The organism is Leisingera sp. XS_AS12, from assembly GCF_041224635.1.
Classification (GTDB): Bacteria; Pseudomonadota; Alphaproteobacteria; order Rhodobacterales; family Rhodobacteraceae; genus Leisingera.
Genome location: NZ_JBGFGM010000098.1, coordinates 1 through 51,058, shown reverse-complemented (window position 1 = coordinate 51,058; position 51,058 = coordinate 1). Strand labels below are relative to the sequence as shown.

Annotated in this window: 38 protein-coding genes and 4 pseudogenes; 30 read left to right on the top strand and 12 right to left on the bottom strand. The window is 60.1% G+C overall.

Annotated features, from left to right (window positions below; all coding sequences use genetic code 11):
- Window positions 1-2: 2 nt before the first annotated feature.
- Complete coding sequence (locus AB9K35_RS11600) at window positions 3-110, top strand: transposase domain-containing protein (protein WP_369923920.1); 108 nt, start codon at window positions 3-5, stop codon at window positions 108-110.
- A 464-nt stretch (window positions 111-574) separates the two neighbouring features.
- Here the strand turns inward: AB9K35_RS11600 and AB9K35_RS11595 are convergent, their stop codons facing one another.
- The 3 genes from AB9K35_RS11595 to AB9K35_RS11585 form a co-directional block, all read right to left on the bottom strand.
- On the bottom strand, window positions 575-1,870 hold the full coding sequence (locus AB9K35_RS11595) for a hypothetical protein (RefSeq protein ID WP_369926233.1): 1,296 nt from the start codon (window positions 1,868-1,870) through the stop codon (window positions 575-577).
- Window positions 1,854-2,264: a hypothetical protein gene (locus AB9K35_RS11590; RefSeq protein ID WP_369926232.1), complete on the bottom strand. Its 411-nt coding sequence runs from the start codon at window positions 2,262-2,264 to the stop codon at window positions 1,854-1,856. The genes AB9K35_RS11595 and AB9K35_RS11590 overlap by 17 nt, the downstream gene beginning before the upstream one ends.
- Before the next feature lie 558 nt (window positions 2,265-2,822).
- Window positions 2,823-3,185, bottom strand: a complete 363-nt coding sequence (locus AB9K35_RS11585; protein WP_369926230.1) for a hypothetical protein — start codon at window positions 3,183-3,185, stop codon at window positions 2,823-2,825.
- A 129-nt stretch (window positions 3,186-3,314) separates the two neighbouring features.
- Between AB9K35_RS11585 and AB9K35_RS11580 the strand changes: the two are divergent.
- Window positions 3,315-3,464 (top strand): annotated as a pseudogene (locus tag AB9K35_RS11580) (IS3 family transposase); the annotation flags it as partial.
- Window positions 3,465-3,504: 40 nt separating this feature from the next.
- Here the strand turns inward: AB9K35_RS11580 and AB9K35_RS11575 are convergent.
- On the bottom strand, window positions 3,505-4,515 hold the full coding sequence (locus AB9K35_RS11575) for an IS30 family transposase (RefSeq protein ID WP_369926228.1): 1,011 nt from the start codon (window positions 4,513-4,515) through the stop codon (window positions 3,505-3,507).
- 235 nt (window positions 4,516-4,750) lie between these two features.
- Between AB9K35_RS11575 and AB9K35_RS11570 the strand changes: the two genes are divergently transcribed.
- Window positions 4,751-5,476 carry a hypothetical protein gene (locus tag AB9K35_RS11570; protein ID WP_369926226.1) on the top strand — a complete coding sequence of 242 codons (726 nt, stop codon included), beginning with the start codon at window positions 4,751-4,753 and terminating at the stop codon, window positions 5,474-5,476.
- Here AB9K35_RS11570 and AB9K35_RS11565 read toward each other — a convergent pair.
- A complete protein-coding gene (locus tag AB9K35_RS11565; RefSeq protein WP_369926224.1) occupies window positions 5,462-6,838 on the bottom strand; it encodes an ISNCY family transposase in 1,377 nt (458 codons plus the stop codon). The two genes, AB9K35_RS11570 and AB9K35_RS11565, sit on opposite strands and share 15 nt — an antisense overlap.
- Window positions 6,839-7,030: 192 nt before the next feature.
- On the opposite strand from AB9K35_RS11565, the gene AB9K35_RS11560 reads away from it, so the two are divergent.
- From AB9K35_RS11560 to AB9K35_RS11540, 5 genes are all read left to right on the top strand, one after another.
- Window positions 7,031-7,744 (top strand): IS30 family transposase, encoded by a 714-nt coding sequence (locus AB9K35_RS11560; RefSeq protein WP_369926222.1) that lies wholly within the window; start codon window positions 7,031-7,033, stop codon window positions 7,742-7,744.
- Between the two features lie 288 nt (window positions 7,745-8,032).
- Window positions 8,033-8,794, top strand: a complete 762-nt coding sequence (locus tag AB9K35_RS11555) for a class I SAM-dependent methyltransferase (RefSeq protein WP_369926235.1) — start codon at window positions 8,033-8,035, stop codon at window positions 8,792-8,794.
- A gap of 3 nt (window positions 8,795-8,797) precedes the next feature.
- Window positions 8,798-10,366 carry an FAD-dependent oxidoreductase gene (locus tag AB9K35_RS11550; protein WP_369926220.1) on the top strand — a complete coding sequence of 523 codons (1,569 nt, stop codon included), beginning with the start codon at window positions 8,798-8,800 and terminating at the stop codon, window positions 10,364-10,366.
- 2 nt (window positions 10,367-10,368) lie between these two features.
- The gene (locus tag AB9K35_RS11545; protein ID WP_369926219.1) at window positions 10,369-11,373 is read left to right on the top strand and encodes an NAD-dependent epimerase/dehydratase family protein; all 1,005 of its coding nucleotides are present in this window, start codon (window positions 10,369-10,371) and stop codon (window positions 11,371-11,373) included.
- Window positions 11,374-11,423: 50 nt separating this feature from the next.
- Window positions 11,424-12,638 carry a glycosyltransferase family 4 protein gene (locus AB9K35_RS11540; RefSeq protein WP_369926217.1) on the top strand — a complete coding sequence of 405 codons (1,215 nt, stop codon included), beginning with the start codon at window positions 11,424-11,426 and terminating at the stop codon, window positions 12,636-12,638.
- A 48-nt stretch (window positions 12,639-12,686) separates the two neighbouring features.
- On the opposite strand, the gene AB9K35_RS11535 is transcribed toward AB9K35_RS11540, so the two are convergent.
- Both AB9K35_RS11535 and AB9K35_RS11530 read right to left on the bottom strand, forming a co-directional pair.
- Window positions 12,687-13,553 carry a sulfotransferase domain-containing protein gene (locus AB9K35_RS11535; protein WP_369926215.1) on the bottom strand — a complete coding sequence of 289 codons (867 nt, stop codon included), beginning with the start codon at window positions 13,551-13,553 and terminating at the stop codon, window positions 12,687-12,689.
- 112 nt (window positions 13,554-13,665) lie between these two features.
- Entirely contained in the window at window positions 13,666-14,799 is a 1,134-nt protein-coding gene (locus AB9K35_RS11530; RefSeq protein ID WP_369926213.1) for an O-antigen ligase family protein, read from the bottom strand.
- 486 nt (window positions 14,800-15,285) lie between these two features.
- Between AB9K35_RS11530 and AB9K35_RS11525 the strand changes: the two genes are divergently transcribed.
- The 9 genes and pseudogenes from AB9K35_RS11525 to AB9K35_RS11485 all read left to right on the top strand — a co-directional run bounded on the left by AB9K35_RS11525 (window position 15,286) and on the right by AB9K35_RS11485 (window position 22,494).
- Window positions 15,286-15,903, top strand: coding sequence for a hypothetical protein (locus AB9K35_RS11525; protein WP_369926211.1), 618 nt, complete (start codon window positions 15,286-15,288; stop codon window positions 15,901-15,903).
- 187 nt (window positions 15,904-16,090) lie between these two features.
- A complete protein-coding gene (locus AB9K35_RS11520) occupies window positions 16,091-16,846 on the top strand; it encodes a PIG-L deacetylase family protein (protein ID WP_369926210.1) in 756 nt (251 codons plus the stop codon).
- Window positions 16,847-16,902: 56 nt separating this feature from the next.
- The gene (locus tag AB9K35_RS11515; protein WP_369926208.1) at window positions 16,903-17,676 is read left to right on the top strand and encodes a formyltransferase family protein; all 774 of its coding nucleotides are present in this window, start codon (window positions 16,903-16,905) and stop codon (window positions 17,674-17,676) included.
- A gap of 202 nt (window positions 17,677-17,878) precedes the next feature.
- Window positions 17,879-18,610, top strand: coding sequence for a TylF/MycF/NovP-related O-methyltransferase (locus tag AB9K35_RS11510; protein WP_369926206.1), 732 nt, complete (start codon window positions 17,879-17,881; stop codon window positions 18,608-18,610).
- Window positions 18,610-19,140 (top strand): annotated as a pseudogene (locus AB9K35_RS11505) (hypothetical protein); the annotation flags it as partial. The gene AB9K35_RS11510 and the pseudogene AB9K35_RS11505, both read left to right, overlap by 1 nt.
- Before the next feature lie 72 nt (window positions 19,141-19,212).
- Window positions 19,213-19,371, top strand: a pseudogene (locus AB9K35_RS11500) (DapH/DapD/GlmU-related protein); the annotation flags it as partial.
- Window positions 19,372-19,466: 95 nt separating this feature from the next.
- On the top strand, window positions 19,467-20,474 hold the full coding sequence (locus AB9K35_RS11495) for a YbhN family protein (protein WP_369926204.1): 1,008 nt from the start codon (window positions 19,467-19,469) through the stop codon (window positions 20,472-20,474).
- Window positions 20,471-21,328: a sulfotransferase domain-containing protein gene (locus tag AB9K35_RS11490; protein WP_369926202.1), complete on the top strand. Its 858-nt coding sequence runs from the start codon at window positions 20,471-20,473 to the stop codon at window positions 21,326-21,328. The genes AB9K35_RS11495 and AB9K35_RS11490 overlap by 4 nt, the downstream gene beginning before the upstream one ends.
- Complete coding sequence (locus AB9K35_RS11485; RefSeq protein WP_369926201.1) at window positions 21,325-22,494, top strand: glycosyltransferase; 1,170 nt, start codon at window positions 21,325-21,327, stop codon at window positions 22,492-22,494. Before AB9K35_RS11490 ends, AB9K35_RS11485 begins: the two co-directional genes overlap by 4 nt.
- Before the next feature lie 21 nt (window positions 22,495-22,515).
- Here AB9K35_RS11485 and AB9K35_RS11480 read toward each other — a convergent pair whose 3' ends face one another.
- Window positions 22,516-24,087 carry a hypothetical protein gene (locus AB9K35_RS11480; protein WP_369926199.1) on the bottom strand — a complete coding sequence of 524 codons (1,572 nt, stop codon included), beginning with the start codon at window positions 24,085-24,087 and terminating at the stop codon, window positions 22,516-22,518.
- 121 nt (window positions 24,088-24,208) lie between these two features.
- Here AB9K35_RS11480 and AB9K35_RS11475 point away from each other — a divergent pair, with 121 nt between their 5' ends.
- Window positions 24,209-25,114 (top strand): hypothetical protein, encoded by a 906-nt coding sequence (locus tag AB9K35_RS11475; protein ID WP_369926197.1) that lies wholly within the window; start codon window positions 24,209-24,211, stop codon window positions 25,112-25,114.
- 539 nt (window positions 25,115-25,653) lie between these two features.
- On the opposite strand, the gene AB9K35_RS11470 is transcribed toward AB9K35_RS11475, so the two are convergent.
- Both AB9K35_RS11470 and AB9K35_RS11465 read right to left on the bottom strand, forming a co-directional pair.
- Window positions 25,654-26,337: a sugar transferase gene (locus tag AB9K35_RS11470; protein ID WP_369926196.1), complete on the bottom strand. Its 684-nt coding sequence runs from the start codon at window positions 26,335-26,337 to the stop codon at window positions 25,654-25,656.
- Between the two features lie 408 nt (window positions 26,338-26,745).
- The gene (locus AB9K35_RS11465; protein ID WP_369926194.1) at window positions 26,746-27,684 is read right to left on the bottom strand and encodes a glycosyltransferase family 2 protein; all 939 of its coding nucleotides are present in this window, start codon (window positions 27,682-27,684) and stop codon (window positions 26,746-26,748) included.
- A 153-nt stretch (window positions 27,685-27,837) separates the two neighbouring features.
- Here AB9K35_RS11465 and AB9K35_RS11460 point away from each other — a divergent pair, with 153 nt between their 5' ends.
- The 6 genes from AB9K35_RS11460 to AB9K35_RS11435 all read left to right on the top strand — a co-directional run bounded on the left by AB9K35_RS11460 (window position 27,838) and on the right by AB9K35_RS11435 (window position 40,557).
- Window positions 27,838-28,575 carry a family 16 glycosylhydrolase gene (locus AB9K35_RS11460; RefSeq protein WP_369926193.1) on the top strand — a complete coding sequence of 246 codons (738 nt, stop codon included), beginning with the start codon at window positions 27,838-27,840 and terminating at the stop codon, window positions 28,573-28,575.
- Window positions 28,572-30,692: a glycosyltransferase family 2 protein gene (locus AB9K35_RS11455; RefSeq protein ID WP_369926191.1), complete on the top strand. Its 2,121-nt coding sequence runs from the start codon at window positions 28,572-28,574 to the stop codon at window positions 30,690-30,692. The genes AB9K35_RS11460 and AB9K35_RS11455 overlap by 4 nt, the downstream gene beginning before the upstream one ends.
- 12 nt (window positions 30,693-30,704) lie before the next feature.
- Window positions 30,705-31,622 carry a sulfotransferase gene (locus AB9K35_RS11450; protein WP_369926190.1) on the top strand — a complete coding sequence of 306 codons (918 nt, stop codon included), beginning with the start codon at window positions 30,705-30,707 and terminating at the stop codon, window positions 31,620-31,622.
- Window positions 31,623-31,895: 273 nt separating this feature from the next.
- Window positions 31,896-33,311, top strand: a complete 1,416-nt coding sequence (locus AB9K35_RS11445) for an oligosaccharide flippase family protein (protein WP_369926188.1) — start codon at window positions 31,896-31,898, stop codon at window positions 33,309-33,311.
- Window positions 33,312-33,602: 291 nt separating this feature from the next.
- Window positions 33,603-37,046, top strand: a complete 3,444-nt coding sequence (locus tag AB9K35_RS11440) for a family 16 glycosylhydrolase (RefSeq protein ID WP_369926186.1) — start codon at window positions 33,603-33,605, stop codon at window positions 37,044-37,046.
- A 517-nt stretch (window positions 37,047-37,563) separates the two neighbouring features.
- Window positions 37,564-40,557: a G8 domain-containing protein gene (locus AB9K35_RS11435; protein WP_369926184.1), complete on the top strand. Its 2,994-nt coding sequence runs from the start codon at window positions 37,564-37,566 to the stop codon at window positions 40,555-40,557.
- On the opposite strand, the gene AB9K35_RS11430 is transcribed toward AB9K35_RS11435, so the two are convergent.
- A complete protein-coding gene (locus tag AB9K35_RS11430; RefSeq protein ID WP_369926182.1) occupies window positions 40,554-41,696 on the bottom strand; it encodes a glycosyltransferase in 1,143 nt (380 codons plus the stop codon). The two genes, AB9K35_RS11435 and AB9K35_RS11430, sit on opposite strands and share 4 nt — an antisense overlap.
- A gap of 101 nt (window positions 41,697-41,797) precedes the next feature.
- On the opposite strand from AB9K35_RS11430, the gene AB9K35_RS11425 reads away from it, so the two are divergent.
- From AB9K35_RS11425 to AB9K35_RS11400, 6 genes are all read left to right on the top strand, one after another.
- Window positions 41,798-43,174 (top strand): polysaccharide biosynthesis/export family protein, encoded by a 1,377-nt coding sequence (locus AB9K35_RS11425; RefSeq protein ID WP_369926180.1) that lies wholly within the window; start codon window positions 41,798-41,800, stop codon window positions 43,172-43,174.
- 112 nt (window positions 43,175-43,286) lie between these two features.
- On the top strand, window positions 43,287-44,237 hold the full coding sequence (locus AB9K35_RS11420) for a glycosyltransferase family 2 protein (protein ID WP_369926178.1): 951 nt from the start codon (window positions 43,287-43,289) through the stop codon (window positions 44,235-44,237).
- A gap of 62 nt (window positions 44,238-44,299) precedes the next feature.
- Window positions 44,300-45,331, top strand: coding sequence for a glycosyl transferase family 2 (locus tag AB9K35_RS11415; protein ID WP_369926176.1), 1,032 nt, complete (start codon window positions 44,300-44,302; stop codon window positions 45,329-45,331).
- A gap of 114 nt (window positions 45,332-45,445) precedes the next feature.
- Window positions 45,446-47,674, top strand: coding sequence for a GumC family protein (locus tag AB9K35_RS11410; RefSeq protein ID WP_369926174.1), 2,229 nt, complete (start codon window positions 45,446-45,448; stop codon window positions 47,672-47,674).
- Window positions 47,675-47,710: 36 nt separating this feature from the next.
- Complete coding sequence (locus AB9K35_RS11405) at window positions 47,711-48,766, top strand: glycosyltransferase family 2 protein (RefSeq protein WP_369926172.1); 1,056 nt, start codon at window positions 47,711-47,713, stop codon at window positions 48,764-48,766.
- Entirely contained in the window at window positions 48,763-49,656 is an 894-nt protein-coding gene (locus AB9K35_RS11400) for a glycosyltransferase family 2 protein (RefSeq protein ID WP_369926170.1), read from the top strand. The genes AB9K35_RS11405 and AB9K35_RS11400 overlap by 4 nt, the downstream gene beginning before the upstream one ends.
- 739 nt (window positions 49,657-50,395) lie before the next feature.
- On the opposite strand, the pseudogene AB9K35_RS11395 reads toward AB9K35_RS11400, so the two are convergent.
- Window positions 50,396-50,920, bottom strand: a pseudogene (locus AB9K35_RS11395) (transposase); the annotation flags it as partial.
- Between the last annotated feature and the right edge of the window lie 138 nt (window positions 50,921-51,058).

Below are 51,058 nucleotides of genomic sequence, written 5' to 3'. Positions count from 1 at the left end.
GCGTGGAGCCCTTCGCCTACCTCAAGGCGACCCTCGAAGCGATCGCCTCCGGTCACCCGGCCAGCAAGATCGACGAGCTGCTGCCCTGGAACTTCACCACGTCAAGCTGATCCCGCGTGGGGCGCAGACAGCGCTTACAGTTCAGGCGGCGGCATTCTGGCTGCACGCCGCCTGGCGTTTTTGCGGCGGTCTCGCCTCCCGGGCGAGGGGCGCAGCGCCCCATCCGGCGGCTTTCATGCAAGCGTTTGTTTCGATGCAGAATCTGCACCTTGAATGTGTCGCCGCCTGCGGGCCGGAATGTTGCACCTATCTATAAATGTCACGGGCTGAGCAGGAATGGTTAGTGTCCATGGACGTGGTGTAATTTCAGCGCCTTCAACGGTGTGATCCTGGGTGGCCATCGAGGTGTATGGTCGAGGTGGAGTTTCGACGCTTCATCCTCGGCGCAAGCTACGGGGGCGAGTTACCAGGTGGGCCCGCTGCTTCGTTAGAAGCCAGCGGGTTTCATCTTTCCAGACCATACATTTACATTCTCACTGATCAGCAACCACCAACCTGTAAATTCTTAAAGGCATCAGTCTCGGCTGTGACCTGCTCTGTACTGCGAAGCCCACTGAGCGAGCACGTCGAACGCGCTCGGGTCGAGCGGCGCCATCACGAATGAGCTGCCACCAGAATAGGATCCTAGGATCCTATTAACGGCATGACCGCCCTTCAGCCTGTTGAACCGTCGCTTGATACTCCGAGAGCGCTCAATAGACGGCGGTTTTGATCGATGATGATCTCCATGTTGCCGGAGATCACCTCCAGTAGCTCTGTCATTTTGTTGTCGCCCGGATCCGTTGGGTCGTCCTGATCCAGTGCTTGAACCAGGTACCTCACTCCGTCCCTGGCCTACTCCAGCATCGCGAATTCCGGCTGGCTCAGCTGCGGTCGATTTGGGTCCACTTTTCGCTTTGGCTTCTTTGGTGGCATTGGTGTTGTCATATTTTTGCTCCATAATTTCTTTAATTTTATGACGTTTTATCCCGCTCAGACGGACGAGGGATCCCAGGTCGTGGCCGTGCCCATAGAGGCGCCAGATGCCTGATTTTTTGCCTGGTCTGAGCTCATATCCGCTGGCCAGAACGTGCTCGATGAACTGCTCGGGTGTTCGCTGTGATGCCCAGGATCTCATCAACGATTTGATTTTCGGCAGCGATAGATCAGACTCGACGCCAGCGGCCTTGGCTTTGCGCTTTATGACCTGGTGACCGGTCGAGGTGTAGCTGCTCTCAGCTCGGTATGATTTCCAGTCAGCTCGCTCCATGCCTGATGCCTCGGCCGCATCCTCCAGGGCAGCCTGGTACCTAGATAGATCGAGATCTGGGCGTTCTCTGCTGAGGGCATCGTAGACCTCGCGATTGAAGCGGCCGGGGGTTATTTCGTGCCCAGTTTGCAGCTCTGCTAGCCTGCTGAGCTTCTCATTCCGCATGTGTGTGAACTTGGAATCCAAGACCCGGCCGGTCTCAGTATCCACCTCTGGGATCGCAAAATGGTAATGATATTCGAAGCCTGCATCATTTTCGCGAGGCTTCTTGTGGACCACGGCCGTGATCCTCTCTCTCATATTTTCGGTGACGCCATATTCCTGACAGACGTTATCGAGGATCTGTCCCAGCTCGTTGCCACTCAGTTTCTCACCTGGCGCGACAATGACGTGTCTGACACTGAAAGCGCGCCCAGCAAGTTTGGCAGTGATACCCATCAGCTGGATCTCAGCCTGCGTGCCCTGGAGCCACGAGATCTCCTCGTTTTCGCCCTCGGCCGCGAAATATGCTGCGATATTGGCGGTGTCGCTGACTGGTATTCGGCTACTCTTGATGATCATTTAAGAGCGCCTCCAGAATCTGAGAATAGAGAGCCTGCACATCACTCAGAGTTGCCTGGAGCTGCCGGTAATGGTTCTCATCAATGGTGTCGGATTTGCGGGCCGTGTGAATCTGGGCGACCGCTTGGTTGAGGTTGTTGCCCACAGCTCCCAGCTGGCCAGCGAACTGGATGGCGGCCTGAGCGCTCTCATTGATTTTGCGGTTGGAGCCACGCCGAGGGCGAGGGAGGACCTTGTCAGGCTCACCGCCAACAGCCTGGGTGAGTAGATGTCTGGCATAGGCGGTGGGGGCGACATCATGTCGACGGGCAGCTGCAACGAGACGTGCATAGACATCGTCATCTAGACGGATGCCCAACAGGTTTCGTTTTTGTCTGCTCTCTGATCGGCTCATGCTTGTTGCCTGCTCTCTATGGTTGGGTGAGGGAACCTCACCGGGGGCCAACGGGGGCACAGCCCCCTTGCCAGGATGTTGCGCAGACGACGCGAAGCGGCGGTTAGCAACACGACTGGCTGTCGTAATAGAGAGCTTTTCAGAGGAGGTTTCGGAAACGTTAAAGAGCCACAAATGGCGCTCATCTGAGCAATGTCAGGGAGCCAGCCAGGTCCCAGGTAGGAACCCTCATCCAAAAAAATAGGGCGTGTCCGCAAAGCGTGTTGCTGCGCTCCGTTATCGAAGCCTTCGCTGTGCAACGTATGTTTTACATTGTGACGTCTAAGGCGACATAATGTAAAACATACGTTGCATATGACTTCTCAGCCGCAGAGCGGCCTGGCCTCGCCTTTTGGACTAAGCCACTGAAATCAATACATTTGGTGCAAAGCGAACCAAAATGGACCGAAATTCACCAAAATTTTGTTTTTCAATGAGTTATCCCCCATATGCGCCGTTGCCGCCCCTTTCGGGCTGCCGCTGGCACGTGCTGTAGAGCCGTCCTATCACCCTAGGATGCTAGGAGGTCAATTCTGCATCGAGATAGCGGCGCACTCTCTCAATCGCTGGCCAACCACCCTCGATCATAAATTTCAGGGCAGTCTCACCGGCGAACATCGACGCCTTGTTCGGACGATGCACCCAGTTGTTACAACGGGGCTGCATCAGGATCACTCTCAGCGCGGCATGGATCCTGCACAGTGCGTCTGCTCGCTTCCATATATCTGCCGCTATGAGGAGGCCATCGTGGTCTCCAGATTGAAGCTTGATCCAAATCTCCTCAGTGACGCCGAGAAGGGCAGCCGCTTGCTCATCAGTGAGTTGCCAAAGCTCAAACAGCTTCGGAAGCGCGCGTAGAGCAGCACCCTCATCTGTCATCATTTTGCCTTTCAATCTGAAACCCTAGGCTCCTAGATTCCTAGGATTGTTTGACGTCAGCGCCAATGGGACAGTTTAGGGTGATTTGATAAGAGAGGGTTTCTGGCACATCGTAACCACCAAGGAGTGGAGATGAGACAGAAACCCGGAACACGTAAGAGCCACGGCGAGAAGGTCGTCAAGGACATCCGCCGCGCCACCCGGAAGCAGTATTCAGCGGAAGAGAAGATCAGGATCGTGCTGGACGGCCTTAAGGGCGAAGACAGCATTGCCGAGCTGTGCCTGTGAACTCACGCTGAAGCGCAACTCCTGATATGTCTTTCTATTCCAAACGGTTCTGGATTTCCATCAGCTTACTTTCGAAGACTCCTGCTGGTGTCTTGTAGCCGAGGCACTTGCGTGGGGTGGAATTGAGGCGGTGGCAAACCGACCTTAAATATCGGTTTGTCAGCGCCGTCGGCTCAGTCGAGCGAGGCAGGTATTTTCTCAGCCTGTTGTTGGTGTTCTCGACGGTACCTTTCTGCCACGGAGCTTGCGGGTCACAGAACCAACTGTCCGCCCCGATGCCGTCCTTTAGATGGCGCCAGGCCGAAAACTCCGTGCCGCGGTCGAAGGTGATCGACTGGCGTGCGTCGGCGGGCAGGGAAGCCAGCCCTTGGACAAGCGCCTCCATGATTGGCTTGGAACGACGATCTTCATTGCGCATCACGACAGCATACCGGCTCACGCGCTCGACGAGCGATGTCACGTTCACCTTTCCATGTTCTTTGCGGAACATCATCAGATCGCACTCCCAATGACCGAACTCTACGCGCTCTGAGATGCGGTCAGGCCTGTGAGACAAGCTCTGCACGTCGAAGATGTGAGTTCGATTGTGGCGCCGGTGCCCACGCGGTCTGCGGCGCTTTCGATGGTCTGGCAGATGGCGATAGAACTTTTCCTCGCGGCCATCCTTTGAATAGGCAAAACGGTAGATCGTCTCATGGCTCACGCGGATCGGATGGCGCTCCAGCCGCATCCGGCCTGCGATCTGTTCGGGCGACCAACCAGCCTTGAGCCGGTCTTCGATGGCCTCCTTCAGTTCGGGATGTACGATCATTTTACGATGGATGGCGCGACGCTTCTCATACATTTCCTGGGCGTTCAGCGCGTAGTAGCCGTTCAGCTCCGGCAATTCCTTGTCGTCGTAATGATTGCGCTTCAGCTCGCGATAGATCGTAGACGGTGCGCGGCCCAGCCGGTCTGCGACCTCAGGCACCGGCATTTTGGCTTCACGCCACTTGGCAATCTTCCGGCGTTCTTCCAAACTCAGGTGAGGGTAACTGCGTCCCATTCAATAGCCTCCATGCAAACATCTGTTTTGATACAGAATTTGCACTTCGGATGTGAATCCACCCGCGTACAAATATTGTTGCAACCAAGTAGAAATGTCCCTCGCTCCGCAAAGCAGAAATGTCCCACCTGGGCGCTGAGAGGAGCAAAGCCTGACAGGGCGGAGACCTCAGATATCGCAGCCCTGGCTGGCTTTGCGGTTTGCTGGCGCGGCGCTTCGGGTTTAGCGTTTCGGCATGCTACCGCTGCTCAAACTTCATGACGATGTCGATGTCTTGAAACACTCGCCACTTGTGCGTGGGATGATCTTCACATTGCGCTTTGCCGACGAGAATCGCGGGATCGGTCTGACCAAATCCGGGGCCATGAACCGCAAGTTCGTGCATTGGGCCGCAGATCAGTTCGATTGGCCGGGATATACAGCGTCGGAGCTGTTTGAGATGAACAAAGTCCTCAACGAGCATGATATGCAGCCATTGTGGCCAGTACATGATCTCCTGCGCTATCGGAAGCTCTTGCGCCAATACAAAGGGAAGTTGGTCGCGACAAAGAAGGGTCGAGCATTGGCCGAGACACCGGATGCCTTCTTTGATCTGGTGGCGCCGGATTACCTTTATCATTCCATCCATGATGAGCGCATGGAGGCGCGTGGCGGCCCCTTGGGCAACTGGGACATCTTCCTGAATGTAATCAATGTCGAGGCGCGCACCGGCTGTACCTTGGCGCATCTTCTCAGGACGCTCTATGGCTGGGAAGAAAAGGAAGGCTTTGATCCCGAGCACAGCAATGTGCGGTTCGCCTTCAAGTTTTGCGTCATTCGGCCCCTGTGCTGGCTGGGCCTGCTCTGGGAAGACCGGGAGGGCGTGAGGCTCTGGGACGACGGTACTTACTACAAAACACCGCTCTGGCAGGCCGCGCTCAAGCTCGACACAGATGGCCAGGCCGTACTACGCCTTGTCTGAGATGGCGGCAGCTTCACGTTCGGCGCGGCGGCGCGCGTAATAGCCCTCCATTTTCGAAGGTCGCCCCGGCGGCTTGCGGCCTGTCTTCTTGTAGCGCGTGCGCTGTTTGCCGGCGGGTTTTGCCTTCGGCGGCGTGTCTTTCTCTTGCTCTGCCTTGATGAACTCCAACACGGCGCCGAGGCGTTTGTTCTCGGTGATGGCTGCATGCGTCACACGTTGGTCTTTGTCGAAAGCGGAGTAGGGGAGCGACATGCCCTTCCACCTGATCTCCAACCGCCCGTCCGGAAACGCAAATGTATCCACGTATTTGCCCACGAGGCCGCGCGTCATCTCAGTCTCATCAAGCATTATCCGTTTGCGTTCATAGGAAAAGGAAAGCTGTTTGCCGACATAGCGTTGGTCGCGGAAACAGAACACATCGCGCAACCGGTCCGGCTCAATGTTCAGCGCTCGGTGCAGATTGTCCGGGCGGCGCGGGGGCTTGGCGAACTTGGCGTTGTAGCGTTCCGTGAAACCCGGAAGAAAGGCGTTGGCCGCCTCGATATCGTTGATCCCGGCGAGCCGGAGTTCCTTCAGTAACCGATCCTGTAGCGTCCGGTTCGCGCGTTCGACGCGACCCTTGGCCTGTGAAGAGTTGGCGCAGAGGATCTCGATGTTCAGCTCGTTCAAGGCACGCCCGAACTGTGTCATCCCATGACCTGACTTCGCCGCCTGATTGGCCACGCGGAAAACCGTGTGTTTGTCGGAATAGAACGCCACCGGGCGACCGTGCTGCGTCAGATAAAGCTCAAGTGCTTCGAAGTAGCTGAATGTGCTCTCGGATTCGACAAATCGCAACTGCATTAAAGTACTTGTGGCGTCGTCGATGAAGACAAGCAGGGTGCAGGCAGGGCCGCGGTCCTCAAACCAGTGATGGTCTGATCCATCGATCTGGATCAGTTCGCCATAGCATTCCCGACGTAAGCGTGGCTGGTGAAACGTCCGGCGTTGTTTGCGCGACAACCAAATCCCCGCATCCTGCATCCATTTGCGCAGGGTCTCGCGCGACACCTTCAGCCCGTGATCTTCCTCCAGCTTCTCCGCCGCAAAGGTTGGCCCGAAGTCGATGTAATTCTCACGAACCAGCGTCACCGCGAACTCGCGAACCGCCGGATCGATCCGATTGTTCGAATCCCGACCGCGCGCTTTGTGGCGTAGCGCGGCCGGACCATCGGTCTGGAACTTCTTCAGAAGCCGATGAACCTGCCTGCGGCTCAATCCCAGAACGTTTGCCGCTGTCGTCGCCGTCATCCGGCCTTGGCTCACCTGGCTCAACACTTCGATCCGATTCAGCTCGCGCTCGCTCATCAAAATCCATCCCATGCCTGCAACCTCTGCCTGTTCTCATTGGGGCAGAGTGTGACACTTCTACTTTGCAGATGTGGGACATTTTAACTTTGCGCGTACAAATATACGCGGTGTAATCAATATTATGATATTTTTTGTGTGCGCGGGCATATTCTAGATTGGGTTGCGACAATTCCCTATCTTGCTGGAAAGCAAGGAGAATGGAAGATGGCGCATACAGAGCTTGATTTGCATGAACGGTGTGCAATCGAAGATATGCTGAACGCAAAGATGCCAGTGAGCAAAATTGCAGGCGCGTTCGGGAGGCATCGATCCACTGTCTATCGCGAGATCAAGCGCAACCGCTTCGAAGACCGCGGGTTGCCGTACCTGAGTGATTACTATGGTGTGACCGCGCACCAATCTGCGGCTGCCAGAGACGGTCCTGGTTTTTCGACCATTTTCCCGCCGGAGCGCTCCATTCAACAGCCTCCGGAGCACGTGAAGTCCCGCGAGACATTCGGCGAATGGGAAGGCGATCTGATGATCTTCGAACGCGCCCAGGGCAATGCCAACGTGGCCACGCTTGTAGAGCGAAAGACGCGGTTTGCTGTCTTGTTCAGAAACCAAGACAGAAGCACCACACACCTGATGAACCGGCTGATGGACGTCATGGAACCCTTGCCCCAGCCGACGCGTCGGTCCATCACCTTCGACAGGGGGATCCAGTTCCGGAACTGGCGCAAGCTCAAGCCTGGGATCGGAACGGAGGCGTGGTTCTGCGATCCCCAGGCGCCCTGGCAGAAAGGATCCGTCGAGAACCTCAACAAGCGGGCGCGCCGCTACCTGCCACGGGATACGCCTGTGGCGGCGCTCTCAAATCGCTCAATGAAGGCGATTTGCGACCGCTTGAACGGCACACCCAGAAAATGCCTCGGTTAGCGCACACCGGCTGAAGCCTTCAGGGCCGAAATTATGAAACTGAGATAGCAGGAAACGTCGCAACGACCCTTGAGCCTTCACGGGAGCGCGCTACTCTGAAGTCGGACTCCTATTAGAAAACAATGAGGGTGCAAGCAGCTTTGAAGTGTCGGAAGCTTGAGGAAATACAAAGAAAACGTGCCGAGCTGCGTCATCGCCCCATGTTGCTAATGAGGTTTGAAGGGTTTTACAGTGCAGGCACCATAGTCAGGCCAGGCGCTGAGATACAGGTGGTGTAAGCCGTTGAAGATGATCTCGGGGTATTGGGACCAAAACGTTTCCAATTGGAAAGTGGCCAGCCATCTGCAGGTTGGGACGCAAGCCTTCTTTAGAGAGGTGGAGCGCTACCGCTTCGAGAAGCTTGATTACCTACCTGCAGTGGCCGGGTTTGAACGCTATGCGGGCAAGAAGGTTCTGGATATCGGATGCGGTCTGGGAACCGATACCGCCCGTTTTGCATCCCATGGTGCCAATGTTACCGGCATAGATATTTCAAATCAAGCTATTGAGCTTGCAAAAAAAAATTTCGAATGGCGGGGGCTTCAGGGGCGCTTTCAGGTGATGAACGGCGAAGCGCTGGATTTGCCTTCCAATGCATTTGATTTCGTGTATTGCCACACGGTTTTGCATTTCACGCCCTCGCCAGAGGACATGGTGCATGAGGTCCACAGGGTTTTGAAACCTGGCGCCGCCGCACTGCTGATGATGATCAACAGGCGCTCGTGGCTGTATTTTCTGCACCGTATTGCGGGTGTGAAGATCGACTATATGGATGCGCCGGTTTTTCACAAAACGGATTTGCGCGGGTTCCGGGAGCTGACGGCGCCGTTTCCCGGAAAAGAAATAAGATTATACCGGTTCCCCAAGAAAACCGAAGTGCACACAGGTTGGAAGGCGGCGGTGTACAACACTCTTTTTGTGGACTTGTTCCATGCCCTTCCAGCCCGGCTGACCCGCAATAGCGGCTATCACATGCTTGCTTTTGTGCGAAAGCCAGACAGTGCTGGGTAGCCGATGAAGCGTGATCTATCTCTCTTGCAGGAACGTCAGTTTGATCTGGTTGTCATCGGTGGCGGCATCCAGGGCGCCTGCGTGGCGCGGGACGCGGCGTTGCGGGGGCTGAGCGTCGCCCTGATCGAGCAGGCGGATTTCTGCAGTGCGACCAGCCATAACTCCTTGAAGACCATTCATGGCGGCATCCGCTATCTCCAGCACTTGAATTTCAGACGGGCCATGGAATCCATTCGCGAACAGCAGATTTTCCTGAAAACGGCCCCCCATCTTGTTCACCCCTTGAAGTTCCTAATGCCTGCTTACGGATATGGGATGCGAGGACCTCTGGCGCTGGGGGTCGGGATCGGTTTGTTCGAGCTGCTGCATGCTTTTGTGTCGCTCTGCGACGGCAGCAGGCCAGGGTGGCCGAAGGGCAGGCTGATGGGCGCGGCCGCCTGCCGGGCGCTTGCTCCGGGCATCGATCCCCAGGCCCTGAGCGGCGGCGCGCTATGGGCGGATGCTCAGGTCGGCCTTGCTGATAAAGCGGTGCTGCAGATTTTACGGCAAGCCGTTGATCATGGGGCTTGCGTGGCCAACCGTGTACAGGCTGGGCAGCTGTGTTTCAGCGCTGGGGACAGCGGGATCGTTTGCGGTCTCGAGGCGCATGATATGCATACAGGCATGCCCTTAGCGATACGGGCGCGTTCCGTTGTCAACGCAACCGGACCCTGGGCAGCGGATTGGATCGGGCGGGCGGGCGGCTCCAGGCTGTCGCTGCAGATCGGCTTGGTCAAAAGCATGAACCTTGTCACTGACAAACCCGCCCTGCCCTATGCGCTGGCTGTCAAAAGCAACCGGGCGTCCGACTCCCGGATCGACACCGCCAAGCGGATGTTTTTTGTCGTGCCCTGGCAGGGCAAGGCGGTCATCGGCACAACGCATTTTACATACCGCGGGCCCCCGGCAGGGCTGGAAACTGACCCGGATGAAATTGCTGCATTTGTTGATGAGTTTAATGCCGCCTGCCCGGAGATGGCCCTGACGTTGGATGACATCCTGTATTGCTATCAGGGGTTGACCCCGGGGGATGGCAATGTCGCCGAAGACGGCGCGAAGCTGCATGAAAGCAAGATCATTGACCATGCGGCCACGGATGGGATCAGCGGCGTATTTACTATTGTCAGCATCAAATGGACCACCGCCCGGCTTGTCGCAGAACGAGCTGTCGATCGGCTGCTGGCTCAATGGAATGAGCGCCGCCGCTGTCGGACGCGCCAGACGCCGCTGCCGGACTATCCGGATATGCCACATGAGACATACGGCCTGTCCGACGGGCAGCTGCGCGGTTTTGTGGCAACGCATGTTGAGCATACCCAGGCGAGCAGCTTCAGCGACATTGTCCTGCGCAGAACAAACGACCTTGTGTTAGGCAGGATGGGAGCGCAGCAGTTCCGTTTGGTTTTACACACCCTGGCCGGGCATTTCGGATGGTCGGTTAGTCAGCAGCAAGAAGAGGCCCAGCGGGTTTTGGACCGGCTGCCCCCTTCGGCTTTCAAAAATACATTGATCAACTGTCTGGAGGCGGTTTGAATATGAGTATTGGAAAGGGTGATGTTGTATTGGTGACTGGCGCGACCGGATTTACCGGACAGCATCTGGTCAGGGCGCTATGCGCCACCGGGGCTACGGTGCGCGCGATCGTCCGCGAAACCTCGCGGCAAGATGGCATTAAGGACCTGCCGCTGGAAATTTTTCAAGGCGATGTGTTCAGCGAAGATGTGGGCAGCCGCGCGGCCGCAGGCGTGCACTATATCTTCCATACCGCGGCGGCCTACCGGGAAGCCAAAATCAGCGATGATGTTTATTGGAAAGTGCATGTGCAAAGCACCCGGCACTTGGCCCAGGCGGCGTTGAAGAACCCTGGATTCAAGCGGTTTGTCCACGTCTCGACCATTGGTGTTCATGGCCATATCGCGGACCCGCCGGCAAATGAGGAGTACCGCTTTGCACCGGGGGATCAGTATCAGGACACCAAGGTCGAAGCGGAGCTTTGGATCAGGGAGTTCGCCGAGAAAGAGGGGCTGGCGCTGACCGTGATCCGCCCGGCCGCTATTTACGGCCCTGGAGACCGGCGTTTGTTAAAAGTCTTCAAGATGGCAAAGAAACCGCTGGTGCCGATCCTGGGCTACGGGTGCAATGGGCTTTATCATCTGGTGCATGTGCAGGATCTGGTTCAATTCATGATTTTGTCTGCAACGCATGAGAAAACCGCAGGAGAAGTCTATATCTGTGGTGCCCGGGATCCCATCAGCATTGAGCAGATGATCCGTATAATTGCCAAAAAGCTGAACACGGTGCCGGTGATCCTGCGTTTGCCGGTCACGCCGTTTTTCATCGCCGGCGATATCTGTGAATGGATTTGCAAACCTCTGGGGATTGAGCCCCCGATTTATCGGCGGCGGGTCGCGTTTTTTACCAAGGATCGAGCGTTTGATACCTCGAAGATGCGGGAGCATACGGAGTATGAGAATATCTGTACAAATGAGAGCGGGCTTGCCGATACAACGGACTGGTATATCAAGAAGGGGTGGCTCTGATGGGTAACCGGGATAGCCCGCAGGCAGATCGTCGCGCGGATATGCTTGTCGTGGCGCCGCATCCGTTCTTCACCCCCCGCGGCACACCTTTCAGCGTCTATTACCGGACGCTGGTGCTGGCAGGGGAGGGCGTCAGGATTGATCTGCTGACATATCATCCTGGGCAAGACGTCGATATTCCAGGTGTCCGGGTCCTGCGGATCCCGCGCATTGCGTTTCTCGAGCCTGTACCGGTCGGCCCGTCTATCAAAAAGCTGTTGTTGGACATATTTGTTCTGCTCTGGACCATCGGGCTGCTTATCAGGCACCGCTACCGGCTGGTGCATGCCCATGAGGAAGCGGTATTCTGGTGCCGAGCCCTGAAACCCCTGTTCCGGTTCCGGCTGATCTATGACATGCACTCCAGCCTGCCCCAGCAGCTGGAGAATTTCGGGTTCACGACATCAAAGCTGCTGATTGGGATGTTCCGGTTTCTGGAAGACAGCTGCCTGAAGGCTGCTGATGCGGTAATTACGATTTGTCCGGATCTGCGGGATTATGCTCTGCAACAGGGGGTTACGGAGAAAAAACACTTCCTGATCGAGAATTCGATCTTTGAAGACGTCAGGCTGGCGGCGACGCCGGATGCGCCCGCAGCAGTGGATTCGGAGGCGGAAGATATTGTGTTTTCGGCAGAAATCCCAACGCTGCTTTATGCGGGCACATTTGAAAAATATCAGGGTATCGACCGCGTCATCAAGGCGTTTGCCGGGATCACCGGCGCGCACCCGGACGCCCGTCTGGTGCTGGCCGGCGGCACCCCGGAGCAGGTTGCGGCAATGAAAACGCTGGCCGCAGAGGAAGGCCTGTCCAACCAATGTCTGTTCACGGGCCGGGTGTCGAAGAAAACGGCGCTGTGGTTGAACAAGGAGGCGGATGTGCTGCTGTCCCCGCGCATTGACGGCACCAATACCCCATTGAAAATTTATGAACAGCTGGCCAGCGGCAAGCCTTTGATTGCGACACGGATCTGGTCGCATACTCAGGTGCTTGATGAGGCGTGCTGTTTTCTGGTCGAGTCGTCACCGGAGTCGATTGCCAGAGGGATGAGCGAAGTGCTGAGCAACCCGGATGAAGCCAAACGGCGGGCCGGGAATGCGCGCAAGCTTTACAGTCGAGCCTATGCCCGCCCGATCTATGAGGCAAAAATACGCGCGCTGCTGGCCGAAGTGGGGTTCAAAAGGGCTGCTGCCGCGCCCTCTTGTCCGGAACAGGGCCCGGTTTAGGATTGCTGATACAAGAAACCGGCTGCTACGGAGCGTGTTGGCCTGTTCCTAGGGCGTATCCGGTTGCTGTCCGCTGCTGTTGCGTGTGGCATCTACGGCTTTCAAAATCTCCTGGAACCGGGCTTGGTCCTCTTGCAGCAGCGTGGCCATTTCAGCCCTGAGACTGTCGGTAAAGGGTTCTGCATGGCGGACTTTCCCCCCTGTGCTGATCAGCGTTTTCAAAAAGGTGAAGGCCGGGCGTGGCAGCAAGCGCTTCAGCATAGAGGCCAGGCGGGTCTCCCGGGCTGCGAAAACCCAGAGCGGTAACCGCGCCAATGTGTCCGAAGAATTGGCGGCGATTGTCCCGGGTTGCTGCCATTCATCGCGGACCCCGAGGAAAGCTGCCACGGTGCTTAGCAATTGCCTGGGCTCATGCACGAGATCCTCAAAACGCAGGACCAGGAAGTTCTGAGGCGGAAACCGGGCAAGATACGGCGCGAGCTGTGCAGCATAGCTGCTGGTCGCCAGCAGATGCTGCATGGCGGGAGAGCCAGAAAGACCGGCAACGGACGGCACATCTGAGCCGCTTAAAACGGCATGGCGGTAGTGGCTTTCGGCCCGTTTGATCGGATCGCGAACTAGATAGATGAACTTGCAATCCGGAATGATCTTTGCGATCCGTTCGGGTACGCTTGGGAAAAGCTCCCGTTTGGTGTAATTGGGGGAGGCTTCCGCATAGACGCTGAAGCCTGGTGAAAACTGCCTGTGGTACCAGCCGATGCCGCGTTTCCAGTTTTTCCCGGAGACAAAGAAATCCACTTCCTTTTCGGCGGAAACCCCAATCTGACTGTGTCCGGCCATGTATTCATAGAGGCTGGTTGTTCCGGCCTTCATCGCGCCGATGATGATCACATCCGGAACAATCGTGCTGCTCATGGCTGGGCCTCCTTAAGCTGCAAACTAGTGCATGAAGCTGCCATGATCCACTTGGATCGTCACCGCATGCTCTGATAACCGCGACTGTCACCGGGACAAGGGGGGAGCCTTGTCAGCGGTCCCTGGAAACCCCCAAGGCGGATAAGGCCCCGATCCAGAACAGCATGTGAAAGATGGTGAAGGGTTGGAAGAAATCGGCCTCGGTGCCGGTGCGCATCATGGCCGCTAAGGATTGCGCCAGAAAATAGATTTGCGGCATGGTTGCCAGAGCCAATGCTCCCCGGAGCACCTGGCCAAGAGCCCAAAGTGCCGAAAGCACCGCAAGCCCCAGACCTATCATGCCCTGGTGCACTGCGATTTCATAAAAGCTGTTGTGAAAGTTGAAGACGTCCCGCGGCCCTTTGTAATACTCCTCGTAGATCCGTTTCACGACCGGGGAGGCGCGGTAGCGCCAGAATCCGCCGGCCCCGACCCCCAGTAGCGGTTCTTTGGCTATCTGTTGCTCGGCATAGGCCCAAAGGCCGGTGCGGCCGGTCAGCGTGCGGTCTTTGCCGAAGGTATCAAGCATTTTTTCGACCGGATCGATGCGCGAATAGGGCAGCACCAGGGTGAGTGTGCCGAGGCTGGCGCCCAGCATCAGGCAGAGCGCTGCCATGCGTCCGGCTCGCAAGATGCCGCCCTGTAGAATAGCGGCACCGAACATAGTGATCAGGCCGGTGCCGATCACCAAGAGAACAGCGGTGGCCGAGCCGCTGAGCAGAGTGGTATAGCCTGCCAGCAGCGCGACGGCTGCGGCTGCCCAGCGGTACCGGCGGAGCGTGCCTGGATCTAGGGTGACCGCCGAGGCGGCCACCCAAGCCACCACCATGTTTTTGCCCATGGTATTCTTCTGGGCAAAAATACCGGTCGCCCGCCCACCGGGGCCATAGATATTCAGAAGGTTGAGTACCACGATAATGGATGTCGCCAGCAGCACCGCATGCATAATCTGTCTTGGTGTAAGCCGGGTTGCGGCTTGGAAGCAGATCAGCATTGTCAGCGTCACATAGAGAGCCAGTTTGAATGCGGTGAACGGCTCCGCCGCCCATAGCGGCGAGATCAGGCACCACAGAGGGAAGCTCAGCAGGATCCAGGCTTTGCGCAGCAGAGCGATGATCTGCTTTTGATTTTTCCAGGCCGACCAGGTGAAATAAAGCGTGAGCGGGTACAGCAGAAGCTCGTCAAAGCTGAACTGTACAAAGGTCACCAGCACCCATAGGGTGAATGCGAAAAAATCCCTCCGGACCGATGTAAGGGGAGCAGGGCAGTCATGAGCTGGGGCATTAGCGGTCGGCGAGGGCATAGGCAGGCTGCCTTTTTGAAACTAGTGCTATTTGACACGACCTGCTTGCTGCAATCCAGTTCCGGAATAGCAAGAGTATACAGAGTGTGGCGGCAGTGACGGGGTTCAGGCCCGAGTTTTGCAAGGTGCGGCCTGGGTGTTTGGGGCAGGTCAGGTGCAGAGAGGGGGGAGGCAGTGCAGGAGCGGCCGGGTAAAGGGGATTGGATTGTCGCTGACGGTCATGTGCATCTTTACAGCTGCGCCGACCGGGAGCGGTTTCTGGACAGCGCTTGGGAAAACATGTCTGCCGCGGCGCACGACTTGGGGGCGAGGCGTTGGTCGGCGTGTTTGTTTTTGACCGAAACGGCCCGGGATAATGCATTTGATCGGCTCTGCGCGCCTGGCGCGCCGATGCCTGTCGGCTGGCGGTTGCAGCGACTGCCGGACGATCCAGCGGCTGCAGTTCTGCACAGGGAGCGGGACGGTGCAGCTTTGACGGTGATTGCCGGGCGCCAGGTGATCACCGCCGAAAGAATTGAGGTTTTGGCGCTGGCAACAGTGCGGCGTTTTCGCGATGGCTGCCCGGCTGGCGAATTGCTGGCCGAGTTGTGGGAGGCGGGGATTCCGGCCGTGCTGCCTTGGGGTGTCGGGAAATGGCTGGGCCGTCGCGGGCGGCTGGTGGCTGAGCTGCTGCACGTGCAGGCCGGACCAGGCCTGTTCCTAGGCGACAATGCGGGCCGTCCTCGGGTCTGGCCGACACCGGCCTTGTTCCGGCAGCGGCCTGTTCTGCCGGGGTCAGATCCGCTGCCGGTGCCTGGTGCGGAGGTTGGCGCCGGGGGATACGGCTTTGCCCTTGAGGGGCGGCTTGATCAGGGCCGTCCGGCGACCGACCTGAGGGCGCGGCTCATGGCGCTTACCGGCAACCCGCGTGTCACTGGAGGCCGCCGCGGCCTGGTTGCGGTGCTGGCTGAGCAATTCGCGCTGCGGCGGATGAAGCATAAGCGCAGGCGTCAGAAATCCGCCGAATGATGTTGCCAGGTGTCAAAACCAGGAGAAGGGGTGTTTACTTTTAATGCGCCTGGGGTAGGCTTGGATCAAGTTTTTGTGTCTGCCTAGTATGTTGAGAGTTGTTTGCCCGGTGCGTGGTTTCTGGAACGGGATGGAACAGGCGGCCCTGCGTGCCTTTTGGAGGGGGCTGGCGTGGAAGGCGCGGGACATGACCGCGGTGGCTTCTGCACGTTCCTGCCTAGTGCTGGCACCACACCCCGACGATGAAACCCTTGGCTGCGGTGGCGTGATTATGCAGAAACTGGCAGCAGGGTCGCAAGTGAATGTGGTGGTGGCAACCGATGGCGGAGCCTCGCATCTTGATGATCCCGCGAGCAAGACGTCGCGTCAGGATTTGGTGGCGATACGGGAGCGCGAAACCTACTTGGCCTGTGCCAAATTGGGGCTTGCGGCAGAGTATGTTTCGTTCCTGAGGTTTCCCGACGGCGATCTGAAACAGCACGCAGAAGCCCTGCGCGAGCAGGTGGCCGCGATGGTTGCACTGCGCCGCCCCAGCGAGATTTATGTTTGCGCTCTTGGGGATGGGCACCGGGATCATGTGGCGCTTGCCCAAGCGGTGCAGGATTTGGCTGCGGCGAGGCGGCTGGGCGATGCGGTGCATTGGGAATATCCGGTCTGGAGTTTTGATTTTCGCTCGTGGCGGCCGCCAGGGCGGACCAACAAGGCTGGCTATGTGCTGGGCGTGCTTGAAATGCTGCGCATGCTGCGCAGGGCGCGGGTTTCGTCGGTATCGCTGCGCGGGCTTCAGGAACGCAAGCGCAAGGCGCTTGATTGCCACCGTTCGCAGCTGGGGCTGCTGGAGGATGAACCCGACTGGCCAGGCCTGCCAACGCAGTTTCTCTCCTTTTTCTTTCGTGACCGGGAGTTGTTTTTCCATATCCCGCCGGGCCGGTTTTTCCCGTGAGGGGGGTTGCGCTGATCACCCGAGAAACACCGTTCGGGCGTCACATGGCTGCCCGGATGGCAGCCGCGCTGGCGGGTGGCGGGGATCCTCTTGCGGCGGTTGTGGTCCTCGAAGCGCCTGCCGCCCGTGCGCAACGTCGCCCCGGTATTGCCAGGGCATTGCGCTTGCATGCGCTCAGGCGCTTGGTTTCACGGCAGGCCCGGCAAGCGCATCGGCTGTGGCGCCTGGAGCAAGAGGCAAAGGCTGAATTCGTCCGCGGTGCCGGGCCGGTGCCGGATTGGCCCAAGGGCGTGGATCAGCATCATATTCCCGAAAATGAGATTAACAGGGCCAGTACTGCCGCCTGGCTGTGTGAGCGGGCGCCGCGGCTGCTGGCCGTCGCGGGCAGCCCGATCCTAGGGGGCGAATTGCTGGCGGTGCCGCGCGACGGCACTTTGAACATGCACAGTTCCCTTCTGCCGCGTTACCGCGGCACACGGGCCGAGTTCTGGCAGGTGCACAACGGAGATTTGGACTGTGCGGGTCTTACCATTCATTATGTGGATACCAGCGTAGATGGCGGCGATATCGTCCGTCACCATCCACTGAATCCGGCACCGGGCGACGGTCCCTGGCTGATGCGGGCTCGCAACCAATTGGGCGGGCTGACGATCTATCCTGAGACAGTGCGTGCGGTGCTGGAGGGTCGGACCGTCCGCTGTCCGCAACCGCCTGTGAAAGAGCGAGTTTACCGCTATTCAGATATCACGCCTGACGCGACCCGCACTGTGTTGAAGATACTGCGACAGGCCCGGCGGCAGCAGGGGCGCGTGAATAATGGTGAGGTATGAAGAGAGGCCGGAACCATCTGCCCGGGTGTGCGGCCACAGCAGGCCGACGGCGCCAAGGCACCTCTCTCAGGCCGGTGGCAGATCCGGAACGGTCTGCCGCGGGAGGGAGTGGCGGGCGTAAGGGGGCGTTGGCATTTGATCTGGCGGCGATGTGCTCCAGTTCATTCTGCGAGCAGGACCGGTTCAATAGCGGAGATTTGTTATGAGACTTAAATCTGCAATCGAGTCGATTTTACGGGTATCGCCGCCGCTTTACCGCCTGGGGTCGCATGTCTACCACCGGTTCAACTCCGGCTTCAGAACACTGAGCCCGGGTGCCCCCGGAGCGATCCGGCAAGCCTTTGAGGCCTGCTGCCAGGATCCCGATGCAAAGCGCTTTGCCGGAGATTATTATGAATTCGGTGTCTTCCGGGGAGGCACGTTTCTGGCAGCCAGCCGGGTGCTGGAGGATCTGGGTTTGGCGGACACCGCGCTTTATGGCTTTGACAGCTTTGAAGGGCTGCCGCAGCCGGAAGGCATAGATTCAACGGATACTCGTTTCTTCGAGGGGCAATTCGCCTGCTCCCGCGCTGAAGTGGCAAAGAACCTTTCGGGCAATGGCATGAATATGGACAGGGCGGTGCTTATCGAAGGGTTTTACGAGACGTCCCTGACCGATACGCTCCGACAGGCGCATCCGTTCCGGCCGGTAGCCGTCGCCTTGCTGGATTGCGATTATTATGCCTCGACGAAAACTGCGCTGGACTGGCTTTTGCCTTATATGCGGGCTGGGTCGGTCCTGCTGTTTGATGACTGGTACAGCTATGGCAAGACCGATGAGCTTGGCCAGCCCAAGGCCTATGCGGACTGGCTGGCCGCAAACCCCCGGTTCCGGTCCGAAGATTTCTGCGAGTTTCCGCATAACGGGCGCGGCTTTATCCTCCGGAGCGCCTGATGGAGCCGGTCTCTGACAATAAAATCGGGCTGGCCCCCGATGTGTCTCAGGTCAAGAAGCAGCGGGTGATCTCTGACATTGCCGCCGAGGGCTCGGCATTGCAGAAGTATACGGGCTTCTTTGTGGGCAAGCCCGGTCTTGCGGCACTGCTGCACTATGAGCTGGTGATGATGCTGGCGGCAGGCACCCGCGGGGCGCTTGGCTATGCGCTGCGCAAATCCCTGTTCCCCGCGTTGTTTGCCTCCACGGGGGGCGGGGTGAACTTCGGTCGCAATATTGCGCTGCGCTGCCCGTCCCGGATTGAGCTGGGCGCGGGAGCTGCCATTGACGACAATTGCATGCTGGATGCTCGGGGGATCCGGCCGGGCGAGCGGTTCCGGATCGGAGCCGGCACGCTGGTGGCCCGGGACAGCATTCTGCTGACCAAAAGCGGGCCCGTCTCCATTGGTGAAAACTGCTCAATCGGGGCGCAGTGCTTCATCGGAAGCGTCAATGGGATCAGCCTGGGCAATGATGTTCTTGTGGGCGGGCAATGTTATATTGGTGGCGGCCGCTATCTGACAGCCCGCGGCGGGGGGCCGATGGCCCGGCAGGATATGGTTAGCAAAGGCCCGATTGAAATCGACGACGATGTTTGGATCGGGGCCGGAGCCACAATTCTGGATGGGGCGGTGATTGGTACAGGGGCGGTTGTCGGCGCCGGAGCAGTGGTGACCGGCAGTGTCCGGCCTTATGCGGTTGCCGTCGGCGTTCCGGCCCGGGAAATCGGGCAGCGCGCCTGATGCGGACCGGTGCGGGGAGCAGGCAGCGGCATAGGCGGCAGGCAGCCGGGACAGGCAGATTTCGAGAGAGTGCTGTGAAGCGTGTAACGAAGCAATGCCTTGAAGTCCTGCGGCGCCCGCGCGTGCTGAAATTCCTTTTGACCTTCGCATTGCTTGCGGCGCTGGGAAATATGGTGGACTGGCGCAGGGTGGCGGCCACTGGGCTGCAGGCACGACCGGAATGGCTGCTGGCTGCTGCTGGCTGCCTGCTGTTGGCTTATATGGTTATCGCCTGGCGCTGGCTGCTGATTATGCGTGTCTCGGCCAATGCGCCGGATCAGGCGCGCCGCTATGGGCCGGTTTTTGTAATGGTGGCTGCGGGGATGGGGTTTGGTGCGATCCTGCCCACGGCAGTGGGCGCTGATGTGGCCCGCGGGGTGCTGCTGCATACGCGATCCGGCAGCGGCGGGCGGGCCGGTGCGGAGTTCATCGTGTCTTCGCTGCTGCTGGACCGGTATACGTCTGTTCTGGGCACTGTTCTGGTCGGCATCGCGGGATCGGCTGTGGTTGGGCAATGGGCGGTTGCGGTGGGGCTGTGTCTGGTTCTGATCGCAGCCGCAGCCCTTACGGTTGCGCTTGTAATGCAGCTGGACCGGCTGCTGGGCCTGCTGATGCACGGCCCGTTCCGGCGGTTCCGGCCCAAGCTTGACGCGCTGGCGGCGGAATTGCGTGCCCCGGGCATGCTGCGCCGGGGGCTGAGCCCTGCCATTCTGATCTCGGTCTTGCTGGCCATCGTGCGCACGGCGGTTTTCGTCTGCATGTACCGGGGATTTGACGCTCCGGTGCCGCTTGGGTTGGCCTTGTTTGCGATACCGGTACTGCTGATCGCGCTGATGGCACCGGTCACAATTGGCGGCTTTGGCTTGCGTGAATGGCTTTTGGTGGTCAGCTTTGCTGAGGCGGGCGTTCCCGCTGCGGTCAGCGTGTCCGTCGGGCTGGTGTTCTTTGGCCTGCAAATCGCTGTCAGCCTCCCGGCGATGTTTATAGCAGTCCTGGCCCGACCCAGGGCTGCTTCGGCAACGGTAAAGGAAGATATCCGATGAAACCGGACGTGCTTGGTATCGGTGCTCAGAAATGCGCTTCTTCCTGGCTGCATGCGGTGGCCGGGTCACATCCCGATATCGGGATTTCAAACCCCAAGGAAGTGGATTTCTTCTCTTATTATTTCGACCGCGGCTATCAATGGTATGAGCGCCATTTCCCGCAAAAAACCGGCGCGCGGATTTGGTTTGAATGCTCGCCCTCGTATTTTCACGATCCACGGGCACCGGACCGGGCGGCCACTTACCGCCCTGAACTAAAAGTGCTGGCCTTGCTGCGCGATCCAGTGAAACGGGCATTTTCAAACCACATGCATGAGATCATCAAGGGGCATATCCAGCCATGCAGCTTTGAGGAAGGGCTGAAAAACAATCCGGCCTATCTGGAACAGGGGCTTTATGCCACGCATTTGAACCGCTGGTTTTCCGCCTTCCCGCAAGCGCAGGTCAAAGTGCTCTTTGCCGAGGAGATTTCGGCTAGTCCGGCGCAGGCCGCAGAAGCGGTCTTTGCGTTTTTCGGGGCCGGGTCCGGTTTTGACAGTGCCATTTTGCATGAGCGGCGCAATGAAAGCGATCGAGCCCGCAGTACGGTGCTGCGGGCCGGGTTGCGGGCCGGCGGCAAGTGGATGCGGCAGCAGGGGTTGGAGACAACCTTGGCCCGGATTAAAGCAACTGCACCGGTGTCAGGGCTGCTGCGGGCCAATAGCGTCCGGATTCGGGACGAGATCCCGCCGATGCAACCGGAAACAGTCCGCCGACTGGAGGCTTGGTTTGCCCCGGAAATGGAGGCGCTGAGGAGGCTTTTGAACCGCTCTACCCTGCCTTGGCAGGCGGTAGCCCGGGAGACGACAGGATGATGGGCAGCGGCAGGCCGCTGAAACTTCTCGTGTTTGGTTTTGATGCTGCTGAAGCGGCACAGATCCGCCGCATCCGTAGTTATCTGGAGTGCGGTTTCGAGGTGCGCGCCTTCACCATGCGGCGCGACAACATGAACGTGGGTTTCGAACCCTTTTGGCAGAATGTCCACCTCAGCAACATAGAGAACGAGAACCTGCCAGAGCGTGTGGCTGCGATCATCAGATCCTTGGGCAAAGTTGCCAGGCACCGGGCGCTTCTGCAAGGTGCCAATGTGATTGTGGCCCGCAATCTGGATATGCTGGCGATAGCGGCTGTGGCGCAGGCAATGATCACGCCGCGCCCGCCGCTGATTTACGAATGCCTCGATATTCACAGCCTGATGACCAGCGGCGGGATGAAGGGCCGACTGTTCCGCACCGCAGAGCGGTGGCTGCTGGCGCGCTGCGCCTCCCTGATTGTTTCCTCGCCAGCTTTCCTGAGGCAGTATTTCGAGCCGATCCAGGGCTGGACTGGGGCCAGCGCATTGATTGAGAACAAGCTTTGGATGGGCGCTGACGGACCAGAGCGCCCGTTGTTTTCTGAACCGGACAGCTGGATGCGGGAGCCTTGGCGGCCACTGGTGCTGGGCTGGGTCGGGACGCTGCGTTGCAGCCGCAGCCTGGCGCTGCTGGCGGCAGCGGCGCAGCAACTTGGGCCCGGACTGAAGGTCATCATGCATGGTGTCGTGCACCGCCATGCCCTGCCTGAATTCGATACTGTGCTGTCGACGCATCCGAACATGAGTTACGCGGGTCCCTACGCGTATCCCAGCGGGCTTGCCCGGATCTATGAGGAATGCGACCTGGTCTGGTCCCAGGATCTTTGGCAATGGGGAACCAATTCGACCTGGCTGCTGCCGAACCGGATCTATGAGGCAAGCTATTTCGGCTGTCCGTCGATTGCGGTTGCGGGCACTGAAACCGGACGGCGGGTGGCTGGGGGGTTGGGCTGGTGCCTTCCGGAACCGCGTGCAGCGGCACTGGTGGATTTGCTGCGGGGGCTGACCCCGGAGGCCGTTGCACAGCGGCGCCGGGCGTTGCTGGAAATGCCTGACAGCCTGTTCCGTCAAACATCAGAGGAAATCCGGGAGGCCATACAGCTGCCTCTTGCTGACGCCTCCGGGTGATCGGGGTGGCGGCTTGCCCGCTTACAGCGGCAATCCGGTGCAATCGCCAGGGCGGTGGCTGGGATCGAACCAGCGCACAGCCAGCACTGCTCCTGTAGTGCGGGTTTCGATCTGCAGTCCGGCGGCTTTGAACTGAGACTGCATCACTGCGGCTTCACGCCTGGCCGACCACCATTCGGCTCCGGTTACCAGCAGTCCTTCTCGTTTACAGGCCAGCAGCCGGGCGATTGCTGCAGGGCTGCCCACAACTGGCCGCCCGGTCCGGGGGTCGATGCCAAACTCCTGCGGTGACGGTAGCTCGGTGATGCGGCTGGAGCTGATGAGCAGGTCATAAGGTCCCACATACGCCAGCATGTGCAGCTCACGGGTGGTGGCTGTAAACGGCGCGTCAATCCAGGTGCCGGTTGCTTGGCTGGCGTGGCGCCAATCGCCGCGCGGCGCTATACCCTCGCCGCGTGCGACCTCCAGGCTGCGTGGAACAAATCCACTGAGGGCGAGTGTGACGGCCAGCAGGACAATTGCGGCCAGCGCGGCCATGCAGCGTTGCAGGCCGGGGCGGAGGCTGGACAGAAACCTGCCCGTCAGGGCGGCCCCGTCTGCCAGAGCGATCGCCCAGAGGGAAAATAGCATGGGGAGGGCACAAGACAGGTACCGGGATGCCTTCATCCCCCCAAAGCTGAGGGTCAGAAAGAACGCGGCAAAAAGGGTCAGGCAGAAACTGGCAGGCTTGGGCTGCAGCCAAAGCGCCGCTGCGGCCAGCAAAGGGGTTCCGTACCAAAGGATTCCATAATACTTCCGCAGATGTGCATGGTAGAAACCGGGGTAATCCCGCAGTGCTGCATTATGCTCTGGCACCCATCGGTAAAAAGCCCAGGCCTTTTCCAGCAAACCTGCAGAAGCGGTTGCGGTTAAAGCCAAGGCCAGTAGCCCGGCTGCTGCCGCGATCACCCCTGCCCGCCTGTACCAATTTGCGGTCTGCGAGAAAATCGCCCCCCCCCCGCCCCAGGCCAAGGCGGCACTGATGCCGATGATGCTGCTGATCTGCAATTTCACCGCCACGCCCCAGGCGGCAACCGCTGCGGCGGCCCAGACGAAGCGCTGGGGAGTGGGGCTTGTACAGGCAGTATAAAAGGCAGCTGCACCAGCGAAGAAAAACAGGACGTGCAGCGCATAAAACCGCAAAAGCTGGGCCTCAATCTGGCCTTGCGGCCAAAAGACAGCAAATGTTGCTGCGGTTAGCCCAACGAAAAGCCCGGCATTATAGGTCAGCCAGAGAAACAGCACGGCGGGTAGCAGGCAGGATGCCGCCAGTGAGATCAGGCGGCCGGTTTCAAGATTGTCATGGCCGGTCGCCGCAAACAGATGCGCCACAGCACGGGTAAACAAAAGCCCTCTGCCGTATTCACCGTCCAGAATTGCAGGGGTGCCTGTTTCCAGCCAGCCACGGGCCGCCAGCAGGTGATAAAGCTCATCGAATTCCGGCGGTGCTTCCAGCAGGCCGGTCCGCAGCAGGGCTGCTACGACAGCAATCAGGAAGGCCAAAGCGGCGGCCAGGACCGGGTGCAAAGAACGGATAGCGGCGGCTGAATGCATTGCCATATCCTTTGAAGTCGGCGTGGGCATATTGCTGGCTCCTGCCTCTTGTGCTAATTTCAAATGCCCGGATATCCCGGTACCGCACCAGCCAAGGTGCCAGAAAACGAGCCCGCGAGCCATGCCTAATGCACTGGCGCATATCGGTATTCACGCGCTGATAACCCGAGGGCTGGTCCGCAAAGCCAGTATGGGCTGGATCCTCGTCGGGTGCTTGTTGCCGGATCTGCCCTGGATCCTGCAGCGCCTTGTGCGTGGGCTGCCGTTGGAAATTTCTCCCTATGATTTGCGGACCTACATGGTTGTGCAAAGCGCGTTCGCTCTATGCCTGGTTGCTGCCGGGGCGCTGGCCTGCTTGTCGACGCGGCCGCTGCGAACAGGGCTGGTGCTCGCTTTGGGCTGCCTTGTGCATTTGCTGTTGGATGCAACCCAGACCAAATGGGCCAATGGGGTGGTGCTTTTTGCACCTTTTGACTGGCGGCTGCTGAACTTCGGCTTTTACTGGCCCGAAGACGGGTTTGCTCTGGCGATGACCAGCTTCGGCTTTGGCTATTTCGCATGGGCCTGGCTGCGCATACGCCCCTGGCACGGCGCTGCTGCCGTGCCACTGCTGCCGCGCAAACGCTATGCGGCGGCGGTTTGCCTGGCTGCGGCTTATATGTTGCTGCCCTTAGGTCTGATGGCGCCTGCGGTGCAGGCGGATCCGCATTATATCGGGACTTTGCGCCAGGTCGAAGCACGCCCCGGCCGCGAGGCCGGCTTCGACCGCAGCTGGGTAATCCGGGAACCGGGCAAAGCTCCCGCGCTACAGATCTGGACCGGCGAGCAGTTGCAGCTAACGGGGCTGCCACTACCGGAAAATGCCCGGCGGGTGTCTGTCACTGGGTCTTTCATTCAGCAAAGGACCTTTGCGGTTGACGCGCTGCATGTGCATCCTCCGCAAAGGCGGGATATCTTTTCCTACTTGGGTTTGATGGGGATGGCAGCCTGGGCAGCCGCGGGCCTCAGGCGCAGAAGGTCTCCTTAAAACTGTATTCATCTTCATTTGCATGGCTTGCAAAGAGACTCCCCCAACTGGCGTGATGAGCTGAGTTTCGCTTATGCTGACATGCCAAACGCACAATTCTCCCGCTTGGCGCAGCATCGCTTGCGTTTGGCTTGCTTAACCTAATATATGAGCGCATGTTTATCTTAAGAGATACCCCTTAAGATGTAGGGGCCCTGCAAACGCGAAGCTGGATGCTGTAAGTTCAGCCTAATGCGGGGCAGCAGTTTTGAAAGCGTGCAGAGGCAGAGAATGCTTGCGACACTAGGCAAAGGTTATGGGGCAGCACTGCTGCTAGGCCTTGTCGGCTATATGTTTTTTGGCGGACCCATCTGGGCGTGGGGACTGTTCGTATGGATTGCAGGCGCCCCGGCCACTCTCATTTTTGCGCCCCAGGCCGCCGGTCAGAGCAAGTCTGGAAGAGGTTCTGTATACCGTGGTCTGAGGGGCTTTAAACCGTTTGCACGCGGATTAAAGCCCGCTTCAACCGTATCAGCGGCAGTGAGCGAACGGCGTTCCGGTCAGTAAGCGCCAGGAGAGCGGCCTTTTAGAACCATCAGCGCGGTCTTTGCAGTAATCCGGATATCCTCTACAAGGCTCCAGCTGCGGAAATATTCCACATCCATGCGGATCCGGGCCTCGTAGCTGATCTCGGATCGGCTGCCGATCTGCCAGGGGCCGGTCAGTCCGGGGCGCATTTCCATGTAAAGCTGCCCCGCAGGCCCATAGCGTACCAGCTCTTCCCGGGTGACCGGGCGCGAGCCGACGATGCTCATATCGCCACGGATGACATTCCAGATCTGCGGCAATTCATCTAGGCTCGTTTGCCGTAAACGGTGCCCGATCCCCGGTATGATCCGCGGATCGTTGCGCAACTTCTGATAGGTTTGCCACTCCCGGCACGCCGCGGGATCTGCGGTAAGGATCTGTTCCAGCCGCTGATCCGCATCCTTCACCATGGTACGGAATTTGATGCACCCAAACGAGCGACCGTGCCGACCGATCCGCCTGTGCACATAGAACACCCCCCATCCATCCCTGAACAGGATCAGCGCAGAAATGAGAAGCATCAAAGGGGCGAACAGAAACAGCATTGCGCTACCCACTGCTATATCGAAGCCCCGTTTTGCTGCAAACCTCCAGCGCCCTCTTTGCGGTCTGGTGCGCTTCTTCGAAAAAGCTGCGTTATTCTCTTGTTTCAACACTCTTTAACCCCCCGTCGAATTACTGCTCGACATTAGGAACTCAAAAACAAAACAACCTGAACTCACCCTTGGCCGTTGACCGAACCTTCCCTATTGGTTCGTGGCCAGAACCAATATATATGCTGGATGCCAGTTTAGGCAAATTTTACTTACTCTTATTGTCTTTCCGGCATTTGTATATTTCCGGACAAGACGAGCGTGTCTGTCGCAGTGGCAGCGTTGGCCCCTTCCAGAACGTTCAGGCCCTAGGTGGTGTCGATCACCGCGCCGACGCCAAGCTTGTCATGTTTGACCCAGCTTCCGATCATATTGCAGGATCATCCGACGCTGAGCACCGCCCCAGCTGACGGAGGCCCTGAGCGGGGGTGGTTTCGGCAATTGGCATATATCCTTTGGGATTGGAGGACATCAGAGCAGGCGCTGCCGCAATGCTTCGCCCAATTGAATGCAAAAGCGCGCAAGGGCCTGGGGGCGGCGGATCAGCCTAGCAGCGGCAAGGCCGGGACGGATGGCCCGCAGGGCCTGCATTGCAGCTTCAGCGGCTGCAAGATTGGCGATTCGTTGCTGGCGGCGGCGGATCAGCGCCGCGTTGGATGCGCTGAGCGCCGGGCCATTGCGCGCCAGAAAATCCGCGTCGGCCTCAGCCAAAGCTTGGGCATGGGCCGGATCAAGGCGGTTGGAAACCGAACCGGTGCGGGTGGTATACAGATAACCGGGCTCTGGTAAGAACCACAGTTGCGCGCCCTTGAACAACATGCCCAGCATCAGGTGAAAGTCTTCACCATTGCGAAGGCTGGTATTGTAGCGCAGCCCATGCCGGTCCAGAAAATCTCGTGACATCAGCGGCTTGAGATACCCAAGGCTGAGCCGTCCGGGCATTGCTTGATTGCCAGCCAAGAAGTCGTCAAACGTCCAAGGAACCGGAGCTCCGGATGTTGGTGCAGCCAGCCGTGGTATTTCCCCGGGGCGGCCACTGCCATCTGCAAACTGCAGGGCGTCAAAGATGGCATCGGCGCCCTTTTCTTGCGCCAGTGCAATCATTGCTGCCAGCCGTCCGGGTTTTATTGCATCATCTGCATCCAGCACCGCAATCCATTTGCCGCGGGCCGCGTCCAGCCCCGCGTTACGGGCCGTAGCAGGCCCTGAATTCGCCTCCAGCTGAAGCACCGACACCCGCGCATCCCGCGACGCCAGCTCCCGTGCCTTGCGGGCGGTTCCGTCGGGAGAGGCATCATCAATGACAATGATTTCCAAGTTCACATTCTGCTGCGCCAGCGCGCTTTCCACACTGCGCGTAAGGTGTTGCTCCGCTTTCCAGGCTGCAATGATCACGGTTGCATCAATCATTCCGGCAATCTAACCTGCAGGGTATTCAAAGAAAAACTCCACAAAAACTTGTGCAGCCTTATGTAGGTTATATGGGTAGGAGGTTTTTTGGCTATGTTTTTTTGTGAGCGATGGTGGTGCCTGGGCGTCGGGTTTGCTGCTCTGGCGACGGCTATGTTCCCGTCCGGAGCGCTCCCCGACATGCAGGAGAGCGGATTTCTGTCCAAGTTGGACGATCTCAACGGCGGCGGCTGGTATCGGTCCGACTTTACGATCAAGAAGCCGTCTTTTCGCACCCGTTGGAGCCGCCGTTCTGTGGACACCGGCTCTGAGGACGGGGCAGTGCTACTGTGGCTGGCTCCGGCCCTGCCTGAGGCAGAGAAAGATTTTGTAGGGGCCGAGCTGCAACGGCAGCGGGCCACACGCTATGGGCGCTACGAAGTGGTGATGACTCCAGCGCAGGGCGAGGGGGTGATCTCTTCTTTCTTCACCTACACCGGACCCTATTTCGGCAACCGGCACAACGAAATCGACTTTGAGTTCCTGGGCCGTGACACCACCAAGGTCTGGGTCAATCGTTTTGCCGATGGGAAAAAGCTGCCGGGGCAATGGATCGAACTGGGGTTCGACGCGGCTGCCGACCCGCATCTTTATGCCATTGAATGGGCAGAGGACAGCCTGACGTGGTTTGCCGATGGCAAAGAACTGCTTCGGATCAGCGCACAGGATACCGCGATCCCCAGCGTGGCGCAAAAAATCTATCTGAATATCTGGGGCGGCGCTGAGGGCCAGCGCAATTGGTCCGGCTTGGCTCCTCCGGATATGGTTGCCGCAGCCCGCTATTATTGCGTGTCCTACCGCCCGCCGGGCGACCCGGGTCGGCAATGCTCTGATTTGCCTGCGCCCAAGTGAGGCCGGACCAGGATGCCGCCGGCCCGCTGGTCACAGTGGTGATTGCCGCCTGGAATGCTGCGGCAACGCTGACGCGAGCGGTGCGCAGTGCACTGGCGCAGACCGTTTCCGTCGAAGTGGTGGTGGTCGATGATGCGTCGTCCGACGCCACCGCCGCTGTTGCCGCGGATCTGGCAGCTGCGGATCCGCGCTTGCGGCTGCTGCGACAGAGCCGGAACCTCGGCCCGGCCGCCGCCCGCAACCGGGCGATCGCGGACAGCAGCGCGCCCTGGATCACGGTGCTTGATGCGGATGATTTCATGGAACCGGAACGGCTGGAGAAGCTGCTAGCCGCTGCGCTTGAGACAGGTGCAGATTTCATTGCCGACGATATCCTGAAGGTGGACGAGGCCAACCCGCAAGGACCGCGGCGGCGGCTATGCTCGACGGCTCCGATCGGCCGCCAGCAGATCGGAGCAGCGCAGTTCATTGAAGCCAATCTTTCGGCCCGGCGGGGCGGACGGCATGAGATGGGCTTCCTGAAGCCGCTCATGTCCCGGGCCTTTTTGGAAGGAAACGGACTGTCCTACGACCCCGGGATCCGGCTCGGTGAAGACTATGTTCTCTATGTTCAGGCACTGCTCGCCGGTGCCCGTTTCATCCTCACCGATCCGGCAGGTTATGTGGCAGTGGTGCGGCCGGACTCCCTGTCTGGATCCCACCCGACTGAGGCACATGCGCATCTGGTTGCTGCTGACGAGGCCTTGCTGGGCCGCAGCGGACTGGACCCGCGCACCCGCGCGGCGCTACGCGCGCACCAGCTGGAGCAGCGCAAGAAATGGGCCTGGCGGCAGCTGATAGCAGCCAAGCGCAACCGTGATCTGCTGGGCGCAGCAGCCTGTTTTCGGGCCCCGCCTGCGGTGATTTCAAGCCTGGTCGGACAACTGTGCAGCACTCTGCAGCAGCGCCTGCAGCCGGATCTGGGGCAGAAGTTTGATGTGCTGGTGGTGGCGGACGGCCGCTTTTCCGGCGGCAGCACAGCAGCCTTGGTCGCCGATGTGACCGGTCTGGCCGGACTCGGGCTGAAAATCGGGCTGATGTTTGTACGCTCGGCCTATCTGCACGATTCCCGCGATCCGATGAATCCGGCCGCCCTGTCCCTGTGCGAGCTTGACGGGGTGACTCGACTGCCGCCGGGCGCGGCGGCGCAGGCCCCGCTAGCCTTCCTGCACCACCCACTGGTGTTCTTCCACGGCATCGAGGAACAGGCACGCCTGTCCGCAGAGCGCGCGGTGATCGTGGCGCATCATGCGCCTTTCCGCAATGACGGGTCGCTGGAATACGATCCGGTGGCCGCAGCGTGGCGGGCACGGCGCAGCCTGGGCCTGGCTTCCAGCCCTTGGTTCGCACCGGTATCAGGGACCGTCCGGCGGCAACTGGCCAGTTTTGCCCCGCTGCTGCGGCTGAGCTCGGAAGACTGGCCTAATGTCTTTGATCCCCAGAGCTTCCCGGCCCAGAGGCCGCTCTTGCAGGGGAAGCACATCACGATCGGTCGCCATGGGCGGGCTGATGCGCTGAAATTTCCTGCCACCGGCAGCGAAATCGACGCCTCGCTGCCGACTGGGGCCGGTGTTGTCGTCAGGGTGCTGGGCTGCCCCACGGATGTGCTGGCTGCCAAGGGGGCCCATCCAGAGCGCTGGGAGGTGCTGGAGTTCGGGGCTGAGCCGGTTGCAGACTTTCTGAACTCGCTGGATGTGTTTGTCTATCACTACCACCCGACCCTGACCGAGGCCTTCGGGCGTACGGCCGTTGAAGCGGCGTTTTGCGGCCGGATCTGCTTGCTGGATCACCGACTGGAGGCAACCTTTGGCAGCATGGCGGAGTATTGCAGGCCGGAAGACACTGTCGCGGCACTGGCCCGGATCGCAGCCGACCCTGCTGCGGCCCGGGTCCGGGCCGCACAGGCGCGAGATCTTGCGGTCAAGACATACGGCAGCGGATCGTTAGGCCCGCGCTGGGAGCGTTTTTGCTGCGATTACGGCGTGCGCAGCCGCGCGGCTGCGGCTGTGCCGCCATTGACCGCTCTGCGCAAACTGGCGGGCCTTTACCGCCGCCGCGCAACTGGAGCAATGGGCTGAAGAAAGGGAAACATGCGTCTACAGGCCAAGATCGTCCGCCGAAGGCACACCCTGTCTCAGCCGCTGCTGCGGTTGTCAAAACCCAGCCCTGCCCATGCCGAGCCACTGTTTGTCATCGGCTCCGGCCGCAGCGGCAATACACTGGTCCGGCGAGTTTTGCTGGCGTCGCAGCAAATCTATATTCCGCCAGAAACCTATGTTCTTGGCGACATTATTGAAACCTGGCCGCAGATGCAGCTGCTGCCCTGGCGGCAGCGGGTCTGGTTGTTCTGCGCCCATTTCGAGAAACACTATCACTTTCCCACCTTCGGCCTGGACAGCCTTGGTGAATTTGCCGCCGAGGCCGAACAGCTCAAGCTCCGGAGCCTGCGGGGCCTGATCGAGTCGTTTTATGCCTATCTGGCCCGCAAAGCTGGAAGCCAAGCTCTGCGCTGGGGGGACAAGACCCCGTGGAACACATACCATCTTCCGGCCATCGGCTCTCTGTTTCCCCAAGCCCGTTATGTCTGGCTGATGCGCGACGGTCGTGATGTCGCGCTCTCTTATGTCAAGGCGGACCTTCACGGCAGCCTGCCCGCGGCAGCGCAGCGATGGGCTGAGGCCAATCGGGCTTGCGGTCGGTTTGCCCGCTGGTGCCCACATCTGTACCGGCTGCGCTACGAGGATCTGGTGACAGCGCCCGAGGCGGTCTTTGGCTCGTTGTTTGACTGGGCCGGGCTCCGCTTTGCGCCCAAGATGCTGGAGGCCCAGCCCGGGGCAATGGGGGATGTTGAACTGGAGCACCATCATAGCCAGGTGCGCCAGGGGATCTCGCCACGGTCGATCGGCAAGTGGCGCAGCGCGCTCAGCGCTGCGGAGCTGGAAGCCCTGCCTGTCGCCTTCTGGGAACAGATGCACGTGCTTGGCTACAGTAGCCCGGATTGTCCATAAGGACACAAAGACAGGCCGATCCGGCAGTCCCTGCCCCTTTGATCAAGCCCCGAATGCCCCGGTTCCGCTTTCACGTCCCATTCAAGCAGGCTTGATGCCGCAAGGGCGGTGGTGTGTACTCGGGAGACCTCTTCTTTTCCTGAGCAGGAGTTTGTTTGTGCATTTGATTTGCAGGCGCGGGCTTTCGCTGGCAGCCATACCACCCCAGGCACCCGCGACCTGGCAGGCTTCCGACAGCCCGCAGCACCCGGCTCAGGGGCGGGGCCGCAGGTAATGGCAAGGCATTTTCTTGTCAGCACCGGCACCTTGAGCGCTGCCCGGCTGATCTCCGCCTTTTCCCAGCTGCTGATCCTGCCGGTGATCTCCCGGTTTCTAACGGTGCAGGAGTTCGGCCTTGTTGCTTTGGCAATGGCTGTGGTTCTTTTTGCGCAGCTGTTCAGCGATGCTGGGCTTGGGCGTTCTCTGATCCGGCAGCCGCATATTGACGCCCAGGAATGGGGGGCTGTGTTCTGGCTGTTGTTCTGCATCGGCCCTGTCTTGGCCCTGGCAGCCTTGGCCGCAGCACCGGCCTGGGCCTGGTTGCATGGGGCCCCAGATCTGTTCGGGCTCGTTGCCGCTCTCTCAGTGACACCGATGTTCCTGGCCTGGGCTGCGGTGCCCAATGCCCGGCTCGAGCGCGACGGGCGCTTTGCATGGCTGGCTCTGATCCGCACCGGTGCCGCGCTGGCAGGCATGGCTGCCGCCGTTGCTCTGGCAGTATCAGGGGCCGGGGTCTGGGCTCTGGTGGTGCAGCAGGTCCTGCTGGCCGCGCTACAATGCGCCGGCGCCTTTGCGCTCAGCGGCTTCCGGCCAGGGCGGCTGCGCTGGGGAACAGAACTGCACAGCCATCTTGCCTTTGCCCGGAACTCCCTGGGCGTATCCCTGCTACAAACCATGCAGCGGCAGGTTCCTGTGGCGCTGATCGGCCAACAGCTGGGCACCGCGCCTCTGGGGCTGTTTACAATGTCATCACGGCTGCTCAACCAGTCTGTCATGGCTTTGGCCGGACCAATGGCCCAAGTTACATATGTACGCATGGCCGCGGCCCAAGATGACCGATCCCATATTGCTGCACTGTATGTCAGCAGCATCCGGTTGTTGGCGCTGGCCATTTTTCCGCCGATGGCAGTTCTGGCAGGTGCGGGCGGCGATCTGTTTGCCTTCATTTTCTCGGAGCCCTGGCGCGGAGCCGGATTGCTGTTTGCCCTGGCAGCCCCCGGAATCGCCTTGGAGACTGCGGTCGGCGGAACTGCTGGTGTCATGTTCCAGGCCATGAACCAGACCGGGCTGCGGCTGCGGATGGCCACCGAGCGCACCGTGCTGCGACTGGCGGCCATATCCATAGCTCTGCCTTTTGGTATCGAAGCCGTCTCGGCCGTGATCACGATGTTCGCCTTGGCCTATCTGCCCCGGTACTGGTTCTACGCCTGTCAGGTGGTTCCTTTCAGCAGACTGGCTGCGCTCCGGGCGATGGCAGCAACCGCGGCGCCCGCAGCCCTGGCTTGGGTTGTCATGCATATTCTAGCTCAGCAGGTAGACGGTTGGTCCCTGCTTGGGGTTGCCGCCGCCTTGCTGGCCGTCGCCTGGATCCTGGCAGCGGGGCTGCAGTGGCGCAGTTTGCGCGCAGGACTCGCTAAGTTCGGCCACTAACCCCAAGCCTGCCTTCCAGAAGCTGCGCCACTGCCGGGTCAGGGCGACAGTCGGCCGTAGCTCTGCCTGACATGGGGATGACTTCCGTAAGGTTCACGCTAGATGCAGGCGGGGAGTGGCTGCAAGAAGGGCGGCTCCCCCGAAGATGAACCTTGACGCCAAAACGCCGGGAAAAGGGAGCGCAGCGGCCATCAGGGGCAAGGCCCGGCAAAAGATCGGGCGGATATTGAGGGCCGGGCAGCGGAGGACTTTGATTTACAGGTTCTGAGTTGTGAGTATGTGGGGACCGCTTTGCTTAATGAAACTTTTGATCAGTTGGACGAAACCGAGCGCTGGTACATCTCGGATTTTGTTGTTGCCGCCAACTGGAACCAAACGGCTTGGGATGCCGATTACCTGCTGGCGCCTCCCGGAGAAGTCGTGCTGACCTTTGACGGCACCGATACAGACGGGAAGGATTTTACCGGGGCGGAGCTGCAGTCACAGGATTTTTACAGTTACGGCAGCTATGAAGTCGAGATGACGGCCTCGAATGTTTCGGGGGTGGTGTCGTCCTTCTTCTTGTTCTCGAACACCTTCTTTGGCGCTGCCAGGCACAATGAGATCGATTTTGAATTCCTGGGCAATGACACCACCAAGGTCAATATCAACTATTATTACGGCGATCAGAAACTGGGGGATAACGGCAGCGTGCAGGTCGAGCTTGGCTTCGACGCGGCCGCAGGCATGCACAGCTATCGTATCGAGTGGCACCCTGACGGCATCCGCTGGTACGCTGACGGCTCGCTGCTGTATGAGGTGACTGGTGAAACCGCGCCGCTGCCAGTGCCCGACGAGCCGATGAAAATCTACATGAATATCTGGACCGGCGGTTCCGGGCTGGAAACCTGGCATGGGCCGGTCGCAGCAGACGCCGAGGCCCAGGCCAGTTATACATCCGTGACCTATACCCCCTATGTGCCGGAGGCCCCCACAGATGCCGGCGGCGCAATCTCCTTTGCCGGAGAGGCGCAGGCCTATGCCATCAATCTCGCGGAAGGCAGCTTTGCCCGCGCCGCGCGGGTCATGGCGCTCGGCGACTCGCTCACTGTCGGGCATGTTGATGCCAATGATCCCAACGAGGTGCCCGAAGAACGGGATGGCTACCGTCAGGATCTGTTCGATCACATCACCGTCGGCGGCGGCTGGATTGATTATGTCGGCGACAGGCAAAACGGCCCGGCAGGCATGCTTGATCCCGATCATGCGGCGGTCAGCGGCGAAGCTCTGCGCAACATGGTTAAGAACAATGACAGCAGTCTGGCCGATATCTCGGTCAATCTGGCAGCCCACACGCCCGACATCATGCTGCTGATGGCCGGCACCAATGACTACAATGCCAATAACTTCTTCAGCAACCGCTTCCCCAGCCTGATGACGAACATGCAGGCCGCAATTGACCAGTTTTACACCTATGCGGGTAACGCGCAGAAGTATCTGGTCATCTCGACGCTGGCGCCGAAAACCCTCTCGGGTATCCCAGAGGAATACGCCTATTTCATCAATGAAGGCTATTCGATCGTGGATGGCATTGAGGTGGTCGGGGATGCGGGCAATGGCACCTATGTGCCGGGGCTGCGGGCCTTGGTCGCCTCGCAGCAGGGCCAGCACCCGACCCTTCTGCTGTTTGATAACCCGGTCGGTGTGGACGGGCTGTCCTCTGACCAGATCCACTTTACCGAGCAAAGCTACGCAGAATATGCCAGCAGCATATATGATCTTCTGCTGGCGCAGATCGGCCAGCAGGGCGGATCCTTTGGAACCCTGGCAGGTACGCTGCCCGCGGCCACGGATGTAACCGGGGGAAATGCCGGCGACCGGATCACCGGTGACGCTGCGGATAATGTTATCACCGGCGGCGGCGGCGCCGATTATCTGACCGGTGGCAGCGGCGGCGATACCTTCGTCTATGGAACGGCAGCGCTGGATGGTAAACGCGATTACGTTGCGGATCTTTCGATTGCCGAAGGCGACAGCCTGGACCTGACAGGCATCATTGCCCATTACGGCTGGACTGCTGCAGAATTCGAAGCGGCGGTGCGATTCACCGAAGATGCCATGGGCACCGAGCTGAGCATCGACGGGCCGGACGGGTTGCTGCCGCTGGCCTATTTCCACAATGTCTCCGCAGCCGATCTCGCCGGGCTGCTGAATGTGGATCCAGGCGGCGGCCCCGGTCCGGATCCCGACCCGGACCCCGATCCGGAGGGTCAGCTGATCGGGACCGAAGGTAGGGACACGCTGACCGACACCATTGCCGACACCGAGATCCTCGGCTTGGGCGAACGCGATACACTCATCGGCAATGGCGGCAACGACACGCTGGACGGCGGCGGCGGACGCGATAACCTATACGGGGGCAGTGGGGCAGATGTGTTCCGCTTCGCCGTCGACACCCTGGACGGGAACCGCGACGAGGTGCGGGACTTCTCGATTGCCGAAGGTGACAAGGTCGACCTCTCTCCCATTGCTGAGTATTTTGGCTGGAGCGAAGAAGACTTGCTGGACGCGCTGGCCTTCAAAAGTATCAGTGCCGGTGTGCGGATCAGCATCACAACCCCGGACGGCAGCTACAACATGGCAGCCATTCACGGCGTCGGCATGCAGGAATTCCTGGCCGCAGACACGCTGATCCTGCAAGCAGGCCCGCCGCCGGACACCGGCGATGATGACGGCAACCTGGCGCTGGCGGCGCCGGACATAGACATTGATGCCAGTGAGGCCGGGGCGGTCCAGATCATCCTCTCCGGACTGGACGCAGATGCCACCGCAGTGGTGACCGTCAGCGGCGGCGGCACCGACCTGACCCAGAATGCCGCCGCCGACGGCACCCTGATCTTTGATCTGACCAGCCTGCCGGACGGGCCGGTTACCACCTCGGTGACCGCCACCGACGGCAACGGCAATAGCAGCACCGCAGCCGGCCCTGCCCTGACACTGGACACCGCTCCGGACGTCTCCGCGGATGAGGATGGCAACCTGGCCGTCAGTGCGCCGGACACGGACATCACCGCATCCGAAGCCGGCTCGGTGACCTTCAGCGTCTTCGGCCTGGATGCGGATGCCACCGCAGTGGTGACGGTAAGCGACGGAACCACCAGCGTGTCTTCAGCACCGATCGCATCCGATAGCAGCATTCTGCTTGATCTCACCAGCCTGCAGGACGGGCCTCTCAGCCTGTCGGTCACAGCCACGGACAGCACCGGCAACACCGCCAGCGTTGCTGGCCCGGGTCTGATCCTGGACAGCACGGTGGTCGAACTGCCGGTGCTGAGCGGCACCAGCCAGAATGACACGTTGACCGATGGCGACGGGGACACCGAAATCCTGGGTCTGGCCGGGCGCGACAATCTCTACGGCAATGGTGGCAGCGATATTCTGGACGGCGGCGCCGGGCGCGACAATCTCTACGGCGGCAGCGATGCCGATGTGTTCCGTTTCGCCTTCGAGACGCTGGACGGGTACCGCGACGACGTGCGGGACTTTTCGATTGCCGAGGGCGACAAGGTCGATCTGTCGCTGATTGCCCAGCATTACGGTTGGAACGCGGCCGAAACCGAGGCGGCGCTGCAATTCAAGGACCTCAGCGCTGGCTTGCGGATCACCATCGGCACCCCTGACGGCGGCTTTAACCTGGCCCTTCTGCACGGTGTCACCGAAGCTGAGTTCCTGACCGGGGACACCCTGCTGTTCTGACCCTCCGGCCCGGCTTTTCCTCTCCTTAGGCCTTGGGGAACACGAGCTAACCAGCGAATCCTCTGCAGCTGCCGCCCTTCGGGGCGGCAGCATCGTTTCTGTGACCGGAACCCCGGCTCCCCCCTTAAAACAGGCTCTAATCCGCTTATCAGGCTCCGCGCAGCAGGCCCGCAGTGCGAAATGACAAAATTCCGCCTACCGATTTCCCGAAGATCGGCACCTTTGCGCCTAACTTTTGTGCTTTTGTTGACCCTGCAAGGCGGGAGCGGTTTTAAGTTTTCCAAAGCCCACTTGGGCATGAGCAGCAAACACAGGCCAACCAGAGCGACACAGACCGCTATCAAAGGACGCCGTTCCCCTGTCAGGCATTTGCCGGACGCATCAGCGTGCGGCGAGCCGGGTGGACGGGCCGATTCCTTCTGGATAGCCCGCCCGCGTCGGCCGGCCGCATTGCGGCCGTGTGTGTATTTTTGGCGAGTAACAAGCCGGCCCGGGGCCGGTAAAGAAGGGCAGAACGATGAAAATGCATATGGATGGCCATTCGGAGCACATGGCTCAGGCGGATGCACTATTCAAAGCGGCGGAAGCCACGCATGTGGTGGTACAGGACGGCGACTGGTCCGACCCCGCGACCTGGGAAGGCGGCAAAGTGCCGGGAGAGGGTGCCATGGTGCTGGTATCGGCCGGCAAGACCGTCACCTACGACAGCTCTAGCAGCGCGGAATTGAGCATGGTGCGGGTCGACGGCACCTTGACCTGGTCGCGGAGCCAGGACACGTCGATGCATGTGGAGACCATCGTCACCAGCCCCGGATCGCAGATTGAGGTCGGCTCGATGGCCGACCCGATGCCCGCGCATATCACGGCCACAATCACCTTCACCGACGGCCCCATCGACCTGGCCCGGGACCCGGGCCAGATCAGTCACGGGCTGGTGGCCTTTGGCGAAGCTGACATTCAGGGCGCTGCCAAGGAAAGCCATCTGAAAATTGCAGGCGGTGCCAATGCCGGCGACACCAGCATCACTGTCGAGGGCAGCACTGCCAACTGGCAACCCGGCGACCAAATCCTGCTGGTGGGCACAAAATATCTGGGCGAGGACAGCAACGGTGTCCTGAAAACCCAGGACGAGACCCGCACAATTGTGTCGGTCGACGGCAACAAAATCACCTTTGACAAACCGCTGGCCTATGACCACCAGCCGCCAGAGGGGCATAGTTTTGATACTTTCGTAGGCAATCTGTCCCGCAATGTGGTGTTCCAGTCCGAAAACCCAGAAGGCACCCGCGGCCATGTCATGCTGCACAATAGCACCCCGGACCATGAAGACAGTTCGATCAACAGCGTGCGCTACGCTGAGTTCCGCGAACTGGGCCGCACCGACCATAGCCAAGTGGTGGGAACCGAAACCGGTGACGCCAACCCCCAGGGCCGCTACCCGCTGCACCTGCATATGATCGGCACCGAACCTGGCGCTGCCACCTCGATGATCGAAGGCAACGCGGTGGTCGGCAGCCCCGGCTGGGGCATCGTGCAGCATTCCAGCCAAGCGATGATCAACAGGAACATCGTTTATGATGTCACCGGTGCCGGGATCGTGTCGGAAATGGGTGACGAGACCGGCACCTGGATGAACAACCTGGTGACCTCGGTAACCGGATCCAGCATGACCAGCCAGACCGGCTCCGAGGGAGCCGCCTATGAAAATCAGTCCCGCGTTGTCGTCCAGCAGGACAATATCGCTGCCAACTCAAAGATCGCCTGGAATTATTCCGGCCGCGAAAGCTTCCCCGAAGATGACGCCCATAGCGGCGCGCCCAAGGACGGCATCCACCGCAAGATGTTCGAGCGCAGCCAGGTGCCTTTCGACCCCTCCCCCTTTGATGTCGCACTGGACCATGAGGAACCGCCGATTATTGATTTCGACGGCAATACCTCGCTTGCTTCAGGCACTGGGCTACGGGTGTTTCACCGCCAGTTTTCTGATGACACCGACACTATGAGCGTGTTTCGGGACTTCACCATCTGGGGCGGCAAAGATGCGGTGAACCTGGATAACTACGCGTCCAACTACGAGTTTATCGACTCGACCTGGCAGGGCGCGGGCACTGGTTTCCGGATCGAGCGCAAGACCTCTTCGGTGGTGTTCAACGATATCGACATGCATGATTTCGGCATCGGCTACCGCAGCTATGGCGTCAACCACGAGGTGGTTCTGATCGACACTGAATTCCAGGGCGTTGGCAAGGAGTTCGTACTGGAAGACCTGATGAAGAATGTGGACAGCGCGGCGGACCGCGCGGCGCTGATCGAATTCTTCAAATCAGAGCATGGCATCGATTATGAGAACCCGATGCCGCAGATCGTGAAAAGCAGCAGCCTCACACCGGTGGCAGAGGTGACCTTCACCCAGGATGCGGACGCGGATCTGGTGCTGGGGCCGGGCGACCGCAGCCTGCACATCACCGGCACGATCACCGATTCTGTCGGCGACCGCACCTTTAATGAATATGTCATCGCCAAACCGCCCAGCGGCACAGGCACCAGCAAGGACTTCGAAGGCATCAAGCTGACTTTGACCGGCAGCGCCGGCCCTGATCAGCGGGAATTCACTCTGGAGCAGTTCTTAGAATTGCACGGGGCCTTCCAGAAGTCCGATGGCAGCTGGGTCGCACCGGTGGTCAACTGGATCACTGATCGGCTGACTGGCGAACAACATCCGGTTGTCATCGACATCCAGCTCAAAGGATTTGATGACAGCAAGCTGGAAGCTTATGCGCTGTCCCAGTACCCGGCTCCGGGCATTGGCAACCCTGGCTTCACCTACGACTTCCCCTTCTCCCACGACGGCTCAGACACGGGCGGGGGTACTGGTGGTGACACAGGTGGAAATACAGGTGGAAATACAGGGGGTGACACGGGTGATGAGGGTGTGTCGCTAATCGGCGGCAACGACAGCGAAGTCCTCACCGGATCAAGCGGCCAGGACACCCTGTCAGGTAAAGGCGGCCAGGACACATTGAACGGGCAAGCCGGCGACGATACCCTTTGGGGCGGCCGGGGTAAGGACATCCTAGATGGCTCTGGCGGCAACGACACCCTGAAGGGCGGCTTCGGCGGCGACCGAGTGGACGGCGGCGGTGGCAAGGACAAGATTGTCGGCGGCAGGGGTTACGATACGCTGACCGGCGGAAGCGGCAACGACACGCTTGTCGGGAACCGCGGCAACGACACCCTGGATGGCGGGCTTGGCAATGATCGTCTCTTTATGGGCAGCGGTGCGGATGAGCTGCTGTTTTCGGAAGGCCAAGACACGGCAATGAAGTTCACCGCCGACGAAGATGTGATCAACCTGTCAGGTGCCAAGGGGATCACAGGTTACGATGATCTCCAGGCCAATCATCTGACCTCCGTTAACGGCAATGCGGTGATCACTGATGACGCGGGCCACAGTCTCACGATTGTTGGGGTCGATACCTCTGCCCTGTCGGCAGGCGACTTCTTGTTCTAAGCACGGCCCTCCGGGTAAGCCCGGCGTTCCAGGATCCGCCCGGCTGCAACATGTGGTCGGCGCGTTTTGCCGGCCGCCAGCAAGCGGCCGGCAAAGCCGGCCACGGCTGATGCCATCCGCAGATCGCCGCTGCGCAGCGCCCTGCGCAGCCGCCAACCAGTTCCGCGTACCAGCGCCGCCGCAATCTCGGCCCCCAGCGCAGAGCCTGCAGCCAGCCCAGCCAGCGCTCCGCGCACCTCTGGCTCCAAAGCTTCGCCGCAGCCATGCTTGCCTGCCAGTGCGCGGCGGCAAATGGCCTTTTCAAGCGGCGACAGCGCCATTGCGGGCAACAGCTCTGCGGCAGCATGGAAGTCCTCCAATGCGGTTTTCCAATCTGTGCGGCGGGCAAAAACACAGCCGCGCTGGAGCCGCCCCGCGCGCGCCGCATGGTCCGGATCCGCGGCCTCGAACATGCCGGTGAACAAATCCGGCTGCAAAATCCCGGACAGTCCTGCGAACACCTGCTTATCAGCCTTCTTCCATACTTCTTCGGAGCGGTCCGCCGCATGACGCGCAGCAGCCGGGCCGCGGGCACCGTCATGCTTTCTCTGATGGAACAGGGGAGCTTCCGTGACCACTGCCGGAAAGCGGGCTGCTAGCCGGACGATCATGTCATAGTCTATGGAGCGGGGCAGGTCCTCGCGGAACGGCCCCACCGCCTCATAGCAACTCCGGCGCACCAGTGTGGCATTCTGGAACAGGAAGATATCTTCCAGCAAATGGCGCAGCACCGATCCCTGGCCCAGGTCCGGCCAGTACCCGGGCCCCGACAGCACCGGCTCTCCATCCGGGGTTGCGCAGTAAAAGCGCTTGTAGCTGCCGGCCGCAAAACCAGCCGCAGGATTTGTCAGCAGCAGCTGAGAAAGCGTTTCAGCGGCGTGCGGCAGGGCGATGTCATCATCGTCGCAGATCCAGATCCAATCGCCCCGCGCCTGCGCCATTGCCAGGTTCAGCGCCCGCGACTTGCCCCCGTTCTGCGATCGGAAATAGCGCACCGGCCCAGGCGCTGCCCGGACGATTTCCTCTGTATTGTCGTCGGAGCCGTCATCCCAGACGATGATTTCGTCAACAATGCGTCTCTGCGCAGCTAAACTATTCAAAGCCGCGGACAAAAATGCGGATCTGTTGTACGTTGGCACGATAGCTGTAATAGTGAACTTATCAGAAGTCATCATTTCCGGAAACACAACGGAGAAACCTGTTGACTAAAACATTCCATGCACAGCACAGCGTTTCAATTGCACTGTTGCGTGCACAGCGCAAAGTTCTGGAATTCCTGCCGCTTGTGTGCCCGGTTTACGTCAGACCGCTGATACTGCTGCTGGCTGCCGCACTGTCGGCAGCAGCCGTCCCGACCAGCGCCCAAAACAGCACCACCGGCGACGTCCAGGCCTATGTGTTGGGGCCTGCGGATCAGATTAGCATCCGGGTCGTCGCTTGGGATGACAGCAAAATGGCCTTCGCCCAGTTCGACGAACTGGGCGGCAACTACACGATTGGTATCGACGGGACCATGATGATGCCACTGGTCGGCTCCATCCGTGCTGCGGGGCAAACCGGCGCCAGCCTCGCAGCCGCAGTTTCTGCGGCCGTGCAGCAAAAAACCGGCCTGAGCCAACCGCCAAGCACCACGGTCAACATCCTGAAATACCGGCCGGTCTATGTGCTTGGGGATGTGATGCGGCCCGGCAGTTATGATTTCCGTCCTGGGCTGACCACCGTGCAGGCGGTGGCATTGGCCGGCGGGCTTTACCGGCTGAATGGCGAAGAGACCGGCGATCTGATCGCTGCGATCCGCACCTCGGGCACCTACCGGGAGGTTGGCTTGACCCGGGCCCGCATGCAGCTGCGCGCGGCCCGCCTGCAAGCTGAGCAAGCCGACCAGGACAGCCTCCTGCGCCCCGAAGGGCTGAGTTCTCCTGGCGGAGAGGCGGCGCTTGCGGCCATGTTCGAACAGGAAAAGATCCTGTTTGCCAGCCGCCGCGAAACCTTGGCCAACGCACTGGCGGAACTGGATACATCACGCAAACTCCTGGAATCTGAGATCGCCGCGCGGCAGGAAAAACTGACCGCGCTGGAGCGTCAGATCGGCCTGGTCCGGGAATCCGTTGGCACGCTTGACACGCTGCTCAAGCGCGGACTGTCACGGTCGCAGAGCCTGGTTGTCGCACAACAGACCCTGATTGAGCTGGAAGCCCGGGCACTGGACAATGAAACTGGCATCTTCAAGGCGCAGCAGCAGATTTCCGAATTGGATCGGAGCAAAGCGGACCTGATTTCCACGCGTCGCCTCCAGGTGCTGCGGGAGCTGCAAGCAACTGAAGCCGAGATTGACCGTCTCAGCAACCGGGAAGTCGTCAACCGCCGGATCCTGCGGGAATCCGGCGCAGGCGCGATGCTTGCTGGGGAGACCCCGGACAAGCCCGTCAGTATTGTCCGCTACCAAATTCTTCGCAGCAACAGCGGTGAACCCGCCGCCCAGCCAGCAGGGCGCGCCACGGTTTTGCAGCCGCTCGACGTGCTGGAAGTCATCCTTGAAGACCCGCTGGAAGCGGCCTCAAGCAGCGAAGGAGGCTAAGCGTCACGAGACACTGGCAGCATTGCAGATTCCGGGCCCTGCCCCTCGCCCGCCTCCGACCGCGATCGGGGGACAGCCCCGGCGTCCGCGGAACGGCAGACAGGAGACCCAGATGAACACAGAGGAGACACCTGCGGCGGCCCAGATCGAAATTTCGATCTGTGTCCCGGTCTATAACGAAGAAGACAGCGTCGGGCCGATGCATGCCGCCATCAACGCAGCACTGGATCCCTTGGGCTGCCCCTATGAAATCGTTTTTGTCGACGATGGCAGTACCGATGAGACCCTGCGGCGGCTGGAACAGATTGCTGCGGACGATCCCCGCCTGTCCCTGGTCCGTTTCCAGCGCAATTACGGGCAGACCGCCGCGATGACCGCAGGTATCGAACACGCCCGCGGACGCTATCTGGTGACAATGGATGGCGATCTGCAGAACGATCCGCTGGATATTCCAATGATGCTGGACAAGCTCAAGGAGGGTTATGACCTGGTGGTGGGCTGGCGCATCAAGCGCCAGGATAAGTTCCTGTCACGCAAACTGCCCTCCAAAATCGCCAACTGGCTGATCGGGAAAGTCACCGGGCTGCCAATCCGCGACAATGGCTGCTCTCTCAAGGTTTACCGTAGCGAATTGATCAAACAGGTGCCGCTCTATTCGGACATGCACCGTTTCATTCCAGCCATGACAATCCCGCTGGGCGCCCGGGTGGCGCAGGTCGGGGTCCGCCACCACGCCCGTCGTTTCGGCACGTCGAAATACGGGCTGTCCCGGGTGTTCAAGGTTCTGCTGGACCTTCTGTCGATCAAAACACTGCTGCTCTTTGCCCGCCAGCCGCTGAGCAGTTTCCTGCGGCTGGCGGGGCTTGCTGCGCTGTGCGCCTTGCTCTCGGCGCTGCTGATGCGGTCCCAAGGCCAACTACTTGTGGTTGAAATGGCCGTTGCCGGCTTGTTCGGCAGCCTATCGCTCTATCTGATACTTCTAGGGCTGGTATCGGCGGTAACATTCCAGGGGACCGGAAACAGGTTCTTGCCCTACGACGGCGACGAAAAAGAGCCAGAATAAAAAATGCACTGCGCAGAGCAGCCCTGCCTGCTCGTAAATGTATGTTAATGTAGAGTTTAGTGATGTCCCTTGATCTTGTTGAATCCGCAACCCGGCCACAGCTTTCAGCCATTGTCGCCGTCAGCGAGATACCGGAGCTTTCCAGCATGCTGGAAAGCTACCGCGCCGGGCTGGATTCCCTGGAACTGAACTACGAGCTGATCTGCATTACCGACGGCCGTGAAACCGCAACTATGCTGGCCTTGCAGACGCTGGCGGCCGGCTGGCCTGAGCTGGCAGTGCTTGGACAGCACCCCTGGGGCGGTGAGGATGCTGCACTTCAGATCGCAGTGCAGCGGGCCCGGGCCGATTTGGTGCTCACCTTGCCCGGCTGGCCCGAAATCGATCCCGCGGGTCTGCCGGATCTGCTGCACGCGCTTGGCAGTGCGGATATGGCGATCGCGGCCCGCACCCGCCCGCGCCTGAGCAGCTGGGCACGCCTGCGCCGCAATGTGTTCCACCGGGTTTTGAAAGGCCTGTTTGGCCTGCAAGTGGCAGATCCGTTCTGCCGGGTGCGGCTGGCCCGCAAGCCGGTGCTGCAAGAAACCAGCAGCCTGGGTGTACGCCAGCACTTCATTCCGTCAATCGCCGCGCAGCGCGGCTACAAGGTCACGGAAACGCAGCTGCCTCCGGCACGCCCGGAGCAGAGCACCCACATGCGTTTTGTCTTCAAACCCCTGGGCCACATGCGCGCGGTTCTGGATGCATTGGTGCTTTATGTCGTGCTGAAGTTCCTGCGGCGGCCAATGCGCTTCTTCGGAGCCATCGGCGTACCGGTTCTGCTGTTCGGGCTGCTCTCCACGGCTCTGCTTATCGGCTACCGCGTCTTCGGAGGCGCAGCACTGGCCGACAGGCCTGCTCTGATCTTTGCTGTGCTGATGATTGTCCTGGGGATTCAAATCATCGGCCTGGGGCTGGTGGGCGAGATTATCATCTTCTCTCAATCTCGCCGGATGAAACAATACACGGTCCGCTCTATTCAACGGCAGGATGCCGAAGCCATCGCCCGCAAAACTCAGGATACTGCGACCAGTTCCCAACAGGCGGGGAGATAGGCCCATGGCAGTTTCAGGTGATCCCGTCGCTGAAACCGGCTGCCGCCTCTTGGCAGGCCGAACTGCGGATCCGATGCCGCCCTGCAGCTCTCTGAACGGACAGGGTGGAAGCCAATGAACCGGCGTATCACTTCCCCGGCCGCCCTGCGCCCGGGCGGCATGGCTGGAGATCCGGAATTCACCGTCGCACAGCTGCTCTCGATCCTGCGCCGGGGCTGGTGGATCATTGTGATGGGCGCATTTCTCGGCACCTTGGCCGCGGCTGCCCTGGTGCTTCGCGCCACACCGGTCTTCACGGCCAAGGCACAGATCATGCTGGGCCAGCAGAACCGGGCAGACGACACCCTGGGAAACCTGTTCCAGGAATTCAACATGGACAACGCCGATATCTTCGGCGAAATCGCGATCATCACCTCGGGCAAGATCCTCACCAAAGTCTCCGAGGACCTGGAGCTGGGGGGGCATCCGCTGTTCAATCCCGAGCTGCGGGGCACCACGCCACAACCGCCGTGGCAACAGGCTGCCGAGCAAGCCGAGGAATGGGTCAAAAACCTGCTTGGGGGCACCGACAGCGGTAGTACTGCACCCGCAACCGAAGGCAAGCCAACCCCGATTTCCCGCGCCGCCGCGGCCGGGCAGGAACAATACGGCACCCAAGCGGATTTCATCGGCACTCTGGCCAGAAACCTGTCGGTCGTTCAGGTCGGGAATTCCTATCTGGTAGATATTTCCTTCACTTCCAGCGACCCCGAGCTGGCTGCAGCGGTTCCGAACACAGTTGCCGACGTCTATCTGCATGAACAGCTGAACCGCAAATTCGAAGCCGTTCAGCGCGTCACAACCGGCCTCAACGACCGGCTCGCCGTCTTGCGCCAGCGGCTGGAAGAGGCGGAATGGGCCGTCGTGGAATTCCGCAACCAGAATCTGGCAGCGGGGCTGGGGTCGCAGGAACGGCTGGATCAGCAACTGCGCGAACTGTCCAGCCATCTGAGCACCATCAGCGCCGAACGGGCTCTCATTTCCTCGGAACTCTCCGAAATCAACGCGCTGATCAAGAGCGGCGGGGCCACGGCCGCGGCGGGGCTGTTCGACTCGCCGCTGCTGGACGAGCTGCGCAGCAGTATCGCGTCCCTTGAGCAACGCCGCAGCCAGCTGAGTGAAAGGTTCGGGGAAAACAGCCCCCAGGTCAGCGAAGCTGCCGACTCCATGGCCCGTCTCAAAACCGCGCTGGAAACCGAAGTGCTCCGACTGCGCGGCAACAAGGCCAACCTCGAAACCGTGGCCCTCGCCAAGGAGGCAGCGTTGCAAAGCCAGCTGCTGAATCTTGAACAGAAGAACCTCACACTATCAGAGCGGGCCGTCACGATGGCGCAGCTGGAGCGTGAACTGACCGCCAACCGCGTCACTTATGAAGCCTTTCTGGGGAAGTTTACTGAGACCAGCGAAGTCACCGAGTTGCAGGAAGCCGATGCGCAAGTCATCTCTTATGCACAATTGCCTGTATCTCCCGTGGCGCCACGCAAAAAGCTCAGCGCAGCCTTGGGTTTCCTGGCGGGTGCGGTTCTCGGTATGGGGCTGGTGCTTGCCCGCGCCTACAGCAAGGACATTGTAACCTCTGACAGTCGGCTGCGCAGCCTGATGCCAGAGGCGCATATCCTTGTGATGCCGCGCCTGCGTAGTTTCCTGCGACGGCTAGAGCCGTCAGCCTTTGTCCTGCGGGAGCCGCAATCGATGCTCTCCGAAGCCGTCCGTTCCCTGCGCAGCTACTTGGTGCACTCCGGCCCCGGAACCGGGCATGCTGTGTCAGTGGTCTCCTGCAACAGGGATTCCGGTAAAACAACCACCTGCATCATGCTGGGTCGGTCCACTGCGCAAATGGGCAAATCCTGCGTGCTCGTCGAGGCCGATATGCGCAAGGGCAATGCCGGCAAAATCTTAGGTCTGCCGACGCGGCCGGACCTTGTTGACGTGCTGACCGGTGCTGCTGCGCTGGATGACGCGCTGCAGCCGGACACCCAGTCGGGGCTGCTCCTTCTCAATGCCCGGGCCCATCTCAAGGACCCGGCTGCACTGCTCATGTCCAACCAGATGGCGGATCTGGTCGCCTCCCTGAAAGAGCAGTTTGACATGGTGATATTTGACACCCCACCCTTGCTGGCGCTTGCGGATGCCGTGCCGCTGCTGCGGATGTCGGATAGCGTGGTGCTACTGGTACGGGAGGGGCATACGACCAGCGACGAATTGAATAACGGCTTGCGGATTCTGCACGATGCCTCAGCCCCGCCCACCTGCAGCGTGCTCTCGATGTCCACAGCGCAAAATGGCCAGGACTACGGTTATTGATGGAAGCCGTAAGCCGCCAAAGCAGAGGAGGAAACCATGCCCCAGAGCAAGCTAAGCCCACCGGTTGCCCTAGGGCTTTGCGCGCCGCAGGACATCTTGGTCGCGATCCCTGCCCTCAATGAAGCTGCTCATCTCGAACAATGCCTCGACTCACTAATTGGCAACGATAATTTCATGCGCGACGTGCGCGTGGTTGTTGCCGATGGCGGCAGCCAGGATGGCACCGCGGCCCTGGCCGCCCGGCTGCGACAGCGCTATCCCGCACTGCGGCTGATCGATAACCCCGGCAAATTGCAATCCGCTGCAATCAATACGGCGGTTGCGTCGATGGCGAGCCCCGGCCACCGGTTTCTTGTACGCTGCGATGCCCATTCCATCTATCCGAAAGGCTATGTAAGAGCCGTCACCGAAAGCCTGGCAACTCGGCCGGACGCAGCAGCCCTGGCCACACCAATGGACGCCACGGGCACCGGATGCTTTCAGCGCGCGGCGGCCTGGATCGTTGATACGCCGCTCGGGTCGGGGGGCTCGGCCCATCGGGGCGGACGCAAATCGGGCTGGGTAGATCATGGCCATCATGCCGGGTTCAGGCTGGACTGGTTCCGGCAAGTCGGCGGCTATGACGAAAGCTTCAGCCACAACGAAGATGCAGAACTAGATCACCGCCTGGGCCTGGCTGGTGGCCGGGTTTGGCTGGATGCGCAGATCCGCCTGACCTACAGCATGCGCACCACGCCAGGGGCGCTCTGCCGCCAGTACTGGAACTATGGCCGCGGCCGCGGCCGCACCATTTTGAAACACCGTATGCGGCTGCGGCTGCGGCAGATGATCCCCGTTGCCAACCTCTTGGGACTGCTGGCAACGCTGATGCTGAGCCCGCTGTTTCCCGCGGCGGCTCTGTGGCCCGCGGCCTATGCCACCGCCCTAGCCTGTGCCGCCGCCGTCTGCGCTCTCAAGCTGCGCAGCCCCTGCGGGCTGTGGGCCGGACCAGCGCTGGCCATCATACACAACAGCTGGGGCGCCGGCTTTCTGGTTCAGCTGCTGTCTAGCGTCACAGCCCGCAACCGGACGACGGAACAGGAGCAGGCATGACACGTATCGACGTCGCCCTTTGCACCTTCCGCCGGGCTTCGGTCTGCAGCACCCTGGCATCTTTGGCGACACAGCGTTTGCCCGAAGGCGTGCAGATGCGCATCATTATTGCCGACAATGACGAAACCGACAGCGCCCGGAGCCGAATCGACTGCGCCTCAGCAGCCTTGCAGCTGCCGTTGCTCTATCTGCACGCACCAGCCCGGAACATCTCCATTGCTCGCAATGCCTGCCTGGAGGCGGCAGATGCAGATTGGATCGCTTTTCTTGATGATGACGAGCAAGCTGAACCGGACTGGCTGGCGCAGCTACTGGATTGTGCCCTCAGCAGCCGGGCCGACGCGGTGTTTGGCCCAGCCCTGGCAGAATACGGGCCGCAGGCCCCCGACTGGATGCGCCGCCAAGACCATCATTCCAATCATCCGGTGCGTCAGGGCAGCCGAGTGGAAACCGGCCACACCTGCAATGCCCTACTGCGGTGGAAAAGCACTCCGTGGCAAACACAGCGGTTTGACCCCGCCCGCGGAAAGTCCGGCGGCGAAGACACCGAATTCTTTTTCCGTCTGCACCGGTCAGGTGCCCGGTTTGACATTTGCCCCCAAGCAGTTGTGCGTGAAACCGTAAGCCCCGAACGCCTGGAGATGTTCTGGCTGCTACAGCGAAAATACCGCGCCGGACAAAGCCATGCTGCCCGCAGTCAAACCCTGCCGCAGCGCGCAGCCCTTGCGGCCTCGGCCACATGCAAGATGCTATTTTGCGCGGCCGCAGCGCTGGTCACAGCTTGGTCGGCGTACCAGCGCAATTTCTGGTTGCTGCGCGCGGCTTTGCACACCGGTGTGGCCAGCGGCTGCCTGGCCCTCTCTCAGCCAGAAATCTATGGCCGGGGCTGACCTGAAAATCGCCCTAAGGCTGCACTGCTCTGCCCCTTGAGAACTGCGCCGTTTGAAGTTGGTGTTTTCGGCTAAGTTTTCTTGGCAGGGAGTGGAATCACTTGAAGGCATGGAAATTCACGGAGGCGCAGAAGGCGTTCACCCTGAAACAGGGCGAGCAAGGGACCCCGGCGCGGAGATCTGCCGACAGAGGGCTCGATACAAACCTCTTCCAACTGCTCTGTGTACTTGGGGGCGGCACGAAAACGAGGCACCTCCAAACATTCGTTGTCACCGTCCCCCCTTTGTTCTGCCATACCCAAACGTCACTTAGTGCACGCGCTTCAAGGGATACACAAATGAGACAAGAGCCTTCCGGCAACGCTACTGGCAAGCCTATCCGCGCCTTACGCGACAATGAAACTCAGGCGAGTTTTGCTGAGAAGATAGGCGTGCCCAGATCAGCTCTGGCCAATCATGAAACAGGTTGAACTAATGGGATGAACTGCCTTCCCACCAACCTGCTGCTACCGTGGCGGACATAGGTGGAGGAGCTATGCTGGGAAATGGGTGACGGGGTTTGAGAAGGCGGCGTATCGTGGCGGGTGTCAAAGCCTGCCAGAACTTCCAGAAGGAACGATACGCCTATGACGAACACTACCGACATCATCGCCCTGCGTCAGCCGGAATCTGTTGACGATCCGCAGCAGTGTCCCGGGGAATGGTGTAACTTCGTTCTTCGGCCTTAGCTCGGCCGCAGTTACAGGGCGGCGATAGTCGCCGGGTCCATGGGGGCAGTGTCGCAAATGGCGGCGACGGTTTCCAGTGTCATATAGCGCCGTGTGATTGCCCACTCATCATTTTGCTCCAGCATCAAGGCGCCTACCAGGCGCGTCACCGCGGCTTCGTTGGGGAAGATTCCGACGACGTTGGTTCGGCGCTTGATCTCTTTGTTGAGGCGTTCAAGTGGATTCGTGGAATGAATCTTCGCCCAGTGTTCCTTGGGAAAGTTCTTGTAGGCCAGGACATCATCCTCGGCACGGCGCATCAGTTCGGCGAGCTTTTCATGGCGGGGCTCGAAGGCGTCGATCAGCTTTGCCCAGTGTTCTTTCGACGCTTCGAGCGTGTCCTGGTCGAAGGCAGTTCTGAGCGCCGCGGTGACGATCGGGCGGTCCTTCTTGCCAACGCAGGCGAGCGCGTTGCGCATGAAGTGGACCCGACAGCGCTGGACGGTGGAACCGAGCACCTTGGCGGCCGCGTCCTTCAGCCGGGAGTGTCCTGAAGTCTGTGTATCTGGCCCGGCCCATGCGGTTTCAAATACTCAAGCGTCGAAGCGCTCGCCGAACATTATGGCGAACTGATTGCGGGCCGCAAACCATTCCCGTACGTTCCGGCCATCCTTCTCAAATTTTCGGATTGCGAG

What these genes read in the sequence shown, in the direction of transcription:
- AB9K35_RS11560 (WP_369926222.1), top strand. Translation starts at nt 7,031, where the DNA reads ATGGCGCATACAGAGCTTGATTTGCATGAACGGTGTGCAATCGAAGAT.
- AB9K35_RS11445 (WP_369926188.1), top strand. Translation starts at nt 31,896, where the DNA reads ATGGCAAGGCATTTTCTTGTCAGCACCGGCACCTTGAGCGCTGCCCGG.
- AB9K35_RS11590 (WP_369926232.1), bottom strand. Translation starts at nt 2,264, where the DNA reads ATGAGCCGATCAGAGAGCAGACAAAAACGAAACCTGTTGGGCATCCGT.
- AB9K35_RS11465 (WP_369926194.1), bottom strand. Translation starts at nt 27,684, where the DNA reads ATGATTGATGCAACCGTGATCATTGCAGCCTGGAAAGCGGAGCAACAC.
- AB9K35_RS11595 (WP_369926233.1), bottom strand. Translation starts at nt 1,870, where the DNA reads ATGATCATCAAGAGTAGCCGAATACCAGTCAGCGACACCGCCAATATC.
- AB9K35_RS11400 (WP_369926170.1), top strand. Translation starts at nt 48,763, where the DNA reads ATGACACGTATCGACGTCGCCCTTTGCACCTTCCGCCGGGCTTCGGTC.
- AB9K35_RS11410 (WP_369926174.1), top strand. Translation starts at nt 45,446, where the DNA reads ATGAACCGGCGTATCACTTCCCCGGCCGCCCTGCGCCCGGGCGGCATG.
- AB9K35_RS11420 (WP_369926178.1), top strand. Translation starts at nt 43,287, where the DNA reads ATGAACACAGAGGAGACACCTGCGGCGGCCCAGATCGAAATTTCGATC.
- AB9K35_RS11525 (WP_369926211.1), top strand. Translation starts at nt 15,286, where the DNA reads ATGCCTGTCGGCTGGCGGTTGCAGCGACTGCCGGACGATCCAGCGGCT.
- AB9K35_RS11510 (WP_369926206.1), top strand. Translation starts at nt 17,879, where the DNA reads ATGAGACTTAAATCTGCAATCGAGTCGATTTTACGGGTATCGCCGCCG.
- AB9K35_RS11415 (WP_369926176.1), top strand. Translation starts at nt 44,300, where the DNA reads ATGTCCCTTGATCTTGTTGAATCCGCAACCCGGCCACAGCTTTCAGCC.
- AB9K35_RS11575 (WP_369926228.1), bottom strand. Translation starts at nt 4,515, where the DNA reads ATGGGACGCAGTTACCCTCACCTGAGTTTGGAAGAACGCCGGAAGATT.
- AB9K35_RS11545 (WP_369926219.1), top strand. Translation starts at nt 10,369, where the DNA reads ATGAGTATTGGAAAGGGTGATGTTGTATTGGTGACTGGCGCGACCGGA.
- AB9K35_RS11565 (WP_369926224.1), bottom strand. Translation starts at nt 6,838, where the DNA reads ATGGGATGGATTTTGATGAGCGAGCGCGAGCTGAATCGGATCGAAGTG.
- AB9K35_RS11435 (WP_369926184.1), top strand. Translation starts at nt 37,564, where the DNA reads ATGAAAATGCATATGGATGGCCATTCGGAGCACATGGCTCAGGCGGAT.
- AB9K35_RS11405 (WP_369926172.1), top strand. Translation starts at nt 47,711, where the DNA reads ATGCCCCAGAGCAAGCTAAGCCCACCGGTTGCCCTAGGGCTTTGCGCG.
- AB9K35_RS11550 (WP_369926220.1), top strand. Translation starts at nt 8,798, where the DNA reads ATGAAGCGTGATCTATCTCTCTTGCAGGAACGTCAGTTTGATCTGGTT.
- AB9K35_RS11520 (WP_369926210.1), top strand. Translation starts at nt 16,091, where the DNA reads ATGACCGCGGTGGCTTCTGCACGTTCCTGCCTAGTGCTGGCACCACAC.
- AB9K35_RS11555 (WP_369926235.1), top strand. Translation starts at nt 8,033, where the DNA reads ATGATCTCGGGGTATTGGGACCAAAACGTTTCCAATTGGAAAGTGGCC.
- AB9K35_RS11460 (WP_369926193.1), top strand. Translation starts at nt 27,838, where the DNA reads ATGTTCCCGTCCGGAGCGCTCCCCGACATGCAGGAGAGCGGATTTCTG.
- AB9K35_RS11450 (WP_369926190.1), top strand. Translation starts at nt 30,705, where the DNA reads ATGCGTCTACAGGCCAAGATCGTCCGCCGAAGGCACACCCTGTCTCAG.
- AB9K35_RS11570 (WP_369926226.1), top strand. Translation starts at nt 4,751, where the DNA reads ATGCTACCGCTGCTCAAACTTCATGACGATGTCGATGTCTTGAAACAC.
- AB9K35_RS11490 (WP_369926202.1), top strand. Translation starts at nt 20,471, where the DNA reads ATGAAACCGGACGTGCTTGGTATCGGTGCTCAGAAATGCGCTTCTTCC.
- AB9K35_RS11475 (WP_369926197.1), top strand. Translation starts at nt 24,209, where the DNA reads ATGCCTAATGCACTGGCGCATATCGGTATTCACGCGCTGATAACCCGA.
- AB9K35_RS11585 (WP_369926230.1), bottom strand. Translation starts at nt 3,185, where the DNA reads ATGATGACAGATGAGGGTGCTGCTCTACGCGCGCTTCCGAAGCTGTTT.
- AB9K35_RS11480 (WP_369926199.1), bottom strand. Translation starts at nt 24,087, where the DNA reads ATGCATTCAGCCGCCGCTATCCGTTCTTTGCACCCGGTCCTGGCCGCC.
- AB9K35_RS11485 (WP_369926201.1), top strand. Translation starts at nt 21,325, where the DNA reads ATGATGGGCAGCGGCAGGCCGCTGAAACTTCTCGTGTTTGGTTTTGAT.
- AB9K35_RS11535 (WP_369926215.1), bottom strand. Translation starts at nt 13,553, where the DNA reads ATGAGCAGCACGATTGTTCCGGATGTGATCATCATCGGCGCGATGAAG.
- AB9K35_RS11515 (WP_369926208.1), top strand. Translation starts at nt 16,903, where the DNA reads ATGGCAGCCGCGCTGGCGGGTGGCGGGGATCCTCTTGCGGCGGTTGTG.